Origin of the sequence: Robbsia andropogonis, assembly GCF_000970345.1 — a bacterium.
In the GTDB taxonomy this organism is placed as follows: domain Bacteria; phylum Pseudomonadota; class Gammaproteobacteria; order Burkholderiales; family Burkholderiaceae; genus Robbsia; species Robbsia andropogonis.
Map to the genome: position 1 here is coordinate 115,343 of NZ_LAQU01000006.1, position 57,671 is coordinate 173,013.

A 57,671-nucleotide genomic window follows, 5' to 3' on the forward strand; every position below is an offset into this window, starting at 1 on the left:
TCACGCAAGGCCGCCGCGGATGAACAGCCGGTTTGTTTCAACAAAATGCCATCGCCTTCCGGCCAGGCGTTAGGCCAGCCAAGCGCCCGCATCGCGATGTATTGGGCCGTCCATGCGCCGATACCCGGCAATGCCTGCAACGCGGCCAGCGTATCGGGCAACGGGGCACCGCTCAGGGACAACGGGGTCACCGAGATCGCTTTATCGGTCAGCGCCCGCGCAAACGCCACGATCGCGCGGGCCCGCATGCGAGTCATCCCGATGGGACAGAGCCGATCCGCTTGCGCATCGGAGGACAACCCGTGCAACGCATGATGCACGGTGGCCGCGGTGGGAAAGCGCCGGGTCAGCGCCGCCGGTCGATGCGGGTCATCGGGCAATGCATGGCCAAACACATCGACGAACCGCCCCAGCTTCGCCACGCACTGGGCGACACTGACAAGTTGTCCCAGGATGGCGCGCACCCCCATTTCAAATCCGTCCACCGCGCCGGGCACCCGTATACCGGGCAAAGCGTGCGCCAACTCTCCGAGATGCGCATCGATGCGATCCGGCTGCGCATCCAGATCGAACACTCTGCGAATGCACGGCAATACCTGCGTCAACACCGGCGTCAGCGACGGCGACAGGAGAACGATGATCGCGTTGGCATGCGGTGCGTGCGTCACACTGAACCAGCCATCGATCATCGCCGCGCGTTTCGAGCCTGCCTGCGCATCGCCACCCGCATTCCTCTCGCCAACGGCGGAATCGGCCCGCCCCGGCGCGGGCCAGGATAGCGTGCGCGCGTAGCGTTCGCCATCCGCATATTCCACCCCGGGAATAGCACGGCGGCGCAGGAATCCCAGCAGATGGGTCCATGCATAGGGCGGCCGATACGCAAGGGGCAACACTAAAGGCGGCGCTGCCTGTATGGCCGTGGTACGAGCAACGGTTGGCGAGCGCTCATACGGCGCCTGCTTGCGCAAGCGTCCCGGACTCAAGCCATACCGTTGTTGAAACAGGTCATTGAATCGCCGCACGCTGCCAAAACCGGATGCATGCGCGATCGCGGTGACCGGCAGCGCAGTATCGGTCAGCAAGCGCTTTGCCATCAGCAAGCGCTGCGTTTGTGCGAACGCGACGATCGACACGCCATACGCCGCCTGAAACAGCCGGCGCAGATGCCGTTGCGTCACGCCCATCCGGGCCGCCAGTGCCTCGACATCGCGATGATTCAGGAAGCCCTCGACAATCAACGCCGCGGCCGCATCGGCCAAATGTGACGGTGCGGAGGCGACGCCAAGGACCGGGTCCGCTGTCGCGCGGATCAATGCTCCGCGCGCCGGGGCCAGCTCTGGACGGCAACGCAGACAGGGACGGTAGCCAGCATCTTCCGCCGCCGCGGCGGAGCCAAAGAAGTGGCAGTTCCGCCGTTGCGGCGCACGCACCGCGCACACCGGACGGCAATAAATCCCCGTCGATGACACGCCGACGAAGAACCAGCCGTCAAAACGGCGATCCTTGGCAAGCAAGCTGGTGTAGCAGATGTCGGGGTCGAGTTCCATACCGACACTCTAGCGTAAGGGCCGAGAACAAACTCGCTGTTTTCGGACATCACGAGGCGTCCGGCGGTTTCGCGAAACCCTGTTGCTCCAGGACGTCTGCCACACGGTCGGCAAATGCGCGCGCCAGCAATGACAGCGGCTCGACACTGGAATGAACCAGACTGACCGTCAGTTCGGCACCCTCGTCAATCGGCCGCACGACGAATTCACCGCCCGTACGGCTCTTTACCGAAAACTCATCGACCAGCGCGACCCCCGCCCCAGCCGCGACGATCGAGCAGGCATTCTGCGGCGACGGTACTTCCACGGCCACACGCAACGGCTCGTCAGCCTGTTGGTACATTGCTTCCACCAGCCGCCCGAAAGGCGTGCCCGGCGGATAGCCGATCAACGGAAACGGGCGCAAGTCCGTCATTTTCAGATGGGCATGATGCGTCAGCGGATGTCCCTCCGGCATGATGCAGACGATCCGCCCCTGGCGCAACGGCGTAACGGTTAAATTGGGATGCGCGACCGGCATGATGGTGATGCCAAGCTCCGCTTCATGCGAGATGAGGCTGTCGACCAAGGCGCCGAAGTTTTGCCCCCGCAATGTCACCTTGACGTCAGGATGCTGCGCACGAAAGCGGGTAATCGCGTGCGGCACGATCTGATGACTGATACTCGGACTGGCCACCACATGCACGATCCCGTGCCGCAACTCGGCCAGTTCCTGCGCGCACTCATTGACACGACGCACGCCTTGATAGACGTCGTCGACGCGGCGGAATAATTCACGCGCCTCGGGAGTGGGATAGAGTCGGCCCCTTGTCCGCTGGAACAGCGGGAAGCCCAGACGGGACTCCGTATAGGAAAGCAGGCGGCTGACCGCCGGTTGTGACACGCACAATACCCGCGCAGCAGCACTGATGGAACCGGAGGTCATCACCGCCCGGAACACTTCGATTTGCCTGAGATTCAATGCCATCTTGCTTATCGTTCGCATGAGTGGGTGCCCGACGATAGCAGAAAACAGCCGTGAACGATGCACGGTGGACGATGGACGAGGCTGCCCTGCGGCACGGCAAGGGCGGCAACCGTATGTTGTCGATTCGCACGACATGCGACAAATTTGCCGCGCACCAGGTTCATTCCCGCACACCTGCCGCAGATGACTGATCCTCTGGAACGTTGTCCGGTAAGACGAGTAACACCAGGAAGATGCGTGGTATCGCAACACGGGCTGACCGCCACATCGCGACACCGCACCAGGCGATGTGCATTTCCGCAGGCACGCGATCGCATCATGAACAGGAGGAGGAATGACATCCTTCGCCATCCCCCTCTCCCGCCAAGGTACGGCTTCATTCACGAAGCTTGTTCGAATCGCACGGTATGGTTATAATTGCGTTCTTTCGGGGCGTAGCGCAGCCTGGTAGCGTACCTGCATGGGGTGCAGGTGGTCGGAGGTTCAAATCCTCTCGCCCCGACCAAGACTGAGCCCGCATAATCATTCGGTTATGCGGGCTTTTCGTTTTGGCAGATGCAATATGGGGCCATCTGATATTGGAAGCGGTCCGATGCACGACGCCTTCAAGTCAACGTATCCAATCGATCAGATCGTCATCCATCGACAATGAAAATCACGCAGCACCACCGCCAGTAGGCGGTTCAGGACTCTTGTTCCGGGGAATGCTCCGGATTCGCTTCGTCGCCAAAGTCGAATTCCAACGCTTGTTCTTGCGCACGTTCGGCGGCTGATATCGCGGCAGACGCAGAACCGGTACTGCCCCTCCCTTGTAGCCTTGCCTCAGCCGACGGACGTGCAACCAAGGAAGTCCCCTTCGCGGTTGCCTGTGATACCGCCGCACGCAACGCATCCCGTACCTCGACGAGGTCGTCCCGCAGTCGACTCAAATCAACTGCCGCATTGTCGAAGGGGTTCGCCTGGCGCTCGCCAATCGAGAGGACGTCACTGCCATCGGGACCATTTGCCTCCCCTTCGGCCAATACCCCACCCGCAACATGCAGGTCCTCTTCCTCGTCATGGGCATGGGCCCCACCGGACAGCTTGTTGCGCGCACCGTTGATCGTGAATCCTTGCTCGTACAACAAGTCACGAATGCGGCGGATCAGCAATACTTCGTGGTGCTGATAATAGCGGCGATTGCCGCGGCGCTTGACCGGCTTGAGTTGCGTGAACTCCTGCTCCCAATACCGCAGCACGTGTGGCTTGACGCCACACAGCTCGCTCACCTCACCTATCGTGAAATAGCGCTTCGCCGGAATCGGCGGAAGAGGTAGGGCGGCAGTTGCAGCTTTATCCATGGTCAGGGTCAGCGCAATAGGTCAGCGGCAATGAGCCTGGGCATCCATGGCGCCACCGTTCAGCGAACGAGGGCTGTCTTGGACGTTCCGCCTTCCACGAGCCCCTTCAACTTCTGACTCGCATGGAACGTCACCACCCGCCGCGCGGCGATCGGAATCGCTTCGCCCGTTTTCGGGTTCCGGCCAGGGCGCTGCGGTTTGTCCCGCAATTGGAAGTTGCCGAAACCCGACAACTTCACGCATTCCCCGCTTTCCAGCGCGCTGCGCAACACGTCGAAAAACGCCTCGACCATGTCTTTTGCTTCACGCTTGTTCAATCCAACGTTGTCAAACAGCAATTCGGCCAATTCCGCCTTCGTCAACGTCGGCGTCTCGGATACATTGGTATTGGTCACGGTTACCGCTTCGCGCGTTAGCGTGCTGCGTTGGGCCGACACCAAGGCCTCGAATTCACTGGAGTCCATTTCATTCATATCAAATACCGGATGCCACCAGGCATCCTCGCCGTAGTCGTTTCCCTATCGGGATGCTCAGAATCCGGTCGGAAACATGTCGGGCAAGCCACGCACCGCGTGCCGATGCAAGCCTGTATGACCGCAGCACCGATACCAACTCGCCCATGTCCTAAATCCGTACGGATTCATTCAGGCAAGACGCATGGTCACATCGCACTGTGCCGTTCTCCCGTCATCAACCACGAAGCCGCGCGCCGAAATCACGCGCCAATCGGTCGACGAGGATCTGCACGGCCGCGTCGGCCGCACCCTCCTGAAGCGTCCCGCCAGTATCTTGCAAGCCAATTCTGAAAGCAAGGCTTTTCTCGGTGGTCGCCAGACCGCCCGATTGCCCATCCTTCGGTCGAAATTCATCAAACAAAGCAATATGTTGCACAATCTGGCAAGCTGGATCACGACGCGCATCCCGCAGTGCATCCAGGAGTGCCTGAACCCCCACTTCGCGGTCCACGACCACGGCAATATCGCGTCGTGCCGGCGGAAATTTCGACACCGGCACCGGGTCCGGCAACGCACGATCGGACAGCGCCGAAGCGTCCACCTCACACACCACCGGCGCCCGCGGCAGGTCGTATTTACGCTGCCAGCTCGGATGCAATTCTCCCAGCCAGCCGACCACCTTGCCGTCCACTTCCACACGGGCACTACGCCCAGGATGCAAGGCTGGGTGCGCGGCCCGCACAAAGCGGGGCACCACCGGCGCGAACAGCGCCTCCAGGTCCCCCTTGACGTCGAAGAAGTCCACCTGGCGCGCCGTCTCGCCCCATTGCTCGTCCGCAGCGCCGCCGTAGGCCAGCGCGCCCAGCCTGACCGGTTGCGCAATCCCTGCAATCGTCATCGGTCCCGCCGACACACCCGCATCGCGAACGAACACACGACCCAACTCGAAAACACGCACACGATCCGCGCGACGGCTCAAGTTATGCTTCAGCACATCGACCAGGCTGCCGATCAACGTGCTGCGCATCACCGACAACTGGCTCGCGATCGGATTCAACAGCTTGATAGGGGATGCATTCCCGGCAAAATCCGTTTCCCACTGCGCATCGACAAAGCCGAAGCTGACCGTTTCCGCGTAGTCCCTTGCCGCCGCGCGATGCCGGATGTCATGCACGGAACGATGGGTCTCATCCGTGCCGCGCATCCGGTTCGGCGCTATCGGCGCACGTAACGGAATCTTCTCGAAACCATGGATGCGCGCAACTTCCTCGATCAAATCCTCTTCGATTTCGATATCGAAACGATAGGACGGCGGCGTCACCGCAAATACCTCACCCTCCTGCGTGAACGGCAACCCCAGCCGCGTGAACACGTCGCTGACGATCGCGTCGCTGAGGGGAATGCCGATGATCCGCGCGGCCCGCGACACGCGCATCGCCACCGGCTTGCGTTGCGGCAGATTGACGATTTGATCATCGATCGGACCGACTTGGCCGCCACATACATCCACCAGTAAACGCGTGATCCATTCGAGATGATCGACCGTCGTCGCATAATCCACGCCACGCTCGAAACGGTGCGCCGCATCGGTCGAGAAGTTATAACGCCGCGCACGTCCGCGCACGCTGTCCGGCCACCAGAAAGCCGCTTCGACGTAGATGTTCGTAGTGTCAAGCGTGACTGCCGTACTGTCGCCGCCCATGATGCCCGCCAAGCTCTCGACGCATTGACCGTCCGCGATCACACCAACCTGTTCATCGAGCGTGACCGTATTGCCGTTCAACAGCTTCAACGTCTCACCGGTCTTCGCCCATCGCACATCCAGATCCCCGTGAATCGTGTCGAGGTCGAACACGTGCGTGGGTCGACCCAGTTCAAGCATCACGTAATTCGAGATGTCGACCAGTGCGGATACACTGCGCTGGCCGCAACGCGCCAAACGTCGCACCATCCATTCCGGTGTCTTGGCGCGCGCATTCACACCGCGAATGACCCGGCCGGAAAAGCGTCCGCATAAATCGGGCGCGCTGATCTTGACTTGGCGCAGTTCATCCAACGTCACGGCCACCGGCGTAAACGCTTCGCGCTGCAACGGCGCTCCGGTAATGGCGGCTACCTCACGTGCGATGCCGTGCACGGAGAGACAGTCGGCCTTGTTCGGCGTCAGCTTCACCTCAAAGACCTGATCATCTAGATCCAGATACGCCCGGATGGATTCACCAACCGGCGCGTCCTCGGCGAGGATCATCAGACCCACACTGTCATCGGACAACTTCAGTTCCTTGGCCGAGCACAACATGCCGGCACTTTCCACCCCCCGGAGCTTGCCCAACTTGATCTTGAACGGCGCCCCTCCGACCTCGGCCGGAGGCAGCTCCGCGCCGACCAACGCCGCAGGTACTTTGATACCCGGTGCCACATTGGGTGCGCCACAGACGATCTGCAGCGGCTCGCCGTGACCCACGTCCACGCGGCAGACGTTCAAGCGGTCCGCGTCGGGATGCTTCTGTACGTCGATCACCTGCGCGACCACGACCTTCGTGAACGGCGGCGCGGCCGGTGTCACGCCTTCCACCTCGATACCGGACATCGTCAACGCATGCGCAAGCGCATCCGTCGACAGCGGCGGATTGACGACTGTTCTAAGCCAGGATTCCGGGAATAACATCTTGTTCGTTTCCTTGTTGCCTTCTCTGCGCGATCCATTCGACGGCCTCGGTGTGCTACACCGTCGGCGCGGCGCCTTGTCGCGCAGATACCGTACCGGACGTCGCCGCGCGTCGCGCGATCCGATGCCCGATACCTATCCGAGAGCGGTACCGCCACCGCGCGAACCCATGCTCACGCATGCGCCCCACCCGGGATGCCCGCTCCGCTGACGTTACGCGAACTGCTTCAGGAAGCGCAGGTCGTTTTCGAAGAACGGCCGCAAGTCCTGCACGCCATAACGCAGCATCGTCAACCGTTCCAGTCCACTACCGAATGCAAAACCCACAAAGCGCTCCGGGTCCAACCCCATGTTGCGCACGACGGCAGGATGCACCTGGCCCGCACCCGAAATCTCCAGCCAACGCCCCGCATTCGCGCCGCGTTCGAACATCATGTCGATCTCCGCCGACGGCTCCGTGAACGGGAAATACGACGGACGAAAACGTACGACGATGTCGTCGCGTTCGAAGAACTGGCACAGGAAGTCCGTGTAGACGCCCTTCAGATCGGCAAAGCTGACGTTCTCGTCGATCCACAGCCCTTCGACCTGGTTGAACATCGGAGAATGCGTGGCGTCGCTGTCCACGCGGTAGGTCCGGCCCGGCACGATAACCTTGATCGGTGGCGTATGCGCACGCGCATAGCGGACCTGCATCGGGCTCGTATGCGTGCGCAGCAGCAACGGGCGTCCTTGCTCGTCCTTGTCCTCGATATAGAATGTGTCCTGCATCGAGCGTGCGGGATGGTTCTCCGGACTGTTCAACGCGGAGAAATTGAACCAGTCGTTTTCGATCTCGGGACCATCGGCCACATCGAAGCCGATCGACGCGAAGATGCGTTCGACGCGCTCGCGGGTCTGCATCACCGGATGCAGCGTGCCGGTCTGCGCCCGACGCCCCGGTAATGTCACGTCGATCGCTTCGGCTGCGAGGCGCTGGTTCAGCAATGCGTCCGCCAATGCCTGGCGGCGTGCGTTCAAGCCATCCTCGATGGCCTGTTTCGCAACATTGATTCGTGCGCCTTCCTGCTTGCGCACGTCCGGATCGAGCTTGCCCAGGCCCTTGAGCAGCTCGGTCAATTGCCCAGCCTTGCCGAGATACTTGGCCTTTTCATTTTCGAGCGCCACAACGTCATTGCATTGCGCAAAACCGTCGAGCGCGACCGTCACAATCTGGTCCAGGTCCATAAATCTCTTTTTAATGCGCCGCCGTCACCGCCATCCGGGTCGCTCGTACCGAGCGCAACCAAGGTGTCGACATTGCCTTGCTGCCAATGTCGCACGCACGCAGTCAGCGGACTATCACGTCAGCGAAATATTCGTCGCCTGATGGGTCACATCTCGCCATCATGCAATATCAACAAAAAAGGGGGCCACCAGCCCCCTTTCCCGCACTACAGCGCGATGTTGCCGCGCTTGCCCTCGCCTGGGCGACGGCGAAAAAAACGCGTGCACGCCATCCTGCGCGGCACGCGCGTTCTCCTTACGCTGCCTGCACTTCCTTCACGCGAGCAACGATTGCAGCAAATGCCGGCTTGTCGAAAATCGCCATGTCGGACAGCACCTTACGGTCCAGTTCGATAGCCAACTTCTTCAAGCCATTCATGAACACGCTGTACGTAACACCATGCTCACGCGATGCCGCGTTGATACGTGCAATCCAAAGCGCACGGAACACGCGCTTCTTATTACGACGATCGCGGTACGCGTACTGGCCGGCACGCATGACGGCCTGCTTAGCGATACGGTAGACGTTATTGCGACGGCCGCGGTAACCCTTGGCCTTGACAATGATCTTCTTGTGACGGGCCCGCGCTGTGACCCCGCGTTTTACTCTAGGCATGGAATGCTCCTATTTGCAGGGTTAAGCGTACGGCATCATCGCGCGCACGGACGCAACGTCCGATGCGTGGACACCTTCCGTACCACGAAGATGACGCTTGTTCTTCGTCGTCTTCTTGGTCAGGATGTGGCGCTTGAAGGCTTGACCGCGCTTGACGGTACCGCCCGGACGCACGACAAAGCGCTTGGAGGCGCTTTTCTTCGTCTTCATCTTCGGCATGAGAACCTACTCCAACTCTTTGGCATGACACCAGGTGTCCGGCTTCCGCCGTCCTTGCTTGACCCGACATCACTTGTTTTCGCGACATGGGACGGCAACACCGTGTCCATACCGCCCCCAATGACACACTGCATCATCGGAGCCCTGCACGCCGCTTGCACGCCAACGTTACGGCATCACCGCCATGGGTCCAAAACCCCCATCGCCTAGGTACCGCTCCGTCCGTTCAACCGCGTCCAACCAGCGCCTTACTGCTCTTAACCACGGTTACTTCTTCCGCCTCGGACCGATCACCATGACCATCTGACGCCCTTCCATCTTCGGCATCTGTTCGACCTGACCCACTTCATCCAGGTCCGTGCGCAAACGCTCGAGCATTCGCATGCCAATTTCCTGGTGGGCCATCTCGCGACCGCGGAACCGCAGCGTGATCTTCGCCTTATCGCCTTCGTCGAGGAACCGCGTCAGATTGCGCAACTTGACGTTGTAGTCGCCATCATCCGTACCCGGACGAAACTTGACTTCCTTGACTTCGACGATCTTTTGCTTGAGCTTGGCCTCGTGCGCCTTTTTCGACTCCTGGTATTTGAACTTACCGTAGTCCATCAGGCGGCACACGGGCGGCGCGGCGTTCGGTGCGATTTCCACCAAGTCGACATCGGCCTCGCTGGCCAGTCGGATGGCTTCAGCCAACTTCACAATGCCCAGCGGCTCGTTTTCGACGCCGTTCAAACGCACTTCAGGTGCGAAGATTTCACCGTTCAGACGATGAGACTTTTCCGTAGCGATGTTAGGTTTCCCCTATGATCGTTGATATTCGATGCGGCCGTACGCAGGCTTATTGGTAGGTCCGGATTTCTTCCAGAAGCCGAGCCGAGAACGTGTCCAGAGCCATGGTGCCCAGGTCCACATTGCCTCGCGCACGCACCGCGACGGTGTGCGATTCGCGCTCCTTTCCGCCCACAACGAGCAGATAAGGAATCTTTTGCATAGTATGCTCGCGTATTTTATAGCTTATCTTTTCATTTCGCAAATCAACCTCTGCCCTAACCCCTTGTTTTTGCAACGTTTGGGCAACAGATTGCGCGTAATCGGCCTGATCACCGGTAATATTCATCACTACCACTTGCACCGGCGAGAGCCAGGAAGGCATGGCGCCGGCATGGTTTTCGATCAACATGCCCAGGAATCGCTCGAACGAACCGATGATCGCACGGTGCAACATGACGGGTCGCTTGCGCGCATTGTCCTCGGCGACGTATTCCGCGCCGAGACGCTCCGGCAGCACGAAATCGAGCTGCAGCGTACCGCATTGCCATGACCGTCCGATCGCATCCTTGATGTGATACTCGATCTTCGGGCCATAGAAGGCACCTTCGCCCGGCAATTCCTCCCAGGAGAGATCACACTTGCGCAGTGCCTCGCGCAGCCCCTCCTCGGCACGGTCCCACTGGGCGTCGTCACCGGCACGTTTTTCCGGCCGCAGGGACAACTTCACCGCCACCTCGTGAAAGCCGAAGTCCTTGTAGATCCGCATCGTCAATTCATTGAAGGCGATCGCCTCCGAATTGATCTGGTCTTCGGTACAGAAGATATGCGCGTCGTCCTGGACGAAACCACGCACCCGCATCAGTCCATGCAATGACCCGGATGGCTCATTACGATGACAGGAGCCGAACTCGGCGAAACGCAACGGCAAGTCGCGATACGACCGCAATCCGTGATTGAAGACCTGGACGTGACCCGGGCAATTCATCGGCTTGACCGCGTACTCGCGTTTTTCCGATTCCGTGACGAACATGTTCTCACGGTAGTTGTCCCAGTGACCCGAGCGCTCCCATAGTGATTTATCCATCACCATCGGCGTCTTGATCTCGCTGTACCCGGACGCATTCAAGCGCTGCCGCATGTATTGCTCGACCGCCTGCCATAGGGCCCAGCCCTTCGGATGCCAGAACACCATGCCCGGCGCTTCTTCCTGCAGATGGAACAGGTCGAGCTGCTTGCCGAGCTTGCGGTGGTCACGCTTTTCCGCTTCCTCGAGCATCGTCAGATACGCGTCCTGGTCTTCCTTCCTGGTCCAGGCCGTGCCATAGATCCGCTGCAATTGCTCATTGTTCGCGTCGCCGCGCCAATACGCGCCGGCCACCTTCATCAGCTTGAATACCTTCAGCTTGCCGGTGCTAGGCACGTGCGGACCGCGACACAGATCGGTGAAGCCACCATGCGAGTACAGCTTGATGTCTTCGTCGCCCGGAATCGCGGCGATCAGTTCAGCCTTGTATTTCTCGCCGATGCCAGCGAAATAGGCAACAGCCTCATCGCGCGAGACGACACGACGCGACACCGGTTCGTCACGCTTGGCGATTTCCTGCATGCGCTTCTCGATGCGCTCCAAGTCTTCCGGCGTGAACGGCCGCGAATAGGCAAAGTCATAGTAGAAGCCATTGTCGATGACCGGGCCAATGGTGACCTGCGCCTCAGGATACAGCTCCTTGACAGCATAGGCGAGCAAATGCGCGGTCGAATGACGCACGATATCGAGGCCTTCCGGGTCCTTGTCGGTGATGATCGACAGCGCCACATCGCGATCGATCAGCGCCGAGGTATCTACCTCCCGACCATCGATCTTTCCGCCCAATGCCGCTTTTGCCAGCCCCGGACCGATCGACGCGGCGACTTCCGCCACGGTCACCGGGCGCTCGTATTGGCGCACGGAACCATCAGGCAAGCGTACCGAAATCATGCTGCTCTCCCACCCCGCCTTTTGGCGCGGATCAATTGAATCCCACTGTGCAACAACGCGCCTTCCCGCGAGGCACCCAGACGGTACCCGCCACGCCATCGACAAGCGGGCCACACAAAAACACGGATAAAAAAAATGCGGCCCACCAGGGGCCGCATTTCATTTTCGCGATATCGATAAACGAACTGAACCGGTCCCTATCAGGATTCCTGAGTCGTACCGGTCAGCGTTCGCAGGAACATCGTATTTCCTCGTCACGTTCGTCTATCGGGCACCGCTTCCGAATTGTACTTTCAACCCGGATATGCCTACTGACTGCAAATTCGTTGGTAGGCTCGATTGGATTCGAACCAACGACCCCCACCATGTCAAGGTGGTGCTCTAACCAACTGAGCTACGAGCCTAAAGAAGCAAGATTATAGAGCATCTACCGAAAGTTGCAAGCGCTATTTAACACATACCACCGCACTTCCCTCACCTGCCCCACCGCGCCTTCGCTTCACAACCGACGCGAGGCCCGAATCATACCCGAAATCTCGGATAAAACAAGTAGTGCCCGACGACATTGCTCGGCGCTGCGCACCTCCACTGTGAAATGCATATAGGCATGGTGGCGTTTCGATACCGTCTTGACACCCACGACGTTGATCTTCTCGCGTGCGAAGATATCAGAGATGTCGCGCAGCAGGCCTTGCCGATCCGTCGCCTCGATCATCAAGTCAACGGGATACACGGTATCGCCGCGACCACCGATCGCTTCGTCGGACCACGCCGTCTCAAGCACGCGCTCCGGCGCTTCTGCGGCCATCCGCGCAAACGTCGGACAGTCGGCACGATGAATCGACACCCCTTTGCCTCTCGTGACAAATCCGGCAATGGCATCCGGTGGCGCCGGGCGGCAGCAGCGCGCGAGCTGCGTCATCAGTGCACCCACGCCCACAACCAATACGCCGCTGGATGCCCCACTGGCAACACTGCGCCCGCTGCTCGACTTGGCGACGATCTCCGGCTGTTCTTCCACCACCGGCGGCCCGTCGTGCAATGCCTGTTCGACCTGCCGCAGGCTGAACTCCTCTTTCCCGACGACGACAAACAAGGCATCCGGGTTCTTGAAACCCAGCTTATTGGCCAGGTCATCCAGGTTGACAGACGTCTTCCCTTCCCGCTGAAGCGTCTTTTCGACCATCGCCCGACCCGTGGCGATGCTTTCCTGCAAATCGAGCGCGTTAAACCAGTTCCGCACCTTCTGCCGCGCACGCGGGCTATGCAGATACCCCAGGTTTGCATTCAGCCAGTCACGCGATGGGCCGCCTTGCTTGACCGCGATGATCTCAACCGTCTGGCCATTGCGCAACGGGGTATTCAACGGCACCATCGCACCGTCGACACGAGCGCCCCGGCAGCGGTGACCCAGGTCGGAATGCAGATGATAAGCAAAATCAACCGCCGTGGCGCCCTGCGGCAACGCAATCACGCGTGCCTGCGGCGTCAATACGTAAATGTGATCGTCGACCGGCGTCTGCTTGATCTGTTCCCACGCCTGCAACGCACTTTCCGGACGATCCAACCGGGGGGCGTTGCCGTCGGTGCCGTCGTCGACGCCTTCGCCACGCTCGCCGGCGATATCGTCCTTCCATGCCAGCAATTGCCGCAGCCAGGCAATCTTCTCGTCGTAGCGTTCGTCGGCGGCGAACTGTCCCGCATAACCGCGTGGCCCGGCCTCCTTATAGCGCCAGTGCGCGGCAACCCCATATTCAGCGAACTCGTGCATTTCACGGGTACGGATCTGCACCTCGAACGCCCGACCATCGTCACCGATGACAACCGTGTGCAGCGACTTATAGCCATTCGGCTTGGGGCGGGAAATATAATCGTCGAACTCCTTCGGGATCGGTTGCCACATGTTGTGGACAATTCCCAGCACCGAGTAGCAATCCTTGACGTCGCGCACGATGACGCGAAACGCGCGAACATCGTACAGCTCGGAGAAATCGAGGTCCTTGCCGCGCATCTTGCGCCAGATACTGTAGATATGCTTTGGCCGGCCGCTGACCTCGGCGACAATATCCGCCTCGGAAAGCGCTTCGCGTAGTTGCGCGATTGCGGCGCTGACATAGGCTTCGCGCTCGACCCGCTTTTCATCGAGCAGACGCGCAATCCGCTTGTAGGTGTCCGGGTCTTCGAAGCGGAACGCCAGGTCCTCCAATTCCCACTTGACCTGCCAGATACCCAGGCGATTCGCCAACGGCGCGTAGATTTCCAGAGTCTCGCGTGCGAGGTCCGGCGCAGGCGCGCTTTTCGTCGCCGCGTGATGGCGCAGCGTCTGCAGACGCGATGCAAAGCGAATCAGCACGACCCGGATGTCCTGCGCGAATGCCAACAGCAGTTTGCGCAACGATTCCACATGCAGGCGGCGCGCCGCCTCGGCATCGCGGTCCAGACCCTTGCTGCCGCGCTCCGCGGCCCGCACGCCGACGACGCCGAGCTGGGACAGCTTGCGCACGTCGGCAATCAGATGCAGCACTTCCGCCGCCAACGCGTCGCCGAGCAACGCCGTGATATCGTCGGTCCGGTCGGCGATCGGATACAGGATGGCGGCCAGCAGCGAAGGCAAATCCGCATCGAGCGAAGCGAGAATCCTGGCGGTCCCGGCCCCGTGATCGACCAGGGACTCGCCGGATTTCATCGTCATCTCCGACGCGACTTCCCGCACGCGCGCGCGCGCCGCGTCCAATAAGGGCGAGGCGTCAGGAGACCCGGCGGGCTCCGGGAGGGATGCGTCGTTTGCTGTTTCCATGAAATTCGTCAAGACCGATGCGCCGCCGTACTGTCCGCGATCAATCCTTTTGCGCGGCAACCACGACCACTTCCACGAGGCAAGCCGGATTCGCCAGCTTGGCTTCCACCGTCGCACGCGGTGGGGTATGGCCGGCGGCCACCCAGGCGTCCCAGGCCCGGTTCATTTCAGCGAAGTCGCGCATGTCGGCAATATAGATCTGCACTGAAAGCAGATGTTCCTTGTCGCTGTTCGCCTCACCCAGCAAGCGATCGATATGACCCAGGACTTCGACAGTCTGTGCGTAGGCATCACCCGTCGTGTCCTCGGCAATCTGTCCAGCCAGATATACGGTACGGTTGAAAATCGCGGTCTCCGAGAGACGCGCGCCAACGTGGTGACGAACGATCGGCATGCAATATATCCATTAAAAAGTGAGGGCGGACACGATTATCCCGAAGTGCCGACGCGTTTGCCCGCGCCAATGCCAAGCAACACGCCTTGCACATTTCTGGTGCAAGCATGCATGATACCCGCTCAGTGGATATTTTAAGCGAGGTGACGCCCCTTCCGTTTACGACGCGTGCAAAAACTGCGTAACGAGCACGGTCTGTGCCGGATCGACGAAGGTGGGCGCGTGTCCGACGCCCGGGACGGTTGCGCTCGAAAACCGCGCGCCGCACGCCAGCATCCGCTCTAATGTCTGCGCCGAAAATAAGTCCGAATCGCCGCCACGCACGATCAGTGTGGGGCAGCGTATCGATTCGAAGGCATGCCACATGCCTGCCTCGGCGGCATCCAGAGCGGCCGCGTCGAGCGAGGCGGCCATCCGGAACGCCTCGGCGATACCGGGATCCGCACGCAAAGCGTAGCCGACGACGGCACCGCCGTCATCGTAGACGCGCTTGAGCATTGGTGCATTCAGGGCGCGCCATTGCTCGGGCGTATGGGCGCCAAAGCCCGCGCTGTGCGCAGTGATGTAGTCGACACCCTCCTGCGCACTTTTGAACATCGGCGCCACAGTCCCGCCCCGTGCAGCCACTTCATCCAGATAAGCACGCAGCCGAATCAGCGATGACGGCTCCAGATGTGGCCCGACATCGTTGATAACCATCCGTTGGATCGGCGTGATCGGCATTGCCGCCAGCAGCATGCCTATCAAACCACCCATCGACGTTCCCAGGTAATCGATCCGGGTCAAATGCAATTGTGCGAACAACGCCAACATATCGCCGACGTACTGCGGGAGAACATAGCCGGCGGGATCGCTTAACCAGTCCGATTTACCCCGCCCGACGACATCCGGACAGATGACACGATGTGTCTGCGCCAGGCGCGCGGCCAGCACGTCGAAATCCCGCCCCGTCCGACTCAGGCCGTGAACGCAAAGCAGCACACGCGGGTTGTGGGGATCGCCCCATTCCACATAGGCCATCCTGTGCGGCCCCCTCGTACCGGCGCAGAGAATCGTGCCCGTGCGTGGCGTCGCCGCGCTCATGCGTCCGCGTCGCGCGGTAACGCTTGCGTGGTGGCGGTCACCGTGTCGTCAAAATGCACCGGCGCGCCGGTTTTCTCCCGCACCGTCTCGGGCGTGACGTCGGGTGCGAGTTCGATGACGTGCAGACCGTCGTCGGTCACGTCGATGACGCAGAGGTCGGTAATGATCCGATTCACGACGCCAAGGCCGGTCAGCGGCAATTGGCAAGCGGGCAGGATCTTGTGTTCATCCCCTTTCGCCACATGCTCCATCAGCACCACCACTCGCCGTACGCCGGCAACCAGATCCATCGCACCGCCCATCCCCTTGATCATCTTGCCGGGGATCATCCAGTTGGCCAGGTCCCCCTTCTCGCTGACCTGCATGGCGCCCAGAATCGCCAGATCGACGTGACCGCCGCGAATCATCGCAAACGAATCCGCCGACGAAAAAAACGACGAGCCGGGCAGCGTCGTAACCGTCTGCTTACCGGCATTGATCAGGTCCGCGTCGATCTGGTCCTCGGTTGGCGACGGGCCGATACCAAGCAAACCATTCTCGGACTGCAACCATACCTCCACGCCCGGCGGCACATAATTCGCCACCAGCGTCGGCAGACCGATACCGAGATTCACATAGAAGCCGTCTTCGAGTTCCTGGGCGGCGCGGGCCGCCATTTGTTCACGTGTCCAAGGCATGCTCGATTTTCTCCAGGATTCAGGTGGCGCTGGCGGGCGCACGAACGACGCGCTTCTCGATGCGCTTTTCCGGATGCGCATTGACGACGATCCGTTGCACAAAGATACCGGGCGTATGAATCGCATCCGGGTCCAATTGCCCGACGTCGACCAGTTCCTCGACCTCCGCGATGGTCACGCGGCCCGACATTGCACAGAGCGGATTGAAGTTGCGCGCGGTGGCGCGGAAGAGAAGGTTGCCAGCGCGATCGCCTTTCCACGCCTTGACCAGCGCGACGTCCGCACGCAGGGACGACTCCAGCACATGATCGATACCGTCGAACGCGCGCACTTCCTTGCCCTCGGCAACCATCGTGCCAACGCCGGTCCGAGTGAAGAACGCCGGAATGCCGGCGCCACCGGCGCGCAGCTTCTCGGCCAGCGTACCCTGGGGCGTGAACTCCAATTCGAGTTCACCCGCGAGGAACTGCCGTTCGAATTCCTTGTTCTCGCCCACATAGGACGAGATCATCTTGCGGATCTGCCTGCTTTCCAGCAATAGCCCCAGGCCAAAACCATCGACACCGGCATTATTGCTGATACAGGTCAAGTCCTTGACGCCACTCTCGCGCAAGGCCGCGATCAGGGCCTCCGGAATACCGCACAAACCGAAACCGCCGACGGCCAGCAACTGTCCGTCCTGCACAACGCCGGACAGTGCCGCCGCTGCGCTCGGATACACCTTGTTCATCTGCCTCCCCCCACGACTGAAGCGTTCGAGATAGGCCACCACGCCATTCAGAATCTTCCCGTCCGCAAGACCGTCACGGCCGGTTCGCCTGTGATGCGGCAACCGAAATGCGCCTCTTCGCCACGCGTTGGCGCGACGAATAAAGCTCGCGTGCGCCTGTTTGAGTGCGCAAGTGCTATTGTTCGGTGCAGCATAGCAGACCACTGCGCTGCCGGATCATGCGAAAACATGACTTACGGAGCGTTTACAGGAAAACCCTAATACGAGGCGGGGTAGCGTAGGGCGAGGCAGGCGTGCGGCACATGCTCTCCCCCGCCACGCCCTCAGGCTAATGGTGCCGGCAATCGCGCCCGCAAGGCATCCGGTAACGGAACGGATTGCCCTAATGCGTAGTCTGTCCACACTACGGTGGCTCCGCCGTCCGATACGACAACGTCCGGCTGGTCCTGGCGGCGCACGTCAAAGCGGGTATTCATGCTGCTGCGGCCAGGCGGCTTCGCGTACAGGGTGCAGATGATATCCGCCGGGTAGATCAACTGCCGGCGATAATTCATGAACGCATTGACCACGGCAGGGCCTTGGCCTACAGGCCGCTGCAGGCCGAGCGATTCGAGCCACAGGATGCGCAACTGGTCCATATACACAAAATACATGCTGTTGTTCACATGGCCATATGCGTCCATATCGCCCCACCGAATCGTCAGCACCGTCTGGAACACTTGCTGGAATTCGCTATCGAGCGCCGCACCGGAGTCACCGGCTGAAGGTGCCGCACCCACGGCGGCGAGATCTCGCCCGGTGCTTACCACCTTGGGCATTACCGGCTCGCGCCGCTCGCTTGCATCATCCATCGAATTCTCTCCTTTGCGCCATCACCGAAAACGCTAAAATAGCACGCCCGTGCGTCACAAGAGAGGCTTGTCCGTGACCACGGGACAATATCAGAATGATTCCATTACAAACCGGCCGCGGACATCGCGTTCGTGTGCCCAAAACGGGCTATCAGGGCTTCGCGGCCGGAACGCGCGGTGTATCGGTCCGCACATCGGCGTTCTGTGCGCGATGGCGTAATGCGTGATCGATCAAAACCAATGCCATGACCGACTCAGCAATCGGCGTTGCCCGGATACCGACGCACGGATCGTGACGTCCAAACGTCTCCACCGTCGCGCCGCCGCCATTCAGATCGATCGATTCACGCGGCACACGAATGCTCGACGTCGGTTTGATCGCGATGGAGGCGACGATGTCCTGCCCGGTGCTGATACCACCAAGCACACCACCAGCATGATTGGAAGCGAATCCGGCAGCGGTGATTTCGTCACCATGCTCGGAGCCGCGTTGGCGAACGCTGTCGAACCCATCGCCGATCTCAACGCCCTTGACCGCATTGATGCCCATCAGCGCGTGAGCGATATCCGCATCCAGCCGGTCGAACAGCGGCTCGCCCCAGCCTACAGGCACGCCATTGGCCACCACGCGGATGCGCGCGCCGATCGAATCGCCATCACGACGCAATTCATCCATATAGGCTTCAAGTTGCGGCACGATCCCCGCATTCGGCGCGAAGAACGGATTGGTCGGCACGTCTTCCCAGGATGCAAAGGGAATATCGATCGGTCCGAGTGCGCTCATATGCGCACGCACCACGATTCCATAGCGCTCCAGCAGCCATTTCTTCGCCACCGCTCCCGCCCCCACCAGTGGCGCCGTCAGCCGCGCAGACGAACGGCCGCCACCACGAAAATCGCGAATACCGTATTTCTGCCAGTACGGGTAATCCGCGTGGCCGGGCCGGAAGGTCTGCGCGATATTGCCGTAGTCCTTGCTACGCTGATCGGTATTGCGGATCAGCAGGCCGATGGGCGTGCCGGTGGTTTTGCCCTCGAACACCCCTGATAGGATTTCTACCTGATCGGCTTCCTGGCGCTGCGTCACGTGGCGTGACGTGCCGGGACGGCGTCGATCGAGTTCGATCTGGATGTCGGCTTCGGCAAGCGCCATGCCGGGAGGACAGCCATCGATCACACAACCGATAGCAGGGCCGTGTGATTCACCAAAGGTGGTGACGGTGAACAAGGTGCCGAGCGTATTTCCGGACATGATGCGGGAAGCCTGCAGAAGGACGTGGTGAAGCCGGCATTTTACCCCACCCGTCGCGGCAGCCCGCATACCATTGCCAACCGCCCGACCCCGTTACGCAACGCGGCTCGGGCGAGATCAGATCCGAAGGTCATCCGAGACCACGTCCTCGTGGGGCCAGTCCCGGATATAGGCCTTCAGCATCTGGTTTTCGAAACCTTGCGCTTCGACCACGGCACGGGCAACGTCGTACAGGGAAATCACCCCCATCAACATGCGATTATCGATCACCGGAATGTAACGGGCATGTCGCTCCAGAAAGGACTGCCGTAACTGATCGATGTGCATGTTCATCGTGCCCGAGATGAATGCGGTGTCCATCGCCGAGCGCACGGTCTTATCCCCCACCGTGCCACCGTTGGCCTTGAGCGCTTTCAGCACCTCACGGAAGGTCAGCATGCCGACCACTTCCCCGGCTTCCAGCACGACCAGGGACCCGATGTCATGCTCTGCCATCAAGTCGGTCGCGACGGACAGTTTCTGGTCCGCTGAAACCGTGTACAAAGCCGTTGCCTTCAATGCTTCGAGGTCATCCGCCGCCCCCTCTGGCAAGGGTTTGCGCAATACTCCCGCCGGGGCGTCGTTCAACCGCACGTCGGCCGCCGGCACGTTCTTCAATCGCAGTATGTCCTTGACTCGCATGATGACCACCCGAAGCTATCGATGAATGAATCGATCCTAGCGGAAAGAGCTGGAAAAGAAAAGCAATCCGGCATCCGCCTAATATGAAAAATCACGACTAATCACAGCATGTTCCTGCCGCGTTTAGCGATTTTGCATTGCAACATCTTGCTCGCCGATACGTTGATCTATCAACCGGGCGAGGTCTGCGTGTTTTTGTTCCACCCGCCCAGTCGTCCGTTCCCCGGCACGCTGCTCCCTGGCATGCATCAAATCCCGCAACGTCACCGTCAAACCCTCGTGATGCAAGGCGGACAGCAGCAGATCCGCGTCCACGCGTGAACTCTCCAGACTGGCCTGGTACGCCAGCTCGTCGCGATCGATCACAAACGCATCGATCAACGCCGCCAATGTGATGGTGGCGGGATTGGCGATCAAGAGCCAGCGCTCAGGCGTGCCGTCGCGATGCAGACGCGCAATCCATTGCCGCTGCTCCAGCGCGGCCAAAAGCCGCGTCGTCGTGTCCAGATCGCGGCGCAGCATTCGCGTCAATTCGCTCTCGTTATAACCGAAACGTCCCATGTCCCGTGCACGCACCAGGCGCGCCAGGATGGCGAGGGCGTCGAACAGGTCGCTACCGGTGAACCGTGGCCGGAAGAAATGACCGGCACGGATGGCCGGCAAGGCCGACGTCAACGTCGCACCGAATAAGGTGATGAACCAACTGAGGTAGACCCAGATCAGGAAGATCGGAATCGCGGCAAACGCGCCGTAGACCGCCGTGTAGGTAGGAAAATGACGGATATAGAGGCCGAAGCCGCGCTTCGTCACTTCGATAGCCAACGCCGCGCCGCATCCGCCGATCAAGGCATCTTTCCATGCGACCCGGCAATTCGGCACGAACACGTACAGCAGCGTGAAGCCCGCGGCGGTAATCGGCAGGGCGGCGAATGACAGTACCCACTGCTTCAATGTCGGCTCGACCTCCAGCGCACCACTGACACGTGACATGGATTGCGTAAGCAAATACGTCGACAACGAGACACTGATACCGAAGATCACGGGCGCCAGGGTCAGTACGGCCCAATAGATCAAAAGACGTTGCACGAGCGGGCGCGGCTTGCGCACCCGCCAGATCACGTTCAGCGCGGACTCGATCGTCATCATCGTGATCAGGGATGTCAGCACGAGAAAAACCATGCCCGCGGTGGTCAATGCTTTTGCTTTGGCCGCAAACTCGTTCAGGTACTCGAAGATCTGCTGATTGACGGAGGGCGGCATGAGCCGATCGGAAAGGAAGTTCTGCACCGCATCCTGGAACGACGCGAAGATCGGAAAAGCCGTGAAAATCGCGAACGCGACGGTAATCAACGGCACGATCGACAAGACCGTCGTGAAGGTCAGACTACCCGCGACCTGCGGAACCCGATCCCGGGCACAACGCTGCGCCGCGAAGCGCGCCAGGCGCCGCAAAGCGGGAAGATCATGTCGGGAGAACACGTGCGGATCTCCTTTGAGAAGAAAACGCGATAAGGGGGCCGATACCCGTCCTTGGCGCGACAAAGGAAACCGCGACGGCCCAGCGGGTAACGAGAGGGTTCATCTCATGATAAAGCGGGATGGCACTTGCGTGTGGAGAGGAGCGCAGGCGTGCATGGTGGTATCTCGCACGCCATGGCGCACGAACACAGCAACACCTTTTTCGCAGAAGACGAGAAAACAAAAAGAAGTGGCCCGCCCTACACGACTCGAACGTGTGACCGCTCGCTTAGAAGGCGAGTGCTCTATCCGGCTGAGCTAAGGGCGGCCCGGTCCAGCAAAGACCGCAATTCTACCAAACTCCGTCCATACGGAGCATCAACTTTACCCGACCGCGCCAATACATCCGGACGGATTCCAACGAATCAGGCCGTCATTGGATGCATTTGCAGCCAGATGAGGGATGCCAGACCGGCCAGCACGCAATACACGCCAAACCACGCCAGGCGCCCTTTCCCTTCAAAATAGTGCATCAGGAAGCGGATACTGAGATACCCCGCGATGCCGGTCAATACCCCACCCAGCAACGCATCGGTCAATTGCTGGCCACCGGCATGGAACAGCTTGGGCACTTCCAAAACGCCCGCGGCGAAAATGATCGGCGTTCCCAGCAGAAAGGAAAACTCCGCGGCCTTTTCCGCGTTCATCCCGGCTTTCACGCCGGCGATCATGGTCAGGCCGCTGCGCGAGAAACCGGGAATCAATGCACCGATCTGGGCCAACCCAACAATGGCGGCCCGGCCGAAGGTCAGTTGTTCCATGGACGCTGCACGAGGCTGTGCGTCCCGCCTGCGCTGAATCCTGTCGCCGAACCACAGCAATATCCCATTGATCATCAACGCCACGGCGACGATGCGCAGGTCATGAAAGATCGTCTCGATATGCTTTTTCGCCAGTAAGCCGACGAGGCCGGTAGGGATCGTGCCAATGATCAACGCCCATGCCAAATGACCGTCATCGCTTCGATGGCCCGCCAGGCTACCGAACCAACCGCGTATGATCGCCGCCCACCGAGTCCGGAAGTACCACAGCAATGCCACGGCCGTTCCCAGATGCAACGCCACCAGGAAAGGAATCAGCTGCGGTGCATGCTCGTCGATCCGCATGCCGAGCACGCCGGGAACAAGCAGCGTATGACCAAGGCTGCTCACAGGAAAAAGTTCGGTCACACCCTGCAGCACGCTGAGGAAAACGAGAAAGGCTAGGCTCACGAGGTTCGCTCTATCTGGAATGATGGAAGAAAGAGAAAATTCTACATGTCATTTGCTGCGACGCGGCGCGACCGAATGAAATCACGCTCAGTCTTATCCGGCATTGAACAAACGAGACCGATCCGACCACCCCATCGGCTTATCCACCCGGATTTACCTGTAGATTATTACGATACTTTCATTTCGTAAGGATTGCTTTGATTTTCGAATGGAGATGAAAGGCGGACCGTAGAACGATTCAGAATGCTCCGGCGACGCACTTTCACGGCCCGACTTACGCTCGAAAACGGCAAGTTGTGAAGGCGCGACACTTTATCGTTTTTCGTGCAACTTTTTTCAACACAACGATGCAATTAACCCGATAATCCAATCCGTCGTCACCGCGGTATTAGAAGGCCCGGCGGGACACTCTCGAGGCGGTTCGGACGTGATTACACGTATCGCGCGCACTACGATTGAGCCACCCTAATGATGACAGCCTGAGCTCACCACAAGACGTGGGCCGGCAACAGAGGAAGCTACGGGGATTGTGAAGCCCGCTCTATCTGGAGCGGGCTTTTTTTTGCCATCACCCGCCGGACGGCTTACAACACTTCCTTTCAGAATCGGCATGATCCGCGGCATCGATTGACATCGCGCAAGGTCGTCCAGAATCCCGAACCGTCTTTTGCGTCATACTGAATGCCACCTCTTTTAAGCATGACACGCGACCCATGACCGATCGCCCGCTCGACCCCGCCGTCAATGCCGTCGACACCTCGACCACTGCATCAACGCCCCCATCCGCTTTGTCATCGTCTTCACCCTGGCTTGGCGCCAGTGGCGTCGTCACGATTCAAGACGCACATGGCGTAGCGGTCTTTGCGCCGGGTGCGGGGGGACGCTTGATGCGCTGGGCGGTGGACGGGCAGGAATTGCTCTACTGGCCAAGCGGTGTGTCCCCCGAGGAGTTGTCCGACCCGGCCAAGGTAGCAAAACTCCGCGGGGGCAACCCACTGCTGTTTCCCTTTATCGGAAGACATCGTGTGGGCGATCACGCAAACCAATGGCGTGATCCGAACGACGGCGTCGTTCGTGATTTGCCCCAGCATGGCTTTGCGCGACACACACCATTCACGCACCGCGTCGACGACGATGGCAAGGGCATCACAATGACCTTGACGCCGTCGATGCTCAGCGCCGCCGATCGACAGGGCTATCCTTATGATTTCGTATTCACCGCGCGATATCGACTCGACGGTGACACGCTGGATGTCACGCTGACCACCCATAACAGTGGCCTGGTACCCCTGCCCTATTACGCCGGTCACCACTTCTATTTCGCTTTACCCCATGAGATGCGTGGTGAAAGCACGTTGACGCTGCCCACGCACGATCGCGCGCGGCAAGCAGCGGATGGCGGCATCACACCGTTGCCCGATGACACCAACACCGTGGACCGGCAAGCCGCGATGATGTGCTATACGCCAGGGGACCCCGCAATACAGGACGTATTTCATCTGCTGGGCGATACAGCGCGCACGCGAACCGCCGCGCGGTTGGCCATGCCGACACTGCGCCGCGCGATCGTCCTGGATCTCGATACCGTACCCCGCACGGAAACGGCGCCGTGGTACGCCATCACGACGTGGACGGAATCAGATCAATCGGACTTTTACTGCGTGGAGCCCTGGCTCGGCCTGCCGAATGCCATCCATCACGGCGCCGGCCTGCGCCAGCTGGCCCCCGGTGCACACGAAGTGGCGCACTGCCGACTGCAAGTCACACCACTTTGAGCGGGTGGATCAGACCGTGCCGCCGGGCGGCACGGTAGAATGATGCGCCTCGTTTCCAGCGTCCGGCATGCCGGTGCGCCTTCTGGCGCAACAATCGTCTTTCGCGTTTTATTCAAGGGAGTACACAGGTTTGTCCCGGTCCTTGCGTTCGTCCATTCAAAAGGCTGTGTCAGCGGCACTCGTGCCGCCGGAGCCACGCCAACGCGGGCGTTTCCATCGTGTACGCTTCGCCCCAGGCGCATGCGGCGTCGCCTTGGCCGTAGTCTTGACATTGTCCGCGTGCTCATCCGCACCGGTGGGACCCGGCTTTTATCGGGTCTCGCGCGGCGACAGTCTGTCGGCGATCGCGCAACGCAACGGCCGTTCCGTCGCGGAACTTGCCCGATGGAACAATATCGACAACCCTAATCGGATTGAAGTTGGCCAGGTTTTGCGCGTCGCGCCGCCGTCCGGTAGTGCCAGCGCCAGCGGCGCGTTGCGCACCGCGCCGCAATCGACAACGACAACGACATCACCGCCACCACGCGGCACAGGCAATACGGCGCCGCGTGCAAGCGCCGCAGCGCCCCTCCCCGCTCCGGCGAAATGTGGCCCCGTGTCCTTGCGGCTGCCCGCGTCCGGTCCGATTATCGGCACGTTCGACGGACGACGTAACAAGGGCATCGATATCGGCGGCGCCGATGGCAACCAGGTAGTCGCGGCGGCTACCGGTCAAGTGGCATTCGTGGGACAGCTGCGCGGTTATGGCAATCTATTGATCATCAAGCACAGCAACGGTTACCTCACCTCGTATGCACATCTTCTGCGCGCCACGGTCCGCGAAGGGCAGACGGTGAATGCGGGCCAGGCCATCGCGCAAATGGGACATACGGAGTCGAGCCGACCGATGCTGCACTTCGAGCTACGCTGCAACGGCGTGCCCGTTGATCCGCAACAATCTTTTCCCGGAAAGCCATGAAAAAGCCCGCGTTTTCTCATATTGCCGCCGCCCTGCCAGGGCAATCCCTGTTCTCGCGGAGGACTTCCGCCCTTGCCGCCGCCGGCGTGCTCCTCGCCCTCGGCGGCTGCGCGAATTCCGCAAAGCTCACCTATTTACCTAACGGCAATACCGGTTTCGCGATCAACTGCAGCGGCAGCGACGCCAGTTCCGGATGGGGCGACTGCTACAAGCAGGCAAGCGATGCATGCGGTGCGTACGGTTACGACGTGGTATCGAAGGATGACGAAAAAGGCGCCGCTTCAGGCGGCTCGATCATCGGCGTGTTCGGCGCCAATATCAAAAACCGATCGATGGTCATCCAGTGCAAAAAGTAGTCTTGCATCGATCATCGGACGCCGGCAGACGAAATGACGGTAGTCGATCCGGCGGCGCCAACGCCGCATCGTCGGCATCACTGGCGCAACCGTCGTCGAGCCAATCTTCGCATCCGCCCAGCGACACGTATTCGAACAACTCGGCATCGCTCGTCAGGCAAAGCTTGCGCATGGCGTTGCTGCGTAACGCGCTGATCGTCTTCACGTTACGGGACAGGCGCGCGGCGACGTCGCGAATATCGCATCCGCCCGCATAGAGATGCAGCACATCGCGCTCTCGTGCGGTAAGACGCGCGGCGCGGGCCGACGGGGACAGCCGCGAGCGCGCCTGCTCGAACGGCAAGCGCAAGCCGTCGCTCAGATAGCGGTCGCGGCGCATGGCCGCGCGCAGCGCCGCCACGATACATCCGGCCGCGTCGCTTTTGCCAACAAATGCCGACGCGCCCAGGCCGAATGCACCACGGATCAGCGCCGGGCTCGTGTATTCACTCAGGACGATCAGGCGCGTCTGCGATTGGGTGGCACGCAGGCGGCGCAAGAAACGCAAACCGTCTTGCAGTTCGGCACCGCGGAACGACAGATCGGTAATCAACACATCCGGCTCACCGTGCCGTGAACAAATTGACTCCCATTGTGCCGGGCTGTTCGCCTGCGCCATCAACTCAAGATCCGGATGCAGCGTTAATTCCAGCGCCAGCGCATATTGGATCACCGGGTGGTCGTCCAGCGTCACGATTCTGGTCTTGGTCTTCATCGACTCCCCTTTGGTTTTCCTGACAAGGATAAGCAGCAGACACGACGACGACGGATGAGATGAATCCTATTTTTCTTCGAGCGGTGCGCAATGGTTCGTTGCAATCGGCCCACACACGACTAACTGCACGCTGAAGCAACAACGGAGACATCGGGATGCAACGGACGGCACTGTGTCAGATGCGGACGGAATGATTGACAGGTGGCGTCATTTCGCGTAAAAAGGAGAATTATCGTTTCCAGGGTGGGTTGGCCTTGCCTCGTGCAAGCCGCTAAAGGCGTGGTCTCTGTGACGGTGCCGTGGCATTCATTGCATGTCGAATGTCGCGGTAACGCGTCCTGAAAACCCGCCTGGACAGCGGCACGCCGGAGGGCGTGCAATGTACGGTGAGCCGTGCATGCTGTTGCCGATCTGCCTTGGTTTTACGGTTGGGGAACCGTAAAACTGACTCACTATCCCTTAAAGGAAGCTCTGTGACCTGTATCGTTATCAAAGAAAACGAGCCGTTCGAAGTTGCGTTGCGGCGTTTTCGCCGGAGTATGCAAAGCCAAGGGCTGATCGCCGAACTCCGTGCTCGTCAAGCTTATGAAAAGCCGACGACCGAGCGCAAGCGCAAGAAGGCAGCGGCCAAGAGCCGTACGCGCAAGCGCCTGAGCCGCGACATGCTGGCCCCGAAGCTGTACTGATCCCGGTACGGTAACGCGACACAGCATCCAAAGGCCGAAAGGGAAACCTTTCGGCCTTTTTCTTTTGCCGCAGCACCGGCGCTCCCCCATTGCCAAGACCTTTACGCTTACATCCCGTCACCAACGGGCTGTTAGTTGCATATTTTGCGTCATTGACCATTTCCCACCTGTTTGCGATGAAAAGCAATGCGTTGCAATGCAACACGGATACATCCCGATACACAGCAAGCGCCGACTATTGATAGGATCAAGCTTTCCCTGCTTGCCTTGCGCAATACTTCGATACATGGTCCAAGATTCCGATAAGCACCCGATGACGCATACGGCCAGCGCTTCCCTATCGGGTAGTCAGTCAGCCCCGAGCGTTCCCACGCAGCCATCGGCGTCCATGTGGTCCAACGACGCGTCGCGCGCCTTGCCGCGCCTGCTCGTGTTTGGTGAGGCATTGACTGATTTCGTCCATCGTGGCGACGGCCAATGGCAAAGCGCGGCCGGCGGCGCCTGCTGGAATGTCGCCCGCGTGGCGGCCGTGCTGGGCATCCACACCGGCTGGGGTGGTGCCGTCAGCAACGACCCGTTTGGCCAGGAGATCATCAACCTGTCGGCGCGGGCGAATCTGGACGCCCGCTATCTGCAGGTGGTCGACAAAGCCCCGTTGATTGCGATGGTGCATCGGACGAACCCGCCCGAATATGGTTTTCTGGGAAACGACAGCGCAGACCTCGCATTCGACGAAAGCCTCTTGCCCGCAGGCTGGGAAGCGGCGTGCTCGCTGGCACATTTCGGCTGCATCAGCTTGGTGCGCCAGCCATTGGGCGCACGGCTGACGGCCATTGCCCGGCGCCTCAGGGATGGGGGCGCCCGTATTAGTTTTGACGCGAACTATCGCAATCTGATGGGACCGGACTACCCTGCGTACTTCGAGGATATGGTCGCGCATGCGGATATCGTCAAGGTTTCCGACGAAGACCTGTCGCGCATCTATCCGCACCGCGAGCCGCAAACGTCGCTGGATGCAGTGCTGGCGATGATGCAAGCGCCCCCGCCAGCGCGCGCCGCCGGCCATTCACCCTTCTCCACGGCCGACCGCATGGTGCTCTACACCCGCGGCGCGGAAGGGATGACGCTGTTTTCGGGCAAACAACGCATCGTGCAGAACGCGATCACCGTGGCGGTGTCCGATACCGTCGGCGCGGGGGATGCATGCATTGGAGGACTGCTCGCCAGCTTGCTGCTACACCCGGAAGAGCCGCTCCCTGTCCATGTGCGTTTTGCCGCCGCCACGGCCGCCTGCGCGTGCATGCATACCGGTGCCCATGCGCCAACGCGCGCGGAAGTGGACGCGTTGTTGCACGCAGATACCGCCATGCAAGGCGCGGCCTGACATCCGGATGCCTGCATGGTTGGTACGTGCCGCGCAACAGCCATGAGCTGGCACGACGGCACATCACGTTAGCGCGGGGTGTGGCCGGACGCCGTCCGCCCCCGGCAGCGCTTACGTCAACCAGTAGCCGCCCCGCGCCGCCACTGGTGACGGCAGGTCCCGTTCGCCCAGCATTTCCCGCAATGAGCGTTCGATGGTGCGGCTCATGGCATCGAGCGCCAGATCGTTCGGCGCCACACCAAAAGGCTCTTCCAATTCGCTCGCGATGGCGTTCAGCGCCATGAACGCATAGCCGACGAATACCGCGATCACCGGCGTGAAGATGCCAACGGTGCTGACCAACCCGAACGGCAGCAACAGACAATAAAAATACACGGTACGGTGCAGCAAGACATCGTAGGAAAACGGTATCAACGTGTTGCTCAGCCGCTCGCAGCCGCCGACAACGTCGGCCAGGCTGCTCAGCTTTTCATCGATCCGCGCCGCCATCCATTCGCTCACTACGCCATCATCGCGCCATTGCCGCAACGTCTCGCCAAGCAAGACCAGCACCATCGCGGGCCGATACTCCGCCGCTGATATGCGGTCCGCCAGTACCGGTGGCAGCAGGCGATTCAGATCCGATCGATCATCCGAACTGCGCAACTGATGCTTCAGGCTGTAGGTAAAGGAGACCAGCAACATCACAAAACCCCGCACGCGTTGATCGTCCGCCGCCAGCGTGGTCAGGCTACTCGCCTGGCGCGCCAGCGAACGCGTGTCGTTGAGCAATGCGCCCCATAGCTTGCGCCCCTCCCAGAATCGGTCATAGCTCGCCGTATTGCGAAAACCGACGAAGATCGCCAGCGCGATACCGATCAGACTAAACGGCCGCGAATCCAGATGCAGGTCCAGGCGCAGGGACGAGGCCGGATGCCACGTATGCCACGCGAGCGCCAGCAGCGAGGCTGCCAGCACGAGCCCCAATGGCGGCAATACGGTCCGCAACACGGACCCGCGCCAGATGAACAACATTTTGAACCAGCTCAGTTTCGGTCTGACGATCACGATGGGGGCAAGGAGGGCGGGGGAAGGAAGTCCACCAGGTGCGACCCCTTGCCACAACGGCTGTGGTGGCGAGCAGATGTCGACCATGGTGTGGTGACTAATGATACAGGGCCATGCTATAAACATGACTTTTGTGCTGTCGCAACAACATCCGCCGTGCAACGTGCGGCACATCGCCCTCCCCATCCCGCCTTTTCCGCCCTAAGCCATGGATCAATACTGGACCCCTCTCGCCCGCTCGCTCGATCCCTATGTGCCGGGCGAACAACCGAAGATCGCCAACCTCATCAAGCTGAACACGAACGAGAATCCGTATCCGCCGTCGCCGCACGTGCTGGAAGCGATTCGGCAAGCATCCGATGCGCGGCTTCGGCTCTACCCCGATCCGGATGCAAGCAAATTGAAAGCGGGTATCGCGGCGCGATTCAATGTGACGCCGGCCCACGTCTTCGTCGGCAATGGTTCGGACGAGGTCTTGGCACACGCCTTTCCCGCCTTTTTTCAATATGCGCCGGACCCGGCCAAACCTTTGCTATTCGCCGATATCAGCTACAGCTTCTATCCGGTCTACTGCGGCTTGTATAGCGTGGCCTTCGAACGTGTGCCGGTGGAAGAAGGCACGCTTGCCATCAATCTCGCGGCCTACCGTCGGCCGAACAACGGCATCGTGCTGGCCAATCCGAACGCCCCCACGGGTCGTGCGCTGCCACTCGCGGAAATTGAAGCATTGCTAGAAGTCAACACGACATCCGTGGTGCTGGTCGATGAAGCCTATGTCGATTTCGGCGCGCAGTCGGCCGTCGGCTTGGTGAACAAGTATCCGAACCTGCTCGTCGTGCAAACGCTGTCGAAATCCCGCTCCCTGGCCGGCATGCGAACCGGATTCGCCATCGCGCAACCGAACCTGATCACGGCGTTGGAAAGGGTGAAAAGCAGCTTCAATTCCTACCCGCTCGATCACCTGGCGCAGGCGGCCGCCCTTGCCGCGTTCGAGGACGAGGCGTATTTCCGGGACCGCACCAACGCCATCATCGCCACCCGGGAGCGCGTGATCGCGCAACTGACGGACGCGGGGTACGACGTGCTGCCGTCGGCCGCCAATTTTATTTTTACGCGCCACCCGTCATACAGCGGTGCCGCGCTGCAAGACGGTTTGCGTGCGAAAGGCATCATCGTCCGTCGTTTCGACAAGCCGCGAATCGCTGACTTTCTGCGTATCTCGATCGGCACCGATGCCGAATGCGATGCCCTGGTCAGGGAACTGACGCAGTTGGCCCGCCACTGAACAACGGGGCTCGGGCGGATGTGAAGGGAATTCCCACACAGCGAATCCGACCCTTTTACTTCCGATGGACGTGCTCGCATGAGCGATCCGATCACCATTATCGGCATCAGTTCTCTCTCCGCGATCCTCTCGCTGATCGTAATGGGCTCGCTCGCGCGAAATCAACTGCCCGGAACCGTGGAGTGGTGCTGGGCGAACGCGCTCGCCGCGCTCGGCATGATCCTGACAATCCAGCAAGGTGTGCTGCCCGCGGTGTTGACGGTGATACTCGCCAACGCCTGCACCGGCGGCGCCACCGCGCTGCAGTTGATCGGCATGCGGCGTTTTTTCCGTTGTTACACGCCGATATCGGTCGTGGTGACCGGCTGGCTCGTAATGGTCTTTTGCATCGGCTACTTTCGCTTCGGCCGCGATGATTTCGCCGCACGCGTCATTGTTTTCTCGCTGTATCACGGTGCACTTCACATCTTTACGACCATGACGATGCTGCGGCATCGCCCGCCGAATCGTCCGAAATACGCGTACTACTACATGCTGGGCATCTGCGCCACTGCGATGCTGTTGAACCTGATAAGGGGCGGTGTCTACGCCGCCGGCTTCGTCCCCGACACGGCACCAATGGTACCCACGCCAATCCATGTCTTCTTCCTCGCCATCGGCACGCTAGGCGGGCCCGCCCTGACAATCGGCATGGTCATGATGGCCCATGACCGGATGTCGGCTGCGCTGGAAAGGCACGCCAACATCGACTTTCTGACCGATCTGCCGGGACGCCGTGCGTTCGTCGAAATGGCGGAAAAAGAATGCCAGCGGGCCGCACGCTTCGGCCGGCCGCTGGCCATCGCCATACTGGATCTCGATTTTTTCAAGCAAATCAACGATCGGCTCGGCCATGCGGTAGGGGACAACGTCCTGACGCACTATGCCCAGTTGTTGTCGTCCTCCACGCGCGCCAACGATATTTGCGGTCGAATCGGCGGGGAGGAATTCGCGTTATTGTTGCCGGAAACCGATGTCTTTGCGGCCACCGATGTCGTGGACCGTCTGCGCACGACCTTGCTCGGCGCCCCCTGCTGGATCGGCGCACGGTCGATACCGTTCACGTTCAGCGCCGGGATCGCGACATTCCGCCCCGGCGATAACCTAGAAATGCTGATGGCACGGGCGGACAATGCCCTCTACGCCGCGAAGGCCGAGGGACGCAACCGCACGGTGGCGCACCCGCACGATCGAGCGCAAGAGATACTTGCCGCCAACGACGGGATCGGCGAACTGGCGGTAGGCGGCTAGTTGCCGAACGCCACGCATCACCTGTCACGCCGCGGGCCATACGGTCAGCCTATGAAGCGCTTCGCGTAACGCATATCGAGGTCGTCGAGACGCAGCAGCGTCAGAAAGTCAGCGGTATGAAAATCGGCATCCCAGGCCGGTGCGCCGCAGATACGCGCTCCCAGGCGCAGATACGCGGCCAGCAAGGGCGGCGCGCTGGCATCGCCGCCGTCACACAAGGCCGCAACCGGCAACGGGGTATGCGGGAAAACGTGGTATTCGGGCGCTACCGTATGCGTCTGCGCCAGACGCATATGCAAGTTGGCCGCGTGATGCCCACCGTCGCTCATCGACACACTGGAGCAGCCCAGCATGCTTTCAAAGCCCCAGCGACGCATGTACGCCGCCAGGCCGGCCCATAACGTCATGATCACCGCACCGCTGCGGTAGTCGGGGTCCACGCAAGCGCGCCCCACTTCCACCATCTTGCTGTTCAGCACCGCCAGGCGGCGCAGATCGAATTCCTGGGCGGAGTATCGCTGCGCGATCTGCGGCGCGGCCTGGGGCGGCAGAATCCGGTAGGTTCCCACTACCCGCAGCGTTTCACGGTCGCGGACAAGCAGGTGTTCACACCGGGCATCGAACTCGTCCACATCGAGCCCCTCCGGACCTTTCAGGCGTGCGCCCATCTCGTCGGCGAATACGCGATAGCGCAACCGCTGCGCTTCACGCAGATCACTTTCGCTGTGAACCCAGTTCAAGAGCAGGCCTTTGTCGTTGCGACGCTGTGCCTGGGGCCGCTCCGTCCGGCCTTGACGCAGGGCCTGGCGGTCGCCGTCGAAGGCACTGTCGTGACGGTCTTGGTGAGCGTCGATGGGAGTGAGAGTCGAATCGAGCTTGCGCGTTCCGTCCAAAGTGGTTGGCGGAACCGATGCTAGGGACGCGACGAGGCATGAGCATGACAGAAAAACGTCAGCAACATGACAGCGTGGCGCAAGCAATACTGTTGCCACGCCGGCCAGGTGTGACATGGCGCCGGCGCACGCCACGTGACGTCGATGCCGCTACAACAGCGCAGCGTCAAAGGCCGCGCGCAGTTTCGCTTGTCCCGGACCGTCACCGGCGGCGGGCTCCAACCACCAAGCGGCACTTTTACCAAAACCGAGCGACTGGTCCCGGCCCGTCAGCAACAGGCTGGCGACCCGTCCCAAAGTCGGCTGATGACTGACCACCACCACGACTCGATCCGTCGCGTCAGGCCAGCCGGCCGCATCCAGCATCGACTGCGGCGTCATGTCCGGTGCAATGGCGTCGCAGCGTACGCCTTCGGCCGTCAATTGCCGGGCAGTCTGCATCGCCCTTACGGCAGGACTGACCAATATCGTCGTCCCGGCAGGCAAGCGCGGCCTCAGCCATTCCGCGGTCTTACGCGCTTGTTTCTCGCCCTTCGTCGTCAATTCGCGCGCCAAATCGCGCTGGCGTGCATCGCCTGCGCCCGCGCTGGCATCGAATGCGTCCGCATGCCGCCAGAGGATCAACTGCATCGCATGTCCCCGTCAAAATGGTGGATTAAAATGCCATTATCGGCCGCATGTTTGAGATTTGCAGATTCCAATCCAATGTGTAGAGGGCAGATTCGCGTTGGTAGAACACCATATCCGCACCGCGATACTGGCAACAACGACAAAACAATGCATCATCGATTGACGCGGAACGTTTAGATGCGTACGATCACGGATTCCTCGGAGCGTAGCGCAGCCTGGTAGCGCATCTGGTTTGGGACCAGAGGGTCGAAGGTTCGAATCCTTTCGCTCCGACCATAGGATATTAAAGGGTGGGCATGCCGAGGCATGCCCACCCTTTTCTTTTGGTCACTGCAAAACCGGCGCAACACCGCATTGCAACGCCTCCCATCATTGCTTTCCGCCTCAACTTTTCTGCTCCCCGACCGTTTACAAGGGGAGAAGAAATGCCTCCCGAATATTTGCCGCCGCAGCGGTATCGGTTTGACTAAACATATGTCTCATGCAGTGCGTTACGCCATGCGCGCAATTCCCGCATTGGCACACTTGTTGACGTTGCTCCGACATAAAGACAAGGACCTCGTTCGCTCGCAGTACCTCGCGTTTTCACGTCAGGTACCGTTGCTCTATTTCGTCCTGACGGTCAACACCGCGACAGTCTCATACACCCACTTAGGCGCTGCGCCAGCGTGGTTGACACTTTACGCGCCCGGCTTGCTGATCATCGGTTGCATTGCGCGCATGGCAACCTGGTATGTGCGCCGCCATGAGACATTGAGCGACGCGGGCATCGAACGCCGAATCCGTAACGTGATCAAGCTGATCGCCGTCCTCGGCATCCTGTTCACCACGTGGGGCGTTACGTTATTCCAATATGGCGATGCTTACCAACGCAGCCACGTAGCCTTCTACATGGCCGTTACGGTCATTACCGTCATTTGCTGCCTGACCCATCTTCGCGCCGCGGCGATGCTGTTGACGGCCATCGTGCTGGTCCCGTACACCTGCTATTTCTTCTGGACAGGCAATCAAGTTCTGATTGCCATCGCAATAAATGTTGTGCTCGTGCTGTTGTCGATGACGCTGATTCTCTGGAATCACTATCGCGACTTCCGTAGTCTGATCGACTCGAAAAAGCAATTGCTGCGCAATAACAGCGACATGCAACGGCTGAGCGACGAAAATTTCCGCCTCGCGAACGTCGATCTCCTGACGCAGTTGCCCAACCGGCGGCATTTCTTCTCGATCATCGACGAATTATTGGCCAATCGCGCGCACGATGGTCAATTGTCCCGTCCGTTCGCCGTCGGGGTACTCGATCTGGACGGGTTCAAACAAGTCAACGATCTGTACGGACACCGCTTTGGCGACAGTGTGCTGGCCGAAGTCGGCAAGCGATTGCTCCACTTCGATCGCGAAGACGTGTTCTTTGCACGGCTGGGTGGCGATGAATTCGGACTGATTCTGATGCATTTAAAAGACCGGCAAGCCGCCATCGATCTGGGCAACACGGTCTGCGCGGCGCTGCATCACACGCATGCGGTCCGTGAGGCGGTGGCGCGCATGTCGGCATCGCTTGGATTGGCCATGTGCCCGGAGGCGGGCGACACGCCGGAGCAGCTGTTCGAACGAGCCGACTACGCGCTGTACTTCGCGAAGAAACAGCGTCGTGGCAGCGCGGCGGTCTTCTCCACTGAACACGAAACGGAAATCCGTCACGTCGCCGCCATCGAGCAAGCGTTGCGGACCGAATCGCTCAAGGATGAATTGACGCTGGTGTTCCAGCCGATCTTCGACGCTAACGAGCGCCGGATTGTCGCGTTCGAATCACTGGCGCGATGGCATAGTCCGACGATGGGCCGCGTCGATCCGGGTGAATTCATCGGTATCGCCGAACGTACCGGCATGATCACCGTGATCTCCCAGTCGCTACTACGCCGCGCGCTCGCATTCATCTTGCAATGCCCGGAGTCGATTCGGATCTCTTTCAACCTGTCGTCCCTGGACCTGACCTCCGATGGCGCGCTGGACCGTATCGTCGATATCGTTGGCGAAAGTGGCGTGGCACCTGAGCGGATCGAATTCGAGATCACCGAAACAGCAATCATTCACGACTTCGAACGCGCGTCAGAGGCCCTGGCGACATTGAAAGCCATCGGTGCGCAGGTATCGCTGGACGATTTCGGCACCGGCTTCTCCAGCTTGAGCAGGGTACACAGGCTGCCGCTGGACAAGATCAAGGTCGATCGTGCTTTTATCGCCCAGTTGGAAACCGAGCCGCAGTGTCAGAAAATCGTCAAAAGTATTGCCGACCTGTGCGCCAACCTGCACCTGGAGTGCGTCATCGAAGGCGTGGAGAACGCCACGCAGGTCGACATGCTGCAGCAGGCCGGATGTCGACTGATGCAGGGCTATTATTTCGGTCGTCCCGTGGAAGCTGCGCTCGCACTGGCGCAGGTACGGCGCGACAACGGTAGCGGCGAGCGTCTTCCCGGCACGGAAGACAAGCTTTACGGCGGCACGCTGGTGCCGCCGGTTGCCGCGGGGCTGTGACACAACATGGATATGATCGCGATAAGGGACGGCGCGTCAAGCGTAGACGATCTTGAACGCACGGCCCACGCGGGTCCATTCGGCCGCTTCGCGCGCGAGGTTCAATTCGGTCATCGGATGTGCATCGACCCACTCGCGCGGCAACGCCAATTCATAGCCTTGACGCGTGCGGCGCGCCCGTAGCGTGGGCAAAGCATCGTCGGTACGACGCCGCGACAGCAGGACAGCCGTACGCAGGCAGAACAACCAGTCCCAATCGATGTCACTGGACGCCTGGAACTTGCCAAGCTTGCCGATATGCCCGAGCAGCAATGTCGCCAACCGCTGCTGGTCCGTGCGCGAGAAACCCGGCATGTCGGCATTGCTGGCGATATACGCGGAATGCTTGTGGTAGCCACCATGACCGATCGACAGGCCGATCTCATGCAGCGACGCCGCCCAACCTAAAAAAGTCCGGCCAACCTCACGCGGCGAGTCGCCATAGTCCACATTGCCATTGCCGCCATGTCCGTTGCCCGAAGCCACCGTGGCCGCAAGATTGTCGCGATCGTCGGCGGTGGCCTGTCGACGCGCCTTGGCTTCCTTGCCTTTCGATTCTTTCGGCGACGCTTGCACTTCGTCCTCGAAGAACTGATCAAGCAGCGCCGTGGACAGTGCGCCAATACGTGCCGCCTGACGCCGGTCCACCGCATAGCGCTGCATGAACGACTCTACAGTCACCGCGCGTACGTCCTGCTTCGCGCCGCGCCCCATCAGGTCGTACAGCACGCCTAAACGCAACGCGCCGTCGGTGACGTCAGCGTAGTCGATGCCCAGTTCCTCGAAAACACCAATCATGATGGACAAGCCACCGGGCAGCACCGGCACCCGATCCGGCTTCAAACCGATCAGCTTGGCATTGGTAGCGCTGCCGGCTTTCACCAGCGCGCGCCGCAACCGCTCCAGACCATTGCGGGTAATCCCATGACTGATACCACTGTCATTGAAGCCGTTATCCTCGATCAACTCCGCAAGCGCCCGCGCGGTGCCGGACGATCCGATCGACTGCTCCCAACCGGCATCGCGATAGATATGTCCGATCAACTCGATTTCACGTCGCGCGGCAAGGATGGCCTGATGCATCGCTGCTTCAGTCACCACGTCGTCGGCAAAATACAGCCGGCTGTGACTGACGCAACCGATATATAAGCTCTCCATCAGAAGAGGCTCGAACTCCCGACCAATGATGAATTCCGTCGATCCACCACCAATATCGACAACGAGACGCTTGTCGGGCGCCGGCGGCACCGTATGTGCGGCGCCGGCATAGATCAGCCGGGCCTCTTCGCGACCGGCAATGACTTCGATCGGAAATCCAAGCGCCTTATGCGCCCGGTCGATAAATTCATTTGCATTCTTTGCAACCCGCAACGTATTCGTTGCAACCGCGCGGACCCGCTTATGCGGAAAACCGCGCAGGCGTTCGCCGAAACGCTCCAATGCTTCCAGGCCACGCCGCTGCGCGGCTTCATCCAAGATCTTGTCGGTCGTCAGCCCCGCGCCCAACCGAACGGGTTCACGCATGGCATCAATCTGCTGAATCTGACTGCCCGCCGCAGTCGTCTCCACGCGACCGACAATCAGCCGAAAGCTGTTCGAGCCCATGTCGACCGCTGCCAACAAGGTGGGGTTATCCGCCATAAAATCGTCTTCGATCCGCAATGAGGGGGCTGACCTGGCGCGACGTGCGCCGCGCCAAGACCTGCCGAGGTGGCGAATTTTGCCATGTTAGCCAGACACGCGCTTGCTGCAAAGCCCTGTCCATCGCCACGCACCGTGGACAGCCGTCGTGGCAGGGGTCGGTGTACTCGTTCGTGCAGCCGCGCACCGAGCGCGGTACCACGGCAATCGACTGCCATCGAGTGCGCCGCACGCATGCAAACGCGCACCCAATATGACAGTCACATCACCGTCATATTATTGACATCAGAATATGTAAAAATATATGCATCGGCAATTCCCGACGGCGCGCGGACCCGCTCGATCACATACGACTTAGACAAAACCGTCTTGTCGGTCCCGTACGCTGCATGCCATTCTTAAACGCATCAACTTCGTGCGATGCCGCGTCTTTGCCATTTTCACGCAGAGGCACACCCGGTACGCCACGGGGATGATCCTACAGCACGACTTATGGCGCCCACCGATGCATCCGCTCCCCTCCCCCCGTCGAGCTTCGACGAAGAATTGACCACCGAAAGCGCCGCCGCGCCCCGCACCGCCGTACTGGCAACCGGTATTCGCGTACGCAGAGGCAGTTCGCACTATCCGTTGCTGAACCGTGAACTGGGCGTGCTGGCATTCAACGAGCGTGTCCTGGCGCAGGCGGCGGACCCAGCGGTACCGCTGCTCGAGCGCCTGCGCTTCCTCTGCATCACCAGCAGCAACCTCGATGAGTTCTTCGAAGTCCGGATGGCGGGACTGCAGGAGGAAATGCGCGACACACCGGGGCTGATGACCCCTGACGGCATGTCGATGCAGCAAGCATACACGGTGATTGCGGAGCGTGCGCACCGTCTGGTGAAACGCCAATACTCGATGCTGCACGATACCGTGCTTCCGGCGCTAGGCAAGGAAGGCATCGTTTTTCACGAGCCGGAATCGTGGAACGCCGAACAAACGGCATGGGCGCAGCACTATTTCCATACCGAACTGACGCCGGTGCTGACGCCCATCGGCCTCGACCCGGCGCACCCGTTCCCTCGCGTCTTGAATAAGAGCTTGAACTTCGCCGTGGAACTGGCCGGCAAGGATGCATTCGGACGTGACGCCGTGCTCGGCATCGTCCAGGCGCCGCGCGTGCTGCCGCGACTGGTGCGCATGCCGACGGAACTGTCCGGACATCCATATGGATTCGTGCTGCTGAGCAGTTTCATGGAGCGCTTCGTGGGAGACCTGTTCCCCGGTCTGGAACTGCGCAGTTGCAATCAGTTCCGCGTCACACGTAATAGTGAACTGTTCGTGGACGAGGACGAGATCACCGACCTGCGCGTCGCCTTGCAGGGTGAGCTGAGCGCACGGCATTTTGGCAGCCCGGTAAGGCTGGAAGTGTCCGCGGACACGCCCGCCGAACTGCTGCGCCGCCTGCGAGAGGAATCCGGTCTGTCGGACCGCGATTGCTACCGGGTGGATGGTCCGGTGAATCTGGTTCGTTTGATGCAACTTCCGGATCTGGTGGACCGCCCCGACCTGAAGTTCGTACCGCACGTGCCGGCTTCGCCGCAATTGAATCCGCCCACGGCCACGCTGTTCGATGCGATCGATCACGGCGATATCCTGCTGCATCACCCATATGAAAGCTTCCAACCGGTGCTGGAATTGCTGCTGCAGGCGGCAAAAGATCCGCACGTGGTTGCCATCAAGCAGACCATCTATCGCACTGGCAGCGACTCGGCGCTGATGGATGCGCTGATGCTCGCCGTGCGCAATGGCAAGGCTGTTACTGTGGTCGTGGAACTACTCGCGCGTTTCGACGAGGAAACCAATATCAATTGGGCAGAGCGCCTCGAACAGGCCGGTGCCCACGTCGTCTACGGCGTGGTGGGCCACAAATGCCATGCGAAGATGATCCTGATCGTGCGCCGCAGCACGATCAATGGGCAGGCGACGCTGCGCCGTTATGTCCATTTGGGCACCGGGAACTATCACCCGAAAACGGCGCGCCTCTACACCGACTTCGGTCTGATGACCAGCCATCCGGGCCTCTGTGAAGACGTTCACCATGTGTTCCAGCAGTTGACCGGGATCAATGGCCAGTTGTCGCTGAATTATCTTTGGCAATCGCCGTTCACACTGCACACGAAGCTGGTGGAAGCGATTAACCGCGAAGCGGACGCAGCGCGCGCGGGCCGCAAGGCGCGGATCGTCGCCAAGATGAATGCATTGCTGGAACCCACGACGATTACCGCGCTGTACGAAGCATCGATGGCAGGCGTGAAAATCGATCTGATCATCCGCGGTGTCTGCTCACTGCAGCCCGGCGTGCCGGGATTGTCCGAGAACATCACCGTGCGATCGATCATTGGCCGGTTCCTCGAACATCATCGCATCTATTATTTCTATGCCGATGGTGCCGAGGACGTGTTCCTGTCCAGCGCCGACTGGATGGATCGCAATTTCTTCCGCCGCGTCGAGGTCGCGTTCCCGATACTGGATCGCCGGTTGAAACGGCGCGTGATCGCCGAAGGGCTCTCTGCTTTTATTGGCGATAACCAGAACGCCTGGGTCATGCAAAGCGACGGCGAATATCACCGCCGCCGCCCCGGCAAAACCACGCGCAGTGCGCAGCTGAGTTTGCTGCAGAAGTTCTGCGTTTGACGGCTTGCGTCGGGCGGACCGCTCAGGCGAGCGGACGTGAATGGGGGACGTCGATCGCGGCATCCAGCTCCCCCATGTCGTCGTCGGTATCGTCCTCGATGAAGGCGTTCATCAGCACAGTCCGGTGCCGGGGAAAGTGCACGGCGAACTGACTCCCACGTCCCACCTGACTGCGGATGCTCAGGCGCGCTTCATGGCGCTGCAATACGTGCTTGACGATCGCAAGTCCCAGCCCTGTCCCCCCCGTCCCGCGTGAACGACTCCGGTCCACGCGATAGAAACGTTCGGTCAACCGCGGAATATGTTCAGCCGGAATGCCGATACCGTCATCGGTTACCGTAAACACCCCATAGCCATCCTCGGCACGCCAGGAGACGTCGATGACGCCCCCTTCCGGGGTGTACCGCACGGCATTGCTGACCAGGTTGCCAAACGCGCTCGCGATCTCGTTTTCGGCACCGGTGATGCCCACGGTCGGGTCGATGTCGAGATGGATCGTATGCTTGCCGCCGGACAAGCCGATGGCTTCATCCCGCAAATGCTGCGTCAAGGTGCGAACGTCCACTCGCTGGTCGCCCGGCGGCTTCGGATCGCCCTCGATATGCGCCAGGACCAGCAGGTCATTGACGATGTTCTGCATACGCAGCGACTGCTGCTCCATCAAGCTGAGGTATCGGGCACGGTCCGCTTCACTCAACGGCAACTCCCGCATCGTCTCGAGAAAGCCCGACAGCACGGTGAGCGGCGTTTTCAACTCGTGCGACACGTTGGCGACGAAGTCGCGGCGCATCGAATCCGTGCGTTCCAGCTTTGTCACGTCCTGCGAGATCACGACCTTGCGCTGGTCCCCATAAGGCAGCACCTGGACAGACAGGATTTTATGAAATTTGCGGCCCATCCCACTCATCCGCAGATCCATGCCCTCCCGTGGCGAGCCGATATATTGAATGAACTCCGGCTGCCGTATCAGATGGGTGATGTGCTGGCCGACATCCCGCTCGGCGTCCACGCCGAAATGGCGCTCGGCATTGGCATTGCACCACTCTATGCGCTGTTCCCGGTCGAGCAGGATGATGCCGTTCGGCGAGACCTGAATCGCCTCGATGAAACGCGTGTGCTGCGCCTCGATATCGCGAACCTGTTGATACCACCGCTTGGAGAAACGAAACAGCCGATAGTAAATTTCGCCCCAGACGCCCGGCGCGCTCGGCACCGTGCCGTAGGCGGGCTTATCCAGCAGGCGCCACAGGCGCTGTGCCTGGTACGTGGCGAAAGCCCAGTGCAGCAGCATGCCGACAACGCCCAGGGCCAGCCCCGCGGTGATGCCGAATACCACACTTATCACGCCGATCAGCAGCAGAAACAGCACCAGCGACGCCGTCGCCCGCGCCCAGATCACATTCATATTGTCGCTCCGAAAACAACAAACGCGCGGAAGCACGGCCGAAGCCGCCTCTTCCGCGCGCCTTGAGGAGCAGCGCCGCCTGCAACATCCGCCCGGTGCGCTGGATATCCTGCGCACCCGGCGGCGATCACCGGGGCTCCGACTGCCTCCAAACGCCTGGCCGTATTGTATTACGCGTGTTTGGACAGCCTGTAACCGCTGCCGCGCACCGTCTCGATCATCAAGTCGCAACCCGCCGGCTTCAGCGCCGCGCGTAGCCGCTTGATGTGGACATCCACGGTCCGTTCCTCGACAAACACATGGTCGCCCCAGACGCGGTCAAGCAGCTGGGTGCGGCTATGCACGCGCTCCGGATGCGTCATCAGGAAGTGTAGCAGGCGGAATTCCGTTGGCCCCAGCTCCAAGCGGATATCTTCGTTCAGCTCGACGCCGTCCGCGGCAACCTCGCCGGCAATGGCAAGCCGCTTGGCGCTGACGCGGTGCGTCGTCGGATCCAGACGCAGGCCGTTGATCGCCACCACATCCTCGGTCAATTGCGGCGCGCGACGGCGCAATACCGCCTTGATGCGCGCCATTAATTCCTTAGGCGAAAACGGCTTGGTCACATAGTCGTCGGCACCGGTCTCCAGTGCCGCTACCTTGTCGGCTTCTTCCCCGCGTGCCGTCAGCATGATCAGCGGAATGCTGCGGGTACGTTCATCCATGCGCAACTCACGCGCAAACGCAATGCCGGATTTTCCCGGCAGCATCCAATCGAGCAGGATCAGATCCGGTAGCACATCGCCGATCAGATGCTGCGCCTGCTCGGCGTTATAAGCACGTATCGCGTAATGGCCGGCATGCTCGAGGTTGACGGCGATCAGTTCCGAAATCGACGGCTCGTCTTCGACGACAAGGATACTGCTGGGCATGTTGAAAACTCTCCTGGGGAAACCCTGCTGGCGACACAGGTCAACTACACAGCGGCGGATATGAATTCACCGCCGTCAATCGCGCGCCGCTCGCAGGCCTGCTGGAAACACCACGTCGGCACACACGTGATCCGATCAGCTCAACGCTTCGCGCTCCATCGTCTCGCGCGGCATATGGCGCACATCGGTGCCCTTGACGATGTAGATGATCAGTTCGGCGATATTCTTTGCATGATCGCCAATCCGTTCAATCGCTTTTGCGACAAACAGGTAATCCAGTCCGACCGAGATCGTCCGTGGATCTTCCATCATATACGTGGCCAGCTTGCGTACAAAGGCATCGAATTCGCTGTCGATGGCCTTGTCATCACGGACAATCTGCAAGGCGGCGTTGATGTCCAGGCGCGCAAACGCGTCCAGCACATTGTGCAGAATCGACGCCGCCATTTCACCTGATAGGCGAATTTCGGCGGTATTGATCGCACGGCCCGCGCCGTCGTCGATGATCCGCTGCGTCCGCTTGGCGACTTTCTGCGCCTCGTCACCGGCACGCTCCAGATTGGTGATCGCCTTGGAAACCGCCATAAGCAGTCGTAAATCACGAGCAGCGGGTTGTCGACGCGCAATGATGTCGTTGCATTGCTGGTCGATTTCCACTTCCATCTCATTGACACGGCGTTCGGCCGTGGCAACGTGACGTATGGCGGTTTCATTGTAGTTATTCAATGCATCCATCGCGTTGACGATCTGCGACTCCACCAAGCCGCCCATTTCGAGAAGCTTGGAAGACAGCAAGTTCAGATCGGCATCGAACTGGCTGGAAAGATGTTGTTTTTCCTGTGGCATGGCCCGTCCTATTGGGTTGTGACGCTATCGGAACCGCACGACTGGCGGTATCAACCGAAACGGCCGGTGATGTAGTCTTCCGTCTCACGGCGCTGCGGCTTCACGAAAATCTTTTGCGTTTCGCCGAACTCGACCAGTTCCCCCAGATACATATAGGCCGTGTAGTCGGAACAACGCGCCGCTTGCTGCATATTGTGAGTAACGATCACGACCGTATAGTCGTGCTTCAATTCGTCGATCAGTTCCTCGATACGGCCGGTCGAGATTGGGTCCAACGCGGAGCATGGCTCGTCGAGCAACAAGACTTCGGGGCGCACCGCGATGCCACGTGCGATACACAAACGTTGCTGTTGGCCGCCGGACAGGCCGTAACCGCTTTGTTGCAATTTATCCTTTACTTCGGTCCAAAGCGCCGCTTTTGTCAGAGCCCATTCCACGCGATCGTCCATCTCGCTACGGCTGAGCTTTTCGAACATCCGTACGCCGAACGCGATGTTTTCATAAATCGACATCGGAAACGGCGTCGGTTTTTGAAACACCATGCCGACGCGCGCGCGCAGCAGGGAGATATCCATCGACGTGGTCAGCAGGTTCTCGCCGTCCATCATGATCTCTCCCTCGGCGCGTTGCTCCGGGTACAGCGCGTACATCCGATTAAACGTGCGCAACAGCGTGGACTTGCCGCAGCCGGACGGACCGATGAAGGCCGTTACCTTCTTTTCCGGGATATCCAGCGCTATATGCTTCAACGCATGGAAACCGCTGTAGTAGAAGTTCAGGTCGCGTACCTGAATCTTCGCGCGGCCGCGCATGGCGGCTGGATTCGGGCTTGGCGCGGACAACGTCGCCACATTGTCTGCGTGCTTCGTCGCTATATCGCTCGTTTGAACAATTGCCATGATGGTCAACACCTATCCTTGTTTACTTTTTCCGCGTAATCAGACGCGCGGCAACGTTCAGGGCGAGCACGCCGAGCGTGATCAGGAAGACACCGGCCCATGCCAGCGACTGCCAGTCAGCGAACGGACTCATCGCGAACTGGTATATCGTGACGGGCAAACTGGCCATCGGCTGCATCAGGCTGGTGCTGAAGAACTGATTCGACAGTGCCGTGAACAGCAGCGGCGCCGTTTCACCGGCGATCCGCGCCACCCCCAGCAGCACCCCGGTGATAATCCCGCCGATCGACGCGCGCAGCGTGATCGAACCGATCATCTTCCACTTCGGAATCCCCAGCGCGAACGACGCTTCCCGCAACGCCACCGGAACCAGGTTCAGCATGTTCTCGGTCGTGCGGATGACGATCGGAATCTGCAGCAGCGCCAGGGCGATGACACCGGCCAGGCCGCTGAAATGGCCCATCGACGCCACGACAATCGCGTAGACAAACAGACCGATCACGATCGACGGCGCGGACAGCAGCACATCGTTCAAGAAGCGCACCAGGCTAGCCAGCCAACTGGCGCGACCGTATTCGGCAAGGTAGATGCCGGCCATCACGCCCAGCGGCGTGCCGATCATCGTGGCCACGCCGACCATCTCGAAACTGCCAACGATCGCGTTCGCCAACCCGCCGTCACCGGAATTCGGCGCCGGTGTCGATTGGGTGAACAGGTTGATGCTCAACCCACGCAAACCGAGGTGAATCGTCGTATAGAGAATCCACAGCAGCCACAGCAGACCAAAGGCCATTGCCAACAGGGACAGGGTCAGCGCCATGCCATTGACACGACGGCGCTTGGCTTGCAGCCTTTCCTTGATGATCGCATCGCGTTGTTCGCGCGCTTGGGGACGTTGCAGACTCATCGATTGATCGCTCACTTGCGGCCCTCTTGTTTTTGCAGACGCAACAGCATCAGTTTCGACAACGCCAGCACGATGAACGTGATGACGAATAGAATCAGACCCAGCTCCATCAGCGCCGACGTATGCAAACCTGGCTGTGCTTCGGCGAATTCATTCGCCAGCGCTGACGTAATACTGTTCCCTGGCGCGAATAGCGAGACGCCGGAAAACATGTTCGTGTTGCCGATAACAAACGTCACCGCCATCGTCTCACCCAGCGCGCGGCCGAGACCCAGCATCACGCCACCGATCACGCCGGTCTTCGTGAAGGGCAACACCACTCGCCACATCACTTCCCACGTCGTGCAACCGATGCCATACGCCGATTCCTTCAGCAGCACCGGCGTCACTTCGAACACATCGCGCATCACGGCAGAGATGTAGGGAATGATCATGATCGCCAGGATCACGCCGGCGCACAGCAGGCCGATCCCGATCGGTGGCCCCTGGAACAATGCGCCGACAATCGGCAGACCGCCCAGCAGATGCTTCAATGGCAACTGGAACCATGTCGAGAAGATCGGGGCGAAGACCAGCAGCCCCCACATTCCATAAACAATCGAAGGAATCGCGGCGAGCAGTTCGATCGCGATACCCAGCGGGCGACGCAGCCACGCCGGCGACAGTTCCGTCAGGAATAACGCGATGCCAAAGCTCACCGGCACTGCAATGACCATCGCGATCACCGACGTGATGATCGTGCCGTAGATCGGCACCAATGCGCCGAACTGCTGGTTCGGCGGGTCCCATTCGCTATTGACGAGGAAACTGAAACCGAACTGGCGCAGCGACGGCCAGGATTCAATCACGAGCGAAACGATGATGCCGCCCAGCAGCACCAACGTGATCAAGGCGCTCGCCCGTGTCAGCAGGCCGAAGACCACGTCGCCAAACTGACCAGGTGCACGCGGCGCCGCCAACGATGCGCCCGGCGGCATCGCGCCGGAATCGGCGCCGCCTTGAGACGCTGCGGAAGAGATATCTGACATGATGTCGAGTCGCGATGGCACAAGTGCCCGAGGGCACGATGGCAAACGAAATCAAACCGATTCGCTTGCCGTCCGAAGAGCTAACACTTCACCACTCGCCGACAGCATGCGACGCCAGGGACGATGGCCATTACCATAGTCACCCTCATGTCACCAAACTGTCATCGAATGGCATTGGATACATTTAAGGGCACCCTTCAACGCCAGCACGCCGCGCGTGCTGCCGCCGATGGGTACCCCGTCCCGCCAACTGCTTGTCATTTACCACTGCCGTGTCGCGAGAAGTCGCGTGAGCGTCGGCGTGGTTTTTTTTAACTGCCTAATCACGGCCGGCTTGCCAGCCAACCGTGGATCGCTTCTTACTCGGCCGCGATAACCTTGCCCGAACCGTCCTTCACGTTCTTCCACGCATTGTGGATTTGCGTGACGACCGATGCCGGCAACGGTATGTAGTCAAGCGAAGCGGCACCGGCCGCGCCGTTCTTGAACGACCAGTCGAAGAACTTCAGCACGGCCGCGCCTTGTTCTGGCTTGTCTTGCGATGCATGGACCATCACATACGTTGCCGCGACGATCGGCCATGCATTGGCACCGCTCGTGTTCGTCAGGATCTGGTAGAACGTCTTGCTCCAGTCCGCGCTGGCCGACGCCGCCTTGAACGTGTCGACCGTCGGTGCGACCACCTTGCCCGCCGCGTTCTTCATGTCAGCGTAGGTCATGTGGTTTTGCGTCGCGTAAGCCGATTCCACGTAGCCAATCGCGCCCGGCAAGCGTTGCACGAATGCCGCCACGCCGTCGTTGCCTTTGCCACCCGTACCCGTCGGCCAGTTGACCGTCGCGCCTTCGCCGACCTTCGACTTCCAGTCCGCGCTGACCTTCGACAGGTAGTTCGTGAAGATGAAGGACGTGCCCGAGCCGTCAGCACGACGGACCACGGCAATATCCGTATCCGGCAACTTGGCCTTCGGATTCAGCGCGACGATTTCCGGCGCATTCCACTTCGTGATCTTACCCAGGTAGATGTCCGCCAGGACCTCGCCCGACAACACCAGTTGGCCCGGCTTCACGCCCGGGATATTCACAACGGGGACGATCCCGCCAACGACCGTCGGGAATTCGACCAAACCGTTCTTTGCAAGCTCTTCGTCCGTCATCGGTACGTCGGAGCCAGCGAAATCAACCGTCTTTGCCTGGATTTGCTTGATGCCCCCGGAAGAGCCGATGCCTTGGTAGTTGACCTTGTTGCCGGTCGCTTTTTGATATTCGGCTGCCCACTTGCCATAGACCGGCGCGGCGAACGTGCTGCCTGCACCCGTGATGTCTGCGGCATGGCCCGCGGTAGCGACGAGGGCGGTGACCAAGCCGGCGATCGCGGTTTTCATCAAGTTCATGACCTCTCCATTGAAGTGAAATGCGGACAGTCCCGCAGGACAAACCGGAGCTTAAGTCAATAACATGACAGTCATGTGACAGTCGCAATCGGCCGCTGTAATGACAATGACAGGTCAGAATGACCGAAAGACGACGCGAGTGACCGTCCGGGAAGGGATGTTGCGTCAAGCACGTGGATCGACGGGAGGAGTGCGTTGTCATGCTGATCGCGCCTTCGAGGCGCGATCAGCTTCACGCCATGCCAGCGATCAGGCGGGCATCAGGCGAAAGCGAGACGGACCGCCCCTGCGATCGATTCAGCCTGTGCGGTGGCGGCCCCGGCGTCTTCCGCCTCCACCATGACGCGTAACACGGGCTCGGTGCCGGAGGCGCGAATCAACACGCGGCCGGTACCCGACAACGCCGTATTGGCCTTGTCGATGGCGGCGCCGATCGACGCATCGGCTTTCCAGTCAGCACCAGCGGCAATCCGCACATTGATCAGCTTTTGCGGGAACAAGGTCAGCCCTTCCAGCAGTTCTGCCAGCGTCTTGCCGCTGCGGCGCATCGCCGCAAGCACCAGCAACGCCGAGACAATGCCATCGCCAGTGGTATGCCGATCCAAGGACAGGATATGACCGGAACCTTCCGCGCCCAACTGCCAGTCGTGCTCGCGTAATTGTTCCAGCACATAGCGGTCACCCACCGCGGCCCGGACAAAACCGACATTCAAGCGACCGAGTGCCTGCTCGACCGCAAGATTCGTCATCAAGGTCCCCACTGCCCCCGGCACGTTGCCGTCCGTCGCAATCCGATCCTTGACCAGCACATAGAGCAGTTCATCGCCATTGTAGAGACGGCCGGTCGCATCGACGACCTGCAGCCGGTCCGCGTCACCGTCGAGCGCGATGCCCAGGTCCGCCTGGTTTTGCTTCACCGATTCGATCAGCGCTTCAGGCGCCGTGGCGCCGACGCCATCATTGATATTGAAGCCGTTCGGGCGAACGCCGATCGGAATCACCTCGGCGCCCAGCTCATGAAACACATGCGGCGCGATATCGTACGCGGCGCCGTTCGCGCAATCGATCACCAGGCGCATGCCACGCAGGTCATAGCTCGCAGGGAAGGTGCTCTTGCAGAATTCGATATACCGCCCCGCCGCATCGTCGAGTCGTCGCGCGCGGCCCAGTTTTTCCGACGGCGCGCACGATTGCGGCGCTTCCAGCCGCGCTTCGATCTGCCGTTCAATATCGTCAGGCAGTTTGTTGCCGTCGGCACTGAAGAACTTGATGCCGTTATCGTAATACGGGTTGTGTGATGCACTGATCACCACGCCCGCGGACAAGCGCAATGCCCGGGTAAGGTAGGCAATGGCCGGAGTGGGCATCGGCCCTGCCAGCATTACATCGACGCCGGCGGCCGCGAAGCCCGCTTCCAATGCCGCTTCGAGCATGTAGCCCGAGATCCGCGTGTCTTTGCCGATCAACACCGTTGGCCGGCCCGAGCGGAACAGGCCACGCCGCTCGCCGTCCTTGCCCAATGGACGCTGGCTGACACGCTGGTCACCGCCTTTCTGTGTGGCCTGAGCCGCCTGATGCGCCATTGCGGCAAGCGTGTCGGCCTCATCGTCATACGATGCCGTCCGCGGCGCCGCCCCCGGCAACGGACGAGGTTCTGGCGCACGAGGCGCCAAATCCGTCGCATGCACGAGCACTTCACCCGCCGCATAGCCCAGTTTCAGGACGAAATCGGGCGTAATCGGTGACTCGCCCACCCGCCCGCGGATCCCATCGGTTCCAAAATATCGCCGGCCTGCCATGACATCTCCTCTACTCGTCGTCCCGGACCCGCGCAACGCGCGCGAGGTACCTCTCGCCGCACGGCGTCCGGCTGCTTCACAAAGCTATTCCTGCCCTGCACCTGCAGCCACGTCTTCCGCGGGTGCGGGGCTCAGTCGCCGCGCCGTTCCGGCGTGGCATCATCACCGCCCGGCACAATAGCATCGGCCATGCCCTCAACGGCATCCGCCCTCTCCGATGCTGTCCCGTCAGCGTCAACAGCGCGTCCGTCGGCCATTTCGACGATGGCGCCACGCGGCTGCGGCGCTGCCGGGTCGTCTTGTCCGATCGCGCTCCATACCGACAACGCCTCCACGGTCTGGGCCACATCATGCACGCGAATGATGGCGGCGCCCCGTTCCGCCGCGCACACCGCGGCGGCCACGCTGGCAATCACCCGTGATGCCGGTGGCACCTCACCCTCTTGCGACGGTATCACCGCGGCAAGCATCGACTTGCGCGACATACCCGCGAGAATTGGCAAGCCACCAGGAGACGTCATCGGCAGGTCGCGCAGCAGCCGGAAGTTATGCGCGACAGACTTGCCAAAGCCAAAACCCGGATCGACGACAATCCGTTCGCGTGCCACGCCCGACGATTCCAACGCGATCACGCGACGCTCCAGGAAATGCCGCACTTCGTCGACCACATCCTCGTACGAGGGCGCATCCTGCATCGTTGTCGGCGCACCCTGCATATGCATCGCACAGACGCCGCACTGATTTCGCGCCACCACTTCCAATGCGCCATCTTCGGTAAACGCACGAATGTCGTTGATCATGTCGGCTCCGGCTTCCAACGCCGCGCGCATCACATCCGGTTTGTATGTATCGATGGACAACGCCACACCGAAGTCACGCAATGCCTCGACAACAGGCAAAACGCGGTCCAGCTCTTCTCCCAGCGAGACTTCAAGCGCACCCGGACGCGTCGACTCGCCGCCAATGTCGAGAATATGGGCACCCTCCCGGATCATGGCCTCGGCGCGACGCAAGGCCGCATCGCGCATTTGATATTTGCCGCCGTCGGAAAAAGAGTCAGGCGTGACGTTCAAAATACCCATCACCAAAGGCTGCGCCAATGAAAACCGAAACCGGCCGCAGCGGAAAATGCCGTGATCCCCCACAAGTCCGGACGGAAGGACATCGAACATCGATGTTGAACGCGGTGCATGCGGCACCACCGGCATCGCGGAGACCACGGATTCCGACGAAACAGCAACGTTATCCTGCGCCGAGACAGACGGCGACACGTCCGAAGCGGACGACAGGGGCAAGCCCGACAGGCCGGGTGTGGAAGGGGAAGAAGTCAAGGTATTGCTCTTGCATCAAGGGATACAGCGTAAAAACGACGTTGAAGCGTGGGCGACACACCATGCCTGCGCATCGCACCAACGTTGACGCACCACTAAACAAAAAGGCCGGTGCATATGCACCGGCCCGTTAGTGTATCCGCTTATTAAGCTGGCGCCGTTACGCTCGTAGGCGTCTTTGCGTCCGAACCGCCACCACCATTCGTCGGGCTACCCCCTGACGGCGGCGGCAGATTCTTCGGCGGACGAGGATTCTTGCCGGACATGATGTCATCGACTTGATCCGCATCGATGGTTTCCCATTCCAGCAGCGCCGTCACCATCACTTCCACCTTGGCACGATGTTCTTCGAGCAGACCTCGTGCACGCGCATACTGCTCGTCGAGTATCCGACGGATTTCCGCATCCACCTTCTGCTGCGTTGCTTCGGACACAGTCTTCGAGGACATCCGTCCGAACACACCATCCTGCTCGGTATCGACATAGACCATCGTGCCCAGCACATCGGACATACCGTAGCGGGTCACCATGTCACGCGCCATCTTTGTTGCGCGCTCGAAATCGTTCGACGCACCGGTCGACATCGAATTCAAGAACACTTCTTCCGCCGCACGACCGCCGAACAGAATCGCAATCTCTTCATACATACGTTCACGATACAGGTTCACGCGATCATGTTCCGGCAACTGCCACGTGATGCCCAGGGCCCAGCCACGCGGCATGATCGAGACCTTATGCACCGGGTCCGCAAGCGGCAGCAGCTTCGCCACCACGGCATGGCCGGACTCGTGGTAGGCGGTATTGCGCCGTTCTTCCTCCCGCATCACTGCCGAACGACGTTCCGGACCCATGAAAATCTTGTCCTTCGCATCCTCGAAGTCCTGCATCTCGACGATGCGCTTGCCACGGCGTGCCGCAAACAAGGCCGATTCGTTGACCAGATTCGCCAGGTCGGCGCCGGAGAAACCCGGGGTGCCACGCGCGATCACCGCCGCATCGACATCACCCGAGATGGGCACCTTGCGCAAGTGAACCTTCAGGATTTGCTCACGACCGCGGATATCCGGCAAGCCGACATACACTTGCCGGTCGAAACGGCCTGGACGCAGCAATGCCTTGTCCAGCACGTCCGAACGGTTCGTTGCCGCGATCACGATGACGCCTGAATTCGCCTCGAAGCCGTCCATCTCAACCAGCATCTGGTTCAACGTCTGTTCGCGCTCATCGTTACCGCCGCCCATGCCGGCACCGCGATGGCGACCCACGGCGTCGATTTCGTCGATGAATACGATACAAGGCGCATGCTTTTTGGCCTGCTCGAACATGTCGCGTACACGCGCCGCGCCCACGCCAACAAACATTTCGACAAAGTCCGAACCGGAGATGCTGAAAAATGGCACCTTGGCTTCGCCGGCAATCGCCCGCGCCAGCAATGTCTTACCCGTTCCCGGTGGGCCCACCAACAGGACACCACGCGGAATACGGCCGCCCAGCTTCTGGAACTTTTGCGGATCGCGCAGGAAGTCCACCAACTCGCTGACTTCTTCCTTCGCCTCATCGCAACCCGCGACATCGGTGAAGTTGATAGCGTTATTATTTTCGTCGATCAGACGCGCTCGCGACTTGCCGAAGGAAAAGGCGCCGCCCTTACCCCCACCCTGCATCTGTCGCATCATATAGAACCAGAACACCATCAACAGGATGGAAGGCCCTACATACGTCAGGATCGAAAGCAACAGATTCGGCTCGTCTTCCGGCTTCCCGCTGACCTGAACACCATACTTCATCAGGTCACCGACCATCCAGATGTCGCCCGGCTGGACGATCGTGTATTTCTGACCGTCCGTCGGCGTCACGTTCAGTGTGCGTCCCTGGACCGTCACAGCTTTAATCTTGCCGTTCTTCGCGTCGTCCATGAACTGCGAGTACGGCACGCCTTCCTGAACCCGAGGCTTGTCGAACTGCTTGAACACCGTAAACAGCACCAGTGCGATGACCAGCCACACTGCCGCTTTCGAGAACATATTGTTGTTCAAGGCACCACTCCTTCACTGATATCGCCGGCCTGCCGGGACACCAATGCCATGTCCAAGCTGTTCCAGCGCATTCTAATCCACTCCGACAACCCCCGCCATAGACGCGACCGCAACGCGCGGCCGGATCCACCAGGCAGGTCCGTAATCGTCGAAATGGCCTTCCGGGGGTTTTCCCGTCATTGTTTCGGCTCTTCCCGCTTCATCCCCCTGCGGCTTTGCAACCGCGCGGCACCTTTCATTACGATCCTAAGCCCATACACGCTGAAAATATGTTTCAGAATGTTGCGGCTTGGCGCGGAAATCAGGCAAAACACCCATTGCACGTCATCCCGGATGCTTCAACTTCTTTCCCAAAATGAACGTCTCCGACGATTTGTCGCGCGACGCCTTGGGCTTGCGCGGCGCCACGACCCGGAACTGGTGCTTGAACTTTTCGATAATCTGGCTATATCCGCTGCCGTGGAAGCATTTCACCAACAATGCGCCGTCCGGCGTCAAATGCCGTTGCGAAAATTCCAGTGCGAGATCGCACACATGTTCGATCCGCGCGGCATCGGCCAAGGCAACTCCACTCAAGTTGGGGGCCATATCCGAGATCACAAGGTCAACCTTACACCCACCCAACATTTTTTCCAGCTTTTCGAGCACATCGTCTTCCCGGAAGTCACCTTGCAGGAACGCGACATCCGCGATGGGCGCCATCGGCAGCATATCGAGCGCGATGATCCTGCCGTTCAATGCCGTGGACGGTTGGTCCGGAGATAGCGCTGGGGAAGCTGGCTGCGCACGCTCCGCGGTCTTGCGCATTGACGCCGCATCTGTTGCCACGGCGTGCCCATCCTGTTGCGTGCCCACATCACTTTTCTTGCGTGACAGCATGCCGAGCCGGTTCCGAGCGTACTGGCTCCAACTGCCGGGCGCGGCGCCCAGATCGACGATGACCATCCCCGGACGGATCAATTTGTCCTGCTCGTCGATCTCCTTCAACTTATACGCGGCGCGTGCGCGATAGCCGTCACGCTGAGCCATCTTCACGTACGGATCGTTGATGTGGTCGTGCAACCACGCGTGACTAAAACGGTTCTTTGCCATGAAACTAATCGAATACCCCTGTTTTGGGGGATAATACGCTGCTTTTCCGCCCTACCGGCGGCCCCTGTCTGTTTCTGATCTGTATCGCGATGCCCGCCCTGACCCTGACCCCCGCTGCCCGTGCCGAATTCCGTTCGCAGGCGCACGCCCTGAAGCCCGTCATCCTGATCGGGGGTGAAGGCCTGACCGATGCCGTATTGGCAGAAACAGACCGTGCCCTGACGTCCCATCAACTGATCAAAGTACGTGTATTCGGTGACGAACGCGAAACGCGGATCGAAACCGCCACCACGCTGTGCGATCAACTCAACGCGGGGCTGGTGCAACACATTGGCAAACTACTGGTGCTGTATCGCCCGGCACCATCGGCAAAACCGTCGCGCGACACGCCGCAACACGATGCCAAACGAGCGACGGGCCCCGTGTCCCGTGCCGCAGCCGCACGCGCGGTCGCCGAACTGCCCGCCTCGGGCAACGCACCTGGCAAGGCCAAGGGCGCCGCGCCGCGCATGGTCAAGGTGATCAAGCCCACTGGCAATGAACGCCGCCGGGCACGTCCCAAGGATGTCTTGGTACGCGGCAACGAACGCGTGACCGCCGGTGGTAACATAAAGCGCGCGAAAAAGCGGAAAGTCAGCGTCAAGCGCATGCATCAGAGCGACTGAGCGCAATGGCGCGGCAAACGCCACGCCCACGTCGCACACCGCCGTAACGCGCTACCTGAGAAAAACGAAACGGACCGTTGATAACGGTCCGTTTTTTTATCGACCCAGGACAATACATCACGGGCCTGACGACGTTACGTCACACGTAGCGCACGCCGATGATCTCATACTTGCGCGTACCGCCCGGAGCGACGACCGCCGCCGTGTCACCTTCGTACTTGCCGATCAAGGCACGGGCGATCGGGGAGCTGATCGACACCAGACCATGCTCCAGGTCCGCCTCATCGTCGCCAACGATCTGATAGGTAACCTTCTCACCACTTTCCGCATCCTGCAAATCGACGGTGGACGCGAACACGACCCGGCCCTCGGCGCTGTCTTCCAGCGTTTTCGGATCGATGATTTGCGCGACCGACATCTTGCCTTCCAGTTCGGCAATGCGTCCTTCGATGAACGATTGCTTTTCCTTGGCGGCGTCGTACTCGGCATTTTCAGACAGGTCGCCCTGCGCGCGTGCCTCGGAGATCGCGTTGATAACCGACGGACGCTCGACGGACTTGAGCCGATGCAACTCTTCCTTCAATAATTCCGCGCCACGTTTTGTCAGAGGAATGGTGCTCATAGCAAATTGCCCATACAAAGTTTGCGCATAAAAAATCGCGCACAAAAAAATCGCCGCAGCCGGAAAGACCAGCGCCGCTCGTAACGACACAGCACCGATACCGCCCAGCCGCGGCTCATTGCATCCAGTGGCGCATGTCGGCGTCTGCCAGTTACCGGCAGCGCCAACGCACACACGAAGCGTTTAGTTTAGGCGAGCATGCAGTCCTTGTAAATCATAGACCTCAAGCTGCTGCAACGAATTCAAACCTTCGACCGCCGCACGCGCGCCGGAGATGGTCGTGTAGTAGGTCACATTGTTTGCGAGCGCGCTCATCCGGATAGAGCGTGAATCCGCAATGGCAGTACGGGTTTCATCCACCGTGGTCATGACAAGCGCGATTTCGCCGTTCTTTATCATGTCCACCACATGAGGCCGGCCGTCCTTGACCTTGTTGACCACGCGGACGGGAACACCGCCGGCAGAAATGGCTGCCGCAGTACCTTTCGTCGCGACGATCTGATAACCCAACTGGTCGAGACGACGTGCGATTTCGACGGCCGCCGGCTTGTCCGAGTCCATCACGGTCAGCAACACCGTGCCGGACGCAGGCAGGCGCGACCCTGCCGCCAGTTGCGACTTGAACAAGGCCTCACCGAACGTGCGGCCCACGCCCATCACCTCGCCGGTCGAACGCATTTCCGGTCCGAGCACCGGGTCGACCGTCGGGAATTTCGTAAATGGGAACACCGCTTCCTTGACGCTGAAGTACGGCGGGATCACTTCCTTCGTCACACCCTGCCGCGCCAATGTCTGACCCACCATCGCCCGCGCGGCGATCTTCGCAAGTTGCAGGCCGGTTGCCTTCGACACATACGGCACCGTTCGCGAGGCGCGCGGGTTCACTTCCAGCACGTAGATCACGTCGGAAGTCTTGCCCTCGGCATCCGTAACCTGCTGAATGGCGAACTGCACATTCATCAATCCCACGACGTTCAGGCCGCGCGCCATGGCCGCGGTCTGGCGCTTCAACTCCTCGACGGTTGCCGCGGACAGCGAATACGGCGGCAGCGAGCATGCCGAGTCGCCCGAATGGACGCCGGCCTGTTCGATATGCTGCATCACCCCACCGATGAAGACCGCTTCGCCGTCACAGATACAGTCGACGTCACATTCGATCGCATCGTTCAGGAAACGGTCCAGCAATACCGGCGAATCGTGCGAGACCTTGACCGCTTCACGCATATAGCGTTCAAGATCACGGGGCTCATGGACGATTTCCATGGCGCGCCCGCCTAGCACGTAAGACGGGCGTACGACCAGCGGATAACCGATTTCGTTCGCCAGCGTGAGCGCTTCAGACTCGGTTCGCGCCGTGCGATTCGGCGGTTGGCGCAGCGACAGATCTTGCAGCAGTTTCTGGAAACGCTCACGGTCTTCCGCGGCGTCAATCATGTCCGGCGACGTGCCGACAATCGGTACACCGTTCGCCTCCAAATCCAACGCCAGCTTCAGCGGGGTCTGGCCACCATACTGCACGATGACGCCAACCGGCTTTTCCTTGTCGACGATCTCGAGTACGTCCTCAAGCGTCAGCGGCTCGAAATACAGTCGGTCGGACGTGTCGTAGTCGGTCGAGACCGTTTCAGGGTTGCAGTTGACCATGATCGTCTCATAGCCATCCTCTCGCAACGCCAGGGCCGCATGCACGCAGCAGTAGTCGAATTCGATGCCTTGTCCGATCCGGTTCGGGCCGCCGCCCAGCACCATGATCTTCTTGTTGTTCGTCGGCTCGG

At 60.3% G+C, this 57,671-nt stretch carries 45 protein-coding genes, 4 tRNA genes and 4 pseudogenes (2 of these 53 running past the window's edge); 12 read left to right on the top strand and 41 right to left on the bottom strand.

Going from position 1 to position 57,671, the window contains the following annotated elements; translation table 11 throughout:
• Positions 1-1,547, bottom strand: partial view of a DNA-3-methyladenine glycosylase 2 family protein gene (locus WM40_RS07980; RefSeq protein WP_024901402.1) — the 5' portion only. It extends 214 nt beyond the left edge of the window; only the first 1,547 of its 1,761 coding nucleotides appear in the window; it begins with the start codon at positions 1,545-1,547; its stop codon lies off the left edge, out of view.
• A gap of 49 nt (positions 1,548-1,596) precedes the next feature.
• The gene (locus tag WM40_RS07985; RefSeq protein ID WP_046152664.1) at positions 1,597-2,514 is read right to left on the bottom strand and encodes a LysR family transcriptional regulator; all 918 of its coding nucleotides are present in this window, start codon (positions 2,512-2,514) and stop codon (positions 1,597-1,599) included.
• A 428-nt stretch (positions 2,515-2,942) separates the two neighbouring features.
• On the opposite strand from WM40_RS07985, the gene WM40_RS07990 reads away from it, so the two are divergent.
• Positions 2,943-3,019 (top strand) — tRNA-Pro (locus tag WM40_RS07990).
• Between the two features lie 379 nt (positions 3,020-3,398).
• On the opposite strand, the pseudogene WM40_RS07995 reads toward WM40_RS07990, so the two are convergent.
• The 20 genes and pseudogenes from WM40_RS07995 to WM40_RS08090 all read right to left on the bottom strand — a co-directional run.
• Positions 3,399-3,854 (bottom strand): annotated as a pseudogene (locus WM40_RS07995) (MerR family transcriptional regulator); the annotation flags it as partial.
• A gap of 59 nt (positions 3,855-3,913) precedes the next feature.
• A complete protein-coding gene (locus tag WM40_RS08000) occupies positions 3,914-4,327 on the bottom strand; it encodes an integration host factor subunit alpha (RefSeq protein WP_024901405.1) in 414 nt (137 codons plus the stop codon).
• Between the two features lie 217 nt (positions 4,328-4,544).
• Entirely contained in the window at positions 4,545-6,977 is a 2,433-nt protein-coding gene (gene pheT, locus WM40_RS08005) for a phenylalanine--tRNA ligase subunit beta (RefSeq protein ID WP_046152619.1), read from the bottom strand.
• A 213-nt stretch (positions 6,978-7,190) separates the two neighbouring features.
• On the bottom strand, positions 7,191-8,204 hold the full coding sequence (gene pheS, locus WM40_RS08010) for a phenylalanine--tRNA ligase subunit alpha (protein WP_024901407.1): 1,014 nt from the start codon (positions 8,202-8,204) through the stop codon (positions 7,191-7,193).
• 295 nt (positions 8,205-8,499) lie between these two features.
• Positions 8,500-8,859 carry a 50S ribosomal protein L20 gene (rplT, locus tag WM40_RS08015; protein ID WP_024901408.1) on the bottom strand — a complete coding sequence of 120 codons (360 nt, stop codon included), beginning with the start codon at positions 8,857-8,859 and terminating at the stop codon, positions 8,500-8,502.
• Between the two features lie 21 nt (positions 8,860-8,880).
• Entirely contained in the window at positions 8,881-9,078 is a 198-nt protein-coding gene (rpmI, locus tag WM40_RS08020) for a 50S ribosomal protein L35 (protein WP_024901409.1), read from the bottom strand.
• Positions 9,079-9,345: 267 nt separating this feature from the next.
• A complete protein-coding gene (gene infC, locus WM40_RS08025; RefSeq protein ID WP_081764707.1) occupies positions 9,346-9,867 on the bottom strand; it encodes a translation initiation factor IF-3 in 522 nt (173 codons plus the stop codon).
• Between the two features lie 49 nt (positions 9,868-9,916).
• Positions 9,917-11,824: a threonine--tRNA ligase gene (gene thrS / locus WM40_RS08030; RefSeq protein ID WP_046152620.1), complete on the bottom strand. Its 1,908-nt coding sequence runs from the start codon at positions 11,822-11,824 to the stop codon at positions 9,917-9,919.
• A 327-nt stretch (positions 11,825-12,151) separates the two neighbouring features.
• Positions 12,152-12,228, bottom strand: a tRNA-Val gene (locus WM40_RS08035).
• Between the two features lie 95 nt (positions 12,229-12,323).
• Positions 12,324-14,621, bottom strand: a complete 2,298-nt coding sequence (locus WM40_RS08040) for a RelA/SpoT family protein (protein WP_024901412.1) — start codon at positions 14,619-14,621, stop codon at positions 12,324-12,326.
• 40 nt (positions 14,622-14,661) lie between these two features.
• Positions 14,662-15,015: a RidA family protein gene (locus WM40_RS08045; RefSeq protein WP_024901413.1), complete on the bottom strand. Its 354-nt coding sequence runs from the start codon at positions 15,013-15,015 to the stop codon at positions 14,662-14,664.
• A gap of 159 nt (positions 15,016-15,174) precedes the next feature.
• Complete coding sequence (locus WM40_RS08050) at positions 15,175-16,098, bottom strand: alpha/beta fold hydrolase (protein ID WP_046152621.1); 924 nt, start codon at positions 16,096-16,098, stop codon at positions 15,175-15,177.
• On the bottom strand, positions 16,095-16,775 hold the full coding sequence (locus tag WM40_RS08055) for a 3-oxoacid CoA-transferase subunit B (RefSeq protein ID WP_046152622.1): 681 nt from the start codon (positions 16,773-16,775) through the stop codon (positions 16,095-16,097). Before WM40_RS08055 ends, WM40_RS08050 begins: the two co-directional genes overlap by 4 nt.
• Positions 16,776-16,794: 19 nt before the next feature.
• Positions 16,795-17,505, bottom strand: a complete 711-nt coding sequence (locus WM40_RS08060; protein WP_024901416.1) for a CoA transferase subunit A — start codon at positions 17,503-17,505, stop codon at positions 16,795-16,797.
• Between the two features lie 323 nt (positions 17,506-17,828).
• Positions 17,829-18,284, bottom strand: coding sequence for an acyl-CoA thioesterase (locus tag WM40_RS08065; RefSeq protein WP_253464987.1), 456 nt, complete (start codon positions 18,282-18,284; stop codon positions 17,829-17,831).
• A gap of 223 nt (positions 18,285-18,507) precedes the next feature.
• Complete coding sequence (gene aroC / locus WM40_RS08070; RefSeq protein ID WP_024901418.1) at positions 18,508-19,608, bottom strand: chorismate synthase; 1,101 nt, start codon at positions 19,606-19,608, stop codon at positions 18,508-18,510.
• 117 nt (positions 19,609-19,725) lie between these two features.
• On the bottom strand, positions 19,726-20,289 hold the full coding sequence (locus WM40_RS08075; protein ID WP_024901419.1) for a CBS domain-containing protein: 564 nt from the start codon (positions 20,287-20,289) through the stop codon (positions 19,726-19,728).
• Between the two features lie 123 nt (positions 20,290-20,412).
• A complete protein-coding gene (locus WM40_RS08080; protein ID WP_046152623.1) occupies positions 20,413-21,768 on the bottom strand; it encodes a YihY family inner membrane protein in 1,356 nt (451 codons plus the stop codon).
• Between the two features lie 230 nt (positions 21,769-21,998).
• Positions 21,999-22,075: transfer RNA gene (locus WM40_RS08085), tRNA-Arg, on the bottom strand.
• Between the two features lie 97 nt (positions 22,076-22,172).
• Positions 22,173-23,018, bottom strand: coding sequence for an undecaprenyl-diphosphate phosphatase (locus WM40_RS08090; protein WP_024901421.1), 846 nt, complete (start codon positions 23,016-23,018; stop codon positions 22,173-22,175).
• A gap of 713 nt (positions 23,019-23,731) precedes the next feature.
• On the opposite strand from WM40_RS08090, the gene WM40_RS08095 reads away from it, so the two are divergent.
• The 3 genes from WM40_RS08095 to WM40_RS08105 all read left to right on the top strand — a co-directional run bounded on the left by WM40_RS08095 (position 23,732) and on the right by WM40_RS08105 (position 26,107).
• Entirely contained in the window at positions 23,732-24,793 is a 1,062-nt protein-coding gene (locus tag WM40_RS08095; RefSeq protein ID WP_082102510.1) for an aldose epimerase family protein, read from the top strand.
• 130 nt (positions 24,794-24,923) lie between these two features.
• Positions 24,924-25,751, top strand: coding sequence for a LysM peptidoglycan-binding domain-containing M23 family metallopeptidase (locus tag WM40_RS08100; protein ID WP_330218156.1), 828 nt, complete (start codon positions 24,924-24,926; stop codon positions 25,749-25,751).
• The gene (locus tag WM40_RS08105) at positions 25,748-26,107 is read left to right on the top strand and encodes a hypothetical protein (RefSeq protein ID WP_024901424.1); all 360 of its coding nucleotides are present in this window, start codon (positions 25,748-25,750) and stop codon (positions 26,105-26,107) included. The genes WM40_RS08100 and WM40_RS08105 overlap by 4 nt, the downstream gene beginning before the upstream one ends.
• Here WM40_RS08105 and WM40_RS08110 read toward each other — a convergent pair.
• Positions 26,088-26,861, bottom strand: coding sequence for a response regulator transcription factor (locus WM40_RS08110; RefSeq protein WP_024901425.1), 774 nt, complete (start codon positions 26,859-26,861; stop codon positions 26,088-26,090). The genes WM40_RS08105 and WM40_RS08110 overlap by 20 nt on opposite strands.
• Positions 26,862-27,334: 473 nt before the next feature.
• Here WM40_RS08110 and rpsU point away from each other — a divergent pair, with 473 nt between their 5' ends.
• Together rpsU and WM40_RS08120 are read left to right on the top strand one after the other, a co-directional pair.
• A complete protein-coding gene (gene rpsU, locus WM40_RS08115; protein WP_024901426.1) occupies positions 27,335-27,547 on the top strand; it encodes a 30S ribosomal protein S21 in 213 nt (70 codons plus the stop codon).
• 313 nt (positions 27,548-27,860) lie between these two features.
• The gene (locus WM40_RS08120; protein ID WP_236693427.1) at positions 27,861-28,931 is read left to right on the top strand and encodes a carbohydrate kinase family protein; all 1,071 of its coding nucleotides are present in this window, start codon (positions 27,861-27,863) and stop codon (positions 28,929-28,931) included.
• A 111-nt stretch (positions 28,932-29,042) separates the two neighbouring features.
• Here the strand turns inward: WM40_RS08120 and WM40_RS08125 are convergent, their stop codons facing one another.
• Positions 29,043-29,978, bottom strand: coding sequence for a bestrophin family protein (locus WM40_RS08125; protein ID WP_024901428.1), 936 nt, complete (start codon positions 29,976-29,978; stop codon positions 29,043-29,045).
• Between the two features lie 208 nt (positions 29,979-30,186).
• Between WM40_RS08125 and hisC the strand changes: the two genes are divergently transcribed.
• Entirely contained in the window at positions 30,187-31,263 is a 1,077-nt protein-coding gene (gene hisC, locus WM40_RS08130) for a histidinol-phosphate transaminase (RefSeq protein WP_024901429.1), read from the top strand.
• 78 nt (positions 31,264-31,341) lie between these two features.
• Positions 31,342-32,553: a GGDEF domain-containing protein gene (locus tag WM40_RS08135; protein ID WP_024901430.1), complete on the top strand. Its 1,212-nt coding sequence runs from the start codon at positions 31,342-31,344 to the stop codon at positions 32,551-32,553.
• Positions 32,554-32,597: 44 nt separating this feature from the next.
• Here the strand turns inward: WM40_RS08135 and WM40_RS08140 are convergent, their stop codons facing one another.
• Positions 32,598-33,353 (bottom strand): GNAT family N-acetyltransferase, encoded by a 756-nt coding sequence (locus tag WM40_RS08140; RefSeq protein ID WP_046152669.1) that lies wholly within the window; start codon positions 33,351-33,353, stop codon positions 32,598-32,600.
• A gap of 243 nt (positions 33,354-33,596) precedes the next feature.
• Complete coding sequence (locus tag WM40_RS08145; protein ID WP_024901432.1) at positions 33,597-34,076, bottom strand: SixA phosphatase family protein; 480 nt, start codon at positions 34,074-34,076, stop codon at positions 33,597-33,599.
• Between the two features lie 199 nt (positions 34,077-34,275).
• On the opposite strand from WM40_RS08145, the gene WM40_RS08150 reads away from it, so the two are divergent.
• Both WM40_RS08150 and WM40_RS08155 read left to right on the top strand, forming a co-directional pair.
• Positions 34,276-34,352, top strand: a tRNA-Pro gene (locus tag WM40_RS08150).
• Positions 34,353-34,574: 222 nt separating this feature from the next.
• On the top strand, positions 34,575-36,608 hold the full coding sequence (locus WM40_RS08155; RefSeq protein WP_096349160.1) for a putative bifunctional diguanylate cyclase/phosphodiesterase: 2,034 nt from the start codon (positions 34,575-34,577) through the stop codon (positions 36,606-36,608).
• A 36-nt stretch (positions 36,609-36,644) separates the two neighbouring features.
• Here the strand turns inward: WM40_RS08155 and ppx are convergent, their stop codons facing one another.
• Complete coding sequence (gene ppx, locus WM40_RS31275; RefSeq protein WP_024901434.1) at positions 36,645-38,288, bottom strand: exopolyphosphatase; 1,644 nt, start codon at positions 38,286-38,288, stop codon at positions 36,645-36,647.
• A gap of 492 nt (positions 38,289-38,780) precedes the next feature.
• On the opposite strand from ppx, the gene ppk1 reads away from it, so the two are divergent.
• Positions 38,781-40,964, top strand: a complete 2,184-nt coding sequence (ppk1, locus tag WM40_RS08165; RefSeq protein ID WP_081764709.1) for a polyphosphate kinase 1 — start codon at positions 38,781-38,783, stop codon at positions 40,962-40,964.
• A gap of 115 nt (positions 40,965-41,079) precedes the next feature.
• On the opposite strand, the pseudogene phoR reads toward ppk1, so the two are convergent.
• From phoR to WM40_RS08220, 12 genes and pseudogenes are all read right to left on the bottom strand, one after another.
• A pseudogene (gene phoR, locus WM40_RS08170) lies at positions 41,080-42,369 on the bottom strand (phosphate regulon sensor histidine kinase PhoR); the annotation flags it as partial.
• 170 nt (positions 42,370-42,539) lie between these two features.
• The gene (gene phoB, locus WM40_RS08175; protein ID WP_024901437.1) at positions 42,540-43,280 is read right to left on the bottom strand and encodes a phosphate regulon transcriptional regulator PhoB; all 741 of its coding nucleotides are present in this window, start codon (positions 43,278-43,280) and stop codon (positions 42,540-42,542) included.
• A gap of 135 nt (positions 43,281-43,415) precedes the next feature.
• A complete protein-coding gene (phoU, locus tag WM40_RS08180; protein WP_024901438.1) occupies positions 43,416-44,126 on the bottom strand; it encodes a phosphate signaling complex protein PhoU in 711 nt (236 codons plus the stop codon).
• A gap of 50 nt (positions 44,127-44,176) precedes the next feature.
• Complete coding sequence (pstB, locus tag WM40_RS08185; RefSeq protein WP_176025987.1) at positions 44,177-44,938, bottom strand: phosphate ABC transporter ATP-binding protein PstB; 762 nt, start codon at positions 44,936-44,938, stop codon at positions 44,177-44,179.
• Positions 44,939-45,047: 109 nt separating this feature from the next.
• Positions 45,048-45,932 carry a phosphate ABC transporter permease PstA gene (gene pstA / locus WM40_RS08190; protein WP_046152673.1) on the bottom strand — a complete coding sequence of 295 codons (885 nt, stop codon included), beginning with the start codon at positions 45,930-45,932 and terminating at the stop codon, positions 45,048-45,050.
• 11 nt (positions 45,933-45,943) lie between these two features.
• Complete coding sequence (gene pstC, locus WM40_RS08195) at positions 45,944-46,960, bottom strand: phosphate ABC transporter permease PstC (protein ID WP_024901441.1); 1,017 nt, start codon at positions 46,958-46,960, stop codon at positions 45,944-45,946.
• Between the two features lie 359 nt (positions 46,961-47,319).
• Entirely contained in the window at positions 47,320-48,351 is a 1,032-nt protein-coding gene (pstS, locus tag WM40_RS08200) for a phosphate ABC transporter substrate-binding protein PstS (protein WP_024901442.1), read from the bottom strand.
• A 260-nt stretch (positions 48,352-48,611) separates the two neighbouring features.
• Positions 48,612-49,934 carry a phosphoglucosamine mutase gene (gene glmM, locus WM40_RS08205; protein ID WP_081764714.1) on the bottom strand — a complete coding sequence of 441 codons (1,323 nt, stop codon included), beginning with the start codon at positions 49,932-49,934 and terminating at the stop codon, positions 48,612-48,614.
• Positions 49,935-49,967: 33 nt separating this feature from the next.
• A pseudogene (gene glmM / locus WM40_RS32450) lies at positions 49,968-50,150 on the bottom strand (phosphoglucosamine mutase); the annotation flags it as partial.
• Between the two features lie 305 nt (positions 50,151-50,455).
• Positions 50,456-51,322 (bottom strand): annotated as a pseudogene (gene folP / locus WM40_RS08210) (dihydropteroate synthase); the annotation flags it as partial.
• A 305-nt stretch (positions 51,323-51,627) separates the two neighbouring features.
• Positions 51,628-53,517: an ATP-dependent zinc metalloprotease FtsH gene (gene ftsH / locus WM40_RS08215; RefSeq protein WP_024901445.1), complete on the bottom strand. Its 1,890-nt coding sequence runs from the start codon at positions 53,515-53,517 to the stop codon at positions 51,628-51,630.
• 324 nt (positions 53,518-53,841) lie between these two features.
• Positions 53,842-54,609 (bottom strand): RlmE family RNA methyltransferase, encoded by a 768-nt coding sequence (locus WM40_RS08220; protein WP_046152624.1) that lies wholly within the window; start codon positions 54,607-54,609, stop codon positions 53,842-53,844.
• 89 nt (positions 54,610-54,698) lie between these two features.
• Here WM40_RS08220 and WM40_RS08225 point away from each other — a divergent pair, with 89 nt between their 5' ends.
• Positions 54,699-55,274, top strand: coding sequence for a YhbY family RNA-binding protein (locus tag WM40_RS08225; RefSeq protein WP_036006783.1), 576 nt, complete (start codon positions 54,699-54,701; stop codon positions 55,272-55,274).
• Positions 55,275-55,413: 139 nt separating this feature from the next.
• Here WM40_RS08225 and greA read toward each other — a convergent pair whose 3' ends face one another.
• On the bottom strand, positions 55,414-55,896 hold the full coding sequence (gene greA, locus WM40_RS08230) for a transcription elongation factor GreA (RefSeq protein ID WP_046152675.1): 483 nt from the start codon (positions 55,894-55,896) through the stop codon (positions 55,414-55,416).
• 183 nt (positions 55,897-56,079) lie between these two features.
• Positions 56,080-57,671 carry the 3' end of a carbamoyl-phosphate synthase large subunit gene (gene carB, locus WM40_RS08235; protein ID WP_046152625.1) on the bottom strand. Its footprint extends 1,663 nt past the window's final position, so only the last 1,592 of its 3,255 coding nucleotides appear in the window; its start codon lies off the right edge, out of view; it ends in the stop codon at positions 56,080-56,082.

What these genes read in the sequence shown, in the direction of transcription:
- WM40_RS07985 (WP_046152664.1), bottom strand. Translation starts at nt 2,514, where the DNA reads ATGGCATTGAATCTCAGGCAAATCGAAGTGTTCCGGGCGGTGATGACC.
- WM40_RS08000 (WP_024901405.1), bottom strand. Translation starts at nt 4,327, where the DNA reads ATGAATGAAATGGACTCCAGTGAATTCGAGGCCTTGGTGTCGGCCCAA.
- pheT (WP_046152619.1), bottom strand. Translation starts at nt 6,977, where the DNA reads ATGTTATTCCCGGAATCCTGGCTTAGAACAGTCGTCAATCCGCCGCTG.
- pheS (WP_024901407.1), bottom strand. Translation starts at nt 8,204, where the DNA reads ATGGACCTGGACCAGATTGTGACGGTCGCGCTCGACGGTTTTGCGCAA.
- rplT (WP_024901408.1), bottom strand. Translation starts at nt 8,859, where the DNA reads ATGCCTAGAGTAAAACGCGGGGTCACAGCGCGGGCCCGTCACAAGAAG.
- rpmI (WP_024901409.1), bottom strand. Translation starts at nt 9,078, where the DNA reads ATGCCGAAGATGAAGACGAAGAAAAGCGCCTCCAAGCGCTTTGTCGTG.
- thrS (WP_046152620.1), bottom strand. Translation starts at nt 11,824, where the DNA reads ATGATTTCGGTACGCTTGCCTGATGGTTCCGTGCGCCAATACGAGCGC.
- WM40_RS08040 (WP_024901412.1), bottom strand. Translation starts at nt 14,621, where the DNA reads ATGGAAACAGCAAACGACGCATCCCTCCCGGAGCCCGCCGGGTCTCCT.
- WM40_RS08045 (WP_024901413.1), bottom strand. Translation starts at nt 15,015, where the DNA reads ATGCCGATCGTTCGTCACCACGTTGGCGCGCGTCTCTCGGAGACCGCG.
- WM40_RS08050 (WP_046152621.1), bottom strand. Translation starts at nt 16,098, where the DNA reads ATGAGCGCGGCGACGCCACGCACGGGCACGATTCTCTGCGCCGGTACG.
- WM40_RS08055 (WP_046152622.1), bottom strand. Translation starts at nt 16,775, where the DNA reads ATGCCTTGGACACGTGAACAAATGGCGGCCCGCGCCGCCCAGGAACTC.
- WM40_RS08060 (WP_024901416.1), bottom strand. Translation starts at nt 17,505, where the DNA reads ATGAACAAGGTGTATCCGAGCGCAGCGGCGGCACTGTCCGGCGTTGTG.
- aroC (WP_024901418.1), bottom strand. Translation starts at nt 19,608, where the DNA reads ATGTCCGGAAATACGCTCGGCACCTTGTTCACCGTCACCACCTTTGGT.
- WM40_RS08075 (WP_024901419.1), bottom strand. Translation starts at nt 20,289, where the DNA reads ATGCGAGTCAAGGACATACTGCGATTGAAGAACGTGCCGGCGGCCGAC.
- WM40_RS08095 (WP_082102510.1), top strand. Translation starts at nt 23,732, where the DNA reads ATGACCGATCGCCCGCTCGACCCCGCCGTCAATGCCGTCGACACCTCG.
- WM40_RS08105 (WP_024901424.1), top strand. Translation starts at nt 25,748, where the DNA reads ATGAAAAAGCCCGCGTTTTCTCATATTGCCGCCGCCCTGCCAGGGCAA.
- WM40_RS08110 (WP_024901425.1), bottom strand. Translation starts at nt 26,861, where the DNA reads ATGAAGACCAAGACCAGAATCGTGACGCTGGACGACCACCCGGTGATC.
- WM40_RS08120 (WP_236693427.1), top strand. Translation starts at nt 27,861, where the DNA reads ATGACGCATACGGCCAGCGCTTCCCTATCGGGTAGTCAGTCAGCCCCG.
- hisC (WP_024901429.1), top strand. Translation starts at nt 30,187, where the DNA reads ATGGATCAATACTGGACCCCTCTCGCCCGCTCGCTCGATCCCTATGTG.
- WM40_RS08135 (WP_024901430.1), top strand. Translation starts at nt 31,342, where the DNA reads ATGAGCGATCCGATCACCATTATCGGCATCAGTTCTCTCTCCGCGATC.
- WM40_RS08145 (WP_024901432.1), bottom strand. Translation starts at nt 34,076, where the DNA reads ATGCAGTTGATCCTCTGGCGGCATGCGGACGCATTCGATGCCAGCGCG.
- WM40_RS08155 (WP_096349160.1), top strand. Translation starts at nt 34,575, where the DNA reads ATGCGCGCAATTCCCGCATTGGCACACTTGTTGACGTTGCTCCGACAT.
- ppx (WP_024901434.1), bottom strand. Translation starts at nt 38,288, where the DNA reads ATGGCGGATAACCCCACCTTGTTGGCAGCGGTCGACATGGGCTCGAAC.
- ppk1 (WP_081764709.1), top strand. Translation starts at nt 38,781, where the DNA reads ATGGCGCCCACCGATGCATCCGCTCCCCTCCCCCCGTCGAGCTTCGAC.
- phoB (WP_024901437.1), bottom strand. Translation starts at nt 43,280, where the DNA reads ATGCCCAGCAGTATCCTTGTCGTCGAAGACGAGCCGTCGATTTCGGAA.
- phoU (WP_024901438.1), bottom strand. Translation starts at nt 44,126, where the DNA reads ATGCCACAGGAAAAACAACATCTTTCCAGCCAGTTCGATGCCGATCTG.
- pstB (WP_176025987.1), bottom strand. Translation starts at nt 44,938, where the DNA reads ATGCGCGGCCGCGCGAAGATTCAGGTACGCGACCTGAACTTCTACTAC.
- pstA (WP_046152673.1), bottom strand. Translation starts at nt 45,932, where the DNA reads ATGAGTCTGCAACGTCCCCAAGCGCGCGAACAACGCGATGCGATCATC.
- pstC (WP_024901441.1), bottom strand. Translation starts at nt 46,960, where the DNA reads ATGTCAGATATCTCTTCCGCAGCGTCTCAAGGCGGCGCCGATTCCGGC.
- pstS (WP_024901442.1), bottom strand. Translation starts at nt 48,351, where the DNA reads ATGAACTTGATGAAAACCGCGATCGCCGGCTTGGTCACCGCCCTCGTC.
- glmM (WP_081764714.1), bottom strand. Translation starts at nt 49,934, where the DNA reads ATGGCGCATCAGGCGGCTCAGGCCACACAGAAAGGCGGTGACCAGCGT.
- WM40_RS08220 (WP_046152624.1), bottom strand. Translation starts at nt 54,609, where the DNA reads ATGGCAAAGAACCGTTTTAGTCACGCGTGGTTGCACGACCACATCAAC.
- WM40_RS08225 (WP_036006783.1), top strand. Translation starts at nt 54,699, where the DNA reads ATGCCCGCCCTGACCCTGACCCCCGCTGCCCGTGCCGAATTCCGTTCG.
- greA (WP_046152675.1), bottom strand. Translation starts at nt 55,896, where the DNA reads ATGAGCACCATTCCTCTGACAAAACGTGGCGCGGAATTATTGAAGGAA.